The sequence below is a fragment of the Christiangramia oceanisediminis genome, assembly GCF_022570735.2.
Classification (GTDB): domain Bacteria; phylum Bacteroidota; class Bacteroidia; order Flavobacteriales; family Flavobacteriaceae; genus Christiangramia; species Christiangramia oceanisediminis.
The window spans coordinates 1-57,671 of the sequence record NZ_JANCNS010000001.1; the positions used below are offsets into that span (position 1 = coordinate 1).

52 protein-coding genes (1 of these 52 running past the window's edge) are annotated in these 57,671 nt (G+C 39.1%); 14 read left to right on the forward strand and 38 right to left on the reverse strand.

Annotation, left to right across the window (positions count from 1 at the left end):
* Nucleotides 1–465: 465 nt before the first annotated feature.
* The 4 genes from thrS (at nt 466) to rplT (ending at nt 3,697) form a co-directional block, all read left to right on the forward strand.
* Entirely contained in the window at nt 466–2,418 is a 1,953-nt protein-coding gene (gene thrS, locus MKO06_RS00005) for a threonine--tRNA ligase (RefSeq protein WP_241550235.1), read from the forward strand.
* 21 nt (nt 2,419–2,439) lie between these two features.
* A complete protein-coding gene (infC, locus tag MKO06_RS00010) occupies nt 2,440–2,988 on the forward strand; it encodes a translation initiation factor IF-3 (protein ID WP_256946157.1) in 549 nt (182 codons plus the stop codon).
* A gap of 35 nt (nt 2,989–3,023) precedes the next feature.
* Nucleotides 3,024–3,221: a 50S ribosomal protein L35 gene (rpmI, locus tag MKO06_RS00015; protein WP_083643079.1), complete on the forward strand. Its 198-nt coding sequence runs from the start codon at nt 3,024–3,026 to the stop codon at nt 3,219–3,221.
* A gap of 131 nt (nt 3,222–3,352) precedes the next feature.
* The gene (gene rplT, locus MKO06_RS00020) at nt 3,353–3,697 is read left to right on the forward strand and encodes a 50S ribosomal protein L20 (RefSeq protein WP_241550236.1); all 345 of its coding nucleotides are present in this window, start codon (nt 3,353–3,355) and stop codon (nt 3,695–3,697) included.
* A gap of 52 nt (nt 3,698–3,749) precedes the next feature.
* On the opposite strand, the gene MKO06_RS00025 is transcribed toward rplT, so the two are convergent.
* The 7 genes from MKO06_RS00025 to tgt form a co-directional block, all read right to left on the reverse strand.
* The gene (locus tag MKO06_RS00025) at nt 3,750–4,979 is read right to left on the reverse strand and encodes a cation:proton antiporter (RefSeq protein ID WP_241550238.1); all 1,230 of its coding nucleotides are present in this window, start codon (nt 4,977–4,979) and stop codon (nt 3,750–3,752) included.
* A 7-nt stretch (nt 4,980–4,986) separates the two neighbouring features.
* Nucleotides 4,987–5,418: a secondary thiamine-phosphate synthase enzyme YjbQ gene (locus MKO06_RS00030; protein WP_241550240.1), complete on the reverse strand. Its 432-nt coding sequence runs from the start codon at nt 5,416–5,418 to the stop codon at nt 4,987–4,989.
* 2 nt (nt 5,419–5,420) lie between these two features.
* Entirely contained in the window at nt 5,421–6,650 is a 1,230-nt protein-coding gene (locus MKO06_RS00035) for an asparagine synthetase B (protein ID WP_279346142.1), read from the reverse strand.
* Between the two features lie 91 nt (nt 6,651–6,741).
* Complete coding sequence (gene dnaB, locus MKO06_RS00040; RefSeq protein ID WP_241550243.1) at nt 6,742–8,298, reverse strand: replicative DNA helicase; 1,557 nt, start codon at nt 8,296–8,298, stop codon at nt 6,742–6,744.
* Between the two features lie 169 nt (nt 8,299–8,467).
* Nucleotides 8,468–9,421, reverse strand: coding sequence for an acetyl-CoA carboxylase carboxyltransferase subunit alpha (locus MKO06_RS00045; RefSeq protein WP_241550245.1), 954 nt, complete (start codon nt 9,419–9,421; stop codon nt 8,468–8,470).
* A 98-nt stretch (nt 9,422–9,519) separates the two neighbouring features.
* Complete coding sequence (locus tag MKO06_RS00050) at nt 9,520–10,596, reverse strand: LptF/LptG family permease (RefSeq protein WP_241550247.1); 1,077 nt, start codon at nt 10,594–10,596, stop codon at nt 9,520–9,522.
* Nucleotides 10,597–10,605: 9 nt separating this feature from the next.
* Nucleotides 10,606–11,736 (reverse strand): tRNA guanosine(34) transglycosylase Tgt, encoded by a 1,131-nt coding sequence (gene tgt, locus MKO06_RS00055; protein WP_241550249.1) that lies wholly within the window; start codon nt 11,734–11,736, stop codon nt 10,606–10,608.
* Nucleotides 11,737–11,870: 134 nt separating this feature from the next.
* On the opposite strand from tgt, the gene MKO06_RS00060 reads away from it, so the two are divergent.
* The 3 genes from MKO06_RS00060 (at nt 11,871) to MKO06_RS00070 (ending at nt 14,461) form a co-directional block, all read left to right on the forward strand.
* Nucleotides 11,871–12,749 (forward strand): transketolase, encoded by an 879-nt coding sequence (locus tag MKO06_RS00060; RefSeq protein WP_256946158.1) that lies wholly within the window; start codon nt 11,871–11,873, stop codon nt 12,747–12,749.
* Between the two features lie 36 nt (nt 12,750–12,785).
* Complete coding sequence (locus MKO06_RS00065; protein ID WP_241550251.1) at nt 12,786–13,739, forward strand: transketolase family protein; 954 nt, start codon at nt 12,786–12,788, stop codon at nt 13,737–13,739.
* A 122-nt stretch (nt 13,740–13,861) separates the two neighbouring features.
* A complete protein-coding gene (locus MKO06_RS00070) occupies nt 13,862–14,461 on the forward strand; it encodes a porin family protein (RefSeq protein ID WP_241550253.1) in 600 nt (199 codons plus the stop codon).
* A 409-nt stretch (nt 14,462–14,870) separates the two neighbouring features.
* Here the strand turns inward: MKO06_RS00070 and MKO06_RS00075 are convergent, their stop codons facing one another.
* Nucleotides 14,871–17,069, reverse strand: a complete 2,199-nt coding sequence (locus tag MKO06_RS00075; RefSeq protein WP_241550254.1) for an ATP-dependent DNA helicase RecQ — start codon at nt 17,067–17,069, stop codon at nt 14,871–14,873.
* Between the two features lie 85 nt (nt 17,070–17,154).
* On the opposite strand from MKO06_RS00075, the gene MKO06_RS00080 reads away from it, so the two are divergent.
* The 5 genes from MKO06_RS00080 to MKO06_RS00100 are packed head-to-tail and all read left to right on the forward strand — an operon-like array spanning nt 17,155 to nt 21,958.
* Complete coding sequence (locus MKO06_RS00080) at nt 17,155–18,120, forward strand: KpsF/GutQ family sugar-phosphate isomerase (protein ID WP_241550255.1); 966 nt, start codon at nt 17,155–17,157, stop codon at nt 18,118–18,120.
* Nucleotides 18,120–18,953 (forward strand): twin-arginine translocase subunit TatC, encoded by an 834-nt coding sequence (gene tatC / locus MKO06_RS00085; protein WP_241550257.1) that lies wholly within the window; start codon nt 18,120–18,122, stop codon nt 18,951–18,953. Before MKO06_RS00080 ends, tatC begins: the two co-directional genes overlap by 1 nt.
* Before the next feature lie 3 nt (nt 18,954–18,956).
* The gene (locus MKO06_RS00090) at nt 18,957–19,307 is read left to right on the forward strand and encodes a carboxymuconolactone decarboxylase family protein (RefSeq protein ID WP_241550264.1); all 351 of its coding nucleotides are present in this window, start codon (nt 18,957–18,959) and stop codon (nt 19,305–19,307) included.
* 38 nt (nt 19,308–19,345) lie between these two features.
* Complete coding sequence (gene lptB / locus MKO06_RS00095) at nt 19,346–20,086, forward strand: LPS export ABC transporter ATP-binding protein (RefSeq protein WP_241550272.1); 741 nt, start codon at nt 19,346–19,348, stop codon at nt 20,084–20,086.
* Between the two features lie 24 nt (nt 20,087–20,110).
* A complete protein-coding gene (locus tag MKO06_RS00100; RefSeq protein ID WP_241550274.1) occupies nt 20,111–21,958 on the forward strand; it encodes an asparagine synthetase B family protein in 1,848 nt (615 codons plus the stop codon).
* A 1-nt stretch (nt 21,959) separates the two neighbouring features.
* On the opposite strand, the gene MKO06_RS00105 is transcribed toward MKO06_RS00100, so the two are convergent.
* Entirely contained in the window at nt 21,960–22,709 is a 750-nt protein-coding gene (locus tag MKO06_RS00105) for a CDP-alcohol phosphatidyltransferase family protein (protein ID WP_241550277.1), read from the reverse strand.
* A gap of 699 nt (nt 22,710–23,408) precedes the next feature.
* On the opposite strand from MKO06_RS00105, the gene lnt reads away from it, so the two are divergent.
* Nucleotides 23,409–24,998, forward strand: a complete 1,590-nt coding sequence (gene lnt / locus MKO06_RS00110; RefSeq protein WP_241550281.1) for an apolipoprotein N-acyltransferase — start codon at nt 23,409–23,411, stop codon at nt 24,996–24,998.
* A 994-nt stretch (nt 24,999–25,992) separates the two neighbouring features.
* Here lnt and MKO06_RS00115 read toward each other — a convergent pair.
* From MKO06_RS00115 to MKO06_RS00230, 24 genes are read right to left on the reverse strand one after another with little or no spacing between them, the layout of a single operon-like run.
* On the reverse strand, nt 25,993–27,387 hold the full coding sequence (locus MKO06_RS00115) for a sugar transferase (protein ID WP_241550287.1): 1,395 nt from the start codon (nt 27,385–27,387) through the stop codon (nt 25,993–25,995).
* 38 nt (nt 27,388–27,425) lie between these two features.
* Nucleotides 27,426–28,433 (reverse strand): glycosyltransferase family 4 protein, encoded by a 1,008-nt coding sequence (locus MKO06_RS00120; protein ID WP_241550288.1) that lies wholly within the window; start codon nt 28,431–28,433, stop codon nt 27,426–27,428.
* Nucleotides 28,430–29,443, reverse strand: coding sequence for a glycosyltransferase family 4 protein (locus MKO06_RS00125; RefSeq protein WP_241550289.1), 1,014 nt, complete (start codon nt 29,441–29,443; stop codon nt 28,430–28,432). Before MKO06_RS00125 ends, MKO06_RS00120 begins: the two co-directional genes overlap by 4 nt.
* Complete coding sequence (locus tag MKO06_RS00130) at nt 29,400–30,722, reverse strand: O-antigen ligase family protein (protein WP_241550290.1); 1,323 nt, start codon at nt 30,720–30,722, stop codon at nt 29,400–29,402. Before MKO06_RS00130 ends, MKO06_RS00125 begins: the two co-directional genes overlap by 44 nt.
* A 38-nt stretch (nt 30,723–30,760) precedes the next feature.
* Complete coding sequence (locus MKO06_RS00135; RefSeq protein WP_241550291.1) at nt 30,761–31,813, reverse strand: glycosyltransferase; 1,053 nt, start codon at nt 31,811–31,813, stop codon at nt 30,761–30,763.
* Nucleotides 31,810–32,925 (reverse strand): glycosyltransferase family 4 protein, encoded by a 1,116-nt coding sequence (locus tag MKO06_RS00140; RefSeq protein WP_241550297.1) that lies wholly within the window; start codon nt 32,923–32,925, stop codon nt 31,810–31,812. Before MKO06_RS00140 ends, MKO06_RS00135 begins: the two co-directional genes overlap by 4 nt.
* A 7-nt stretch (nt 32,926–32,932) precedes the next feature.
* Nucleotides 32,933–33,742: a class I SAM-dependent methyltransferase gene (locus MKO06_RS00145; protein WP_241551039.1), complete on the reverse strand. Its 810-nt coding sequence runs from the start codon at nt 33,740–33,742 to the stop codon at nt 32,933–32,935.
* 2 nt (nt 33,743–33,744) lie between these two features.
* Entirely contained in the window at nt 33,745–34,752 is a 1,008-nt protein-coding gene (locus tag MKO06_RS00150; protein ID WP_241550298.1) for a glycosyltransferase family 2 protein, read from the reverse strand.
* Nucleotides 34,749–36,290: a glycosyltransferase family 2 protein gene (locus MKO06_RS00155; RefSeq protein ID WP_241550299.1), complete on the reverse strand. Its 1,542-nt coding sequence runs from the start codon at nt 36,288–36,290 to the stop codon at nt 34,749–34,751. Before MKO06_RS00155 ends, MKO06_RS00150 begins: the two co-directional genes overlap by 4 nt.
* A gap of 11 nt (nt 36,291–36,301) precedes the next feature.
* On the reverse strand, nt 36,302–37,453 hold the full coding sequence (locus MKO06_RS00160; protein ID WP_241550301.1) for a glycosyltransferase family 4 protein: 1,152 nt from the start codon (nt 37,451–37,453) through the stop codon (nt 36,302–36,304).
* Between the two features lie 6 nt (nt 37,454–37,459).
* The gene (locus MKO06_RS00165; protein WP_241550302.1) at nt 37,460–38,845 is read right to left on the reverse strand and encodes a UDP-glycosyltransferase; all 1,386 of its coding nucleotides are present in this window, start codon (nt 38,843–38,845) and stop codon (nt 37,460–37,462) included.
* Between the two features lie 44 nt (nt 38,846–38,889).
* Nucleotides 38,890–40,602, reverse strand: a complete 1,713-nt coding sequence (gene asnB, locus MKO06_RS00170) for an asparagine synthase (glutamine-hydrolyzing) (protein WP_241550304.1) — start codon at nt 40,600–40,602, stop codon at nt 38,890–38,892.
* Nucleotides 40,603–40,604: 2 nt separating this feature from the next.
* Nucleotides 40,605–41,288, reverse strand: coding sequence for an acylneuraminate cytidylyltransferase family protein (locus MKO06_RS00175; protein WP_241550306.1), 684 nt, complete (start codon nt 41,286–41,288; stop codon nt 40,605–40,607).
* 2 nt (nt 41,289–41,290) lie between these two features.
* Nucleotides 41,291–42,082, reverse strand: a complete 792-nt coding sequence (locus MKO06_RS00180) for a formyltransferase family protein (RefSeq protein WP_241550315.1) — start codon at nt 42,080–42,082, stop codon at nt 41,291–41,293.
* Nucleotides 42,083–42,086: 4 nt separating this feature from the next.
* Nucleotides 42,087–43,031: a polysaccharide deacetylase family protein gene (locus MKO06_RS00185; protein WP_241550318.1), complete on the reverse strand. Its 945-nt coding sequence runs from the start codon at nt 43,029–43,031 to the stop codon at nt 42,087–42,089.
* Nucleotide 43,032: 1 nt separating this feature from the next.
* Nucleotides 43,033–44,187, reverse strand: a complete 1,155-nt coding sequence (gene neuC, locus MKO06_RS00190; RefSeq protein ID WP_241550319.1) for a UDP-N-acetylglucosamine 2-epimerase — start codon at nt 44,185–44,187, stop codon at nt 43,033–43,035.
* Nucleotides 44,184–44,825 (reverse strand): O-methyltransferase, encoded by a 642-nt coding sequence (locus MKO06_RS00195; RefSeq protein WP_241550320.1) that lies wholly within the window; start codon nt 44,823–44,825, stop codon nt 44,184–44,186. Before MKO06_RS00195 ends, neuC begins: the two co-directional genes overlap by 4 nt.
* A complete protein-coding gene (locus tag MKO06_RS00200; RefSeq protein WP_241550321.1) occupies nt 44,812–45,825 on the reverse strand; it encodes an N-acetylneuraminate synthase family protein in 1,014 nt (337 codons plus the stop codon). Before MKO06_RS00200 ends, MKO06_RS00195 begins: the two co-directional genes overlap by 14 nt.
* Nucleotides 45,822–46,910: a glycosyltransferase family 2 protein gene (locus tag MKO06_RS00205; protein WP_241550322.1), complete on the reverse strand. Its 1,089-nt coding sequence runs from the start codon at nt 46,908–46,910 to the stop codon at nt 45,822–45,824. Before MKO06_RS00205 ends, MKO06_RS00200 begins: the two co-directional genes overlap by 4 nt.
* Nucleotides 46,911–46,923: 13 nt before the next feature.
* The gene (locus tag MKO06_RS00210) at nt 46,924–48,078 is read right to left on the reverse strand and encodes a glycosyltransferase (RefSeq protein WP_241550323.1); all 1,155 of its coding nucleotides are present in this window, start codon (nt 48,076–48,078) and stop codon (nt 46,924–46,926) included.
* Complete coding sequence (locus tag MKO06_RS00215) at nt 48,075–49,310, reverse strand: glycosyltransferase family protein (protein WP_241550324.1); 1,236 nt, start codon at nt 49,308–49,310, stop codon at nt 48,075–48,077. The genes MKO06_RS00210 and MKO06_RS00215 overlap by 4 nt, the downstream gene beginning before the upstream one ends.
* Complete coding sequence (wecB, locus tag MKO06_RS00220; RefSeq protein WP_241550325.1) at nt 49,311–50,429, reverse strand: non-hydrolyzing UDP-N-acetylglucosamine 2-epimerase; 1,119 nt, start codon at nt 50,427–50,429, stop codon at nt 49,311–49,313.
* Nucleotides 50,426–51,385: a glycosyltransferase family 2 protein gene (locus MKO06_RS00225; RefSeq protein ID WP_256946140.1), complete on the reverse strand. Its 960-nt coding sequence runs from the start codon at nt 51,383–51,385 to the stop codon at nt 50,426–50,428. The genes wecB and MKO06_RS00225 overlap by 4 nt, the downstream gene beginning before the upstream one ends.
* Nucleotides 51,376–52,332 (reverse strand): glycosyltransferase family 2 protein, encoded by a 957-nt coding sequence (locus MKO06_RS00230; RefSeq protein WP_241550327.1) that lies wholly within the window; start codon nt 52,330–52,332, stop codon nt 51,376–51,378. The genes MKO06_RS00225 and MKO06_RS00230 overlap by 10 nt, the downstream gene beginning before the upstream one ends.
* A gap of 118 nt (nt 52,333–52,450) precedes the next feature.
* Here MKO06_RS00230 and MKO06_RS00235 point away from each other — a divergent pair, with 118 nt between their 5' ends.
* Nucleotides 52,451–53,395, forward strand: coding sequence for a beta-1,6-N-acetylglucosaminyltransferase (locus MKO06_RS00235; protein ID WP_241550328.1), 945 nt, complete (start codon nt 52,451–52,453; stop codon nt 53,393–53,395).
* Between the two features lie 13 nt (nt 53,396–53,408).
* Here MKO06_RS00235 and MKO06_RS00240 read toward each other — a convergent pair whose 3' ends face one another.
* The 5 genes in view from MKO06_RS00240 to MKO06_RS00260 are tightly spaced (at most 22 nt apart) and all read right to left on the reverse strand, a layout consistent with a single transcriptional unit that may run on beyond the window.
* Nucleotides 53,409–54,251 (reverse strand): glycosyltransferase, encoded by an 843-nt coding sequence (locus tag MKO06_RS00240; RefSeq protein WP_241550329.1) that lies wholly within the window; start codon nt 54,249–54,251, stop codon nt 53,409–53,411.
* Between the two features lie 22 nt (nt 54,252–54,273).
* Complete coding sequence (locus tag MKO06_RS00245) at nt 54,274–55,191, reverse strand: glycosyltransferase family 2 protein (RefSeq protein WP_241550330.1); 918 nt, start codon at nt 55,189–55,191, stop codon at nt 54,274–54,276.
* 2 nt (nt 55,192–55,193) lie between these two features.
* Entirely contained in the window at nt 55,194–56,033 is an 840-nt protein-coding gene (locus tag MKO06_RS00250; protein ID WP_241550331.1) for a glycosyltransferase family 2 protein, read from the reverse strand.
* Nucleotides 56,034–56,047: 14 nt separating this feature from the next.
* Nucleotides 56,048–57,013, reverse strand: a complete 966-nt coding sequence (locus MKO06_RS00255) for a glycosyltransferase family 2 protein (RefSeq protein ID WP_241550332.1) — start codon at nt 57,011–57,013, stop codon at nt 56,048–56,050.
* A 10-nt stretch (nt 57,014–57,023) separates the two neighbouring features.
* Nucleotides 57,024–57,671 carry the 3' portion of a class I SAM-dependent methyltransferase gene (locus MKO06_RS00260; protein ID WP_241550333.1) on the reverse strand. It continues 102 nt past the right edge of the window, so the window shows 648 of its 750 coding nt (coding positions 103–750); its start codon lies off the right edge, out of view — the gene reads right to left on this strand; the stop codon is at nt 57,024–57,026.

Genomic DNA, 57,671 nt, shown 5'->3' on the forward strand with positions numbered 1-57,671 from the left:
TTTTACCCTGCTTAAAACCCAACCTTCAAATGAACATCACTCCCTTCTCAGAAGCCTCACTCCCCTCACTCGGAAAGCGGATGCAAATGTAAGGTGACTTTTGCTTTCAAACCAAATAAAAAATCAACTTTTTTTTCGGCCTTTATTCTAGCTGAGCCCTTGCCCATAGCACTCTCCAGTAATTTCAGTGAACATAACTTCGTTTCCAAAGCGGGTGCAAATATACAGCGAGTTTTTCTTCCCAACCAAATATCGGATGCATAATTTTCGATAAAAAGTGGATTTATTTTCTAAAAAGCTGAATATCAAATTTAAGCAAACTAAATAAAATTCCAAGTCTCTTCAGAATAAAAATTCCAAAGGAAAATAACTTTTCAAATTACCTTAATTTATAGAATAGCTACAGCCATTATTGTACAACCAAAACCAACATCTTATCTTTGTGGCCTTAAAAAATCGAATATAATGATCAAGATCACCCTACCCGATGGTAGTATAAAGGAGTTTGAGAAAGGAAGCACTCCTATAGATGTAGCAAATAGCATTAGCCAGGGACTGGCCAGAAATGTCATTTCGGCAAAATTCAATGGAAAAACGGTTGAAAGCACCACTCCTTTAAATACCGATGGAGATCTTGTATTATTCACCTGGAATGACGAGGAAGGAAAAAAAGCTTTCTGGCATTCCACTTCGCACGTGATGGCCCAGGCTATCCAGGACCTTTATCCCGGAGCGAAATTAACCATTGGTCCCGCAATAGACAGGGGTTTTTATTACGATGTGGATTTTGGAGAGCATAAGATCTCTGAAAGCGATTTCAAAAAGATCGAAGATCGTATGCTGGAGATCGCCCGAGGAAAACACGATTTCCAGATGCGCGAAGTATCTAAACAGGACGCTCTTGATTTCTATAAAAAGGAAAACAACCAGTTTAAGATTGAATTAATAGAAAATCTTGAAGACGGCGATATCACATTCTGCGATCATGACACTTTCACCGATTTGTGTCGTGGAGGACATATTCCGAATACCGGAATTATAAAGGCAGTTAAATTGATGAACGTGGCCGGTGCTTACTGGAGAGGAGATGAAAACAATCCGCAGTTGACCAGAGTTTACGGAATCTCATTTCCGAAGCAGAAGGATCTTAAGGAATACCTCGAACTTCTGGAAGAAGCCAAAAAGAGAGACCACAGGAAACTAGGAAAGGAACTGGAGTTATTCACTTTCTCTCAAAAAGTTGGACAGGGATTACCTTTATGGTTACCTAAGGGAGCCGCCCTTCGTGAAAGATTGGAGAACTTCCTGAAAAAGGCTCAGAAACAGGCTGGTTACGAGATGGTGGTTTCTCCACACATCGGCAGTAAGGAACTTTATGTGACTTCCGGGCATTATGCCAAATATGGTGAAGATTCTTTCCAGCCAATCAGCACTCCTAATGAAGGGGAGGAATTCATGCTAAAACCTATGAACTGTCCTCACCACTGTGAAATGTATAATGCATCTTCATGGAGTTACCGGGATCTTCCAAAAAGATTTGCTGAATTCGGAACGGTATACAGATATGAGCAGAGCGGTGAGCTTCACGGATTAACCCGTGTTCGTGGCTTTACCCAGGATGACGCGCATATTTTCTGTACCCCAGATCAACTGGACGATGAATTTAAAAAGGTGATCGATCTTACCTTATATGTATTCCGCTCTTTAGGATTTGAAGATTTTGTAACCCAGGTTTCATTAAGAGATCCTGAGAACAAGGAAAAATACATAGGTAGCGACGAGGTTTGGGAAAAAGCTGAAAACGCAATTATTAGTGCGGCAAAGGAAAAAGAACTAAACTATGTGATCGAAACGGGGGAAGCCGCATTCTACGGACCTAAACTTGATTTTATGGTTAAAGATGCCCTTGGGCGTAGCTGGCAGCTTGGAACCATACAGGTAGACTATAACCTGCCAGAAAGATTTGACCTGACATATAAAGGAAGTGACAATGAGTCGCATCGCCCGGTCATGATCCACCGCGCGCCTTTTGGAAGTATGGAACGCTTTGTAGCGATTCTATTAGAGCACACAGGAGGTAATTTTCCTTTGTGGTTAATGCCAGAACAGGCTATTATTCTATCGCTCAGTGAGAAATATGAAAAATACTCACAAAAAGTTTTAACTTTGCTTGAAAATCACGAAATTCGCGCCCTTGTAGACAACAGGAACGAAACTATTGGCAAGAAAATAAGGGAAGCAGAAGTGAATAAATTCCCCTATATGCTAATCGTTGGAGAGCAGGAAGCTGAAGATGGTACAGTTTCTGTACGTAGACACGGCGAAGGTGATTTGGGTGCCATGAAAATTGAAGATTTCGCAAATTTGATAAATACAGAAATCAGTAGTACCTTAAAGCCATTCAAAACAGAAGTTTAACTAAAATTTTTAGCCATAGCAATACGAAGAAAAAAACCCAATAGGTTCGGTAGACAAAAAGAAGAACAACATCGAATCAACGAGAAGATCAAAGCAGACGAAGTTCGTTTGGTTGGTGATAATGTAGAAATGGATATCTATCCAATAAAAAAGGCGCTTTCCATTGCACAGGAAATGGGTCTTGATTTGGTAGAGATTTCTCCTAACGCTAAACCACCGGTGGCCAAGGTCATGGATTACAAGAAGTTTCTTTATGAACAGAAGAAACGAGAAAAAGCCATGAAAGCCAAAGCCAGTAAAGTCGTCGTTAAGGAGATCAGATTTGGTCCCAATACCGATGATCATGACTACGAATTCAAAAAGCGTAATGCAGAGAAATTCTTGAAAGATGGCGCAAAGCTGAAAGCTTTTGTGTTCTTCAAAGGTCGTTCTATCGTCTTTAAGGATAAAGGAGAGATTCTTTTACTTAGACTGGCTCAGGATCTTGAAGAATACGGAAAGGTTGAGCAAATGCCGAAACTGGAAGGGAAGCGTATGACTATGTTCATGGCGCCGAAGAAAACGAAATAAAAGAATAAGAGAGTTAATTATAAAAAAGGACAGCAATGCCTAAGATGAAAACTAAATCCAGTGCCAAGAAGCGTTTCAAGCTAACAGGAACTGGTAAAATCAAAAGAAAGCACGCGTTTAAGAGTCACATCTTAACAAAGAAGTCTAAAAAACGTAAGCTAGCCTTAACTCACAGTACTTTAGTACATGATGCAGATAAGGAAAATGTAAAACTTCAATTACGTTTAAAGTAAACTGAAGTTTTCGGTTTCAATTATTATTTAACCATGGAGTCGGGCAAATTAGAAGTGAGAATTTAGATTTGATAACCTCCTAATTTGAAAGTGTTGCATAAGCGACCGCCTGCTACAAAAAAATGTAAAATATGCCAAGATCAGTAAATTCAGTTGCCAAAAGGGCACGTAGAAAAAAAGTTTTAAAGCAAGCAAAAGGATATTTCGGACGTCGTAAAAACGTTTGGACCGTTGCTAAAAATGCGGTTGAAAAAGCGATGCTATATGCATACAGAGACCGTAAAGCTAAGAAACGCAACTTCCGTTCTTTATGGATCATGCGTATCAACGCTGCAGCCAGACAAGAAGGATTATCTTATTCTCAATTCATGGGGAAACTTAAAGCTAGTGACATCGGATTGAACCGTAAGGTTCTTGCCGACCTGGCGATGAACAACCCTGAGGCTTTTAAAGCAATTGTAGAAAAAGTAAAATAAAACGATTATACTCTCTTATAGAAAAATCCTGCCATTTGGCGGGATTTTTTGTTTATAAGGATTTCTTCTGGATCCTTTTTCCAGCCTTTTCGGTAGCAAAGGATGCCAGGACGCAGGTGACCGTGATCATCAAAATGGTTCCGTTCAGGACTTCTTCTGATAAAAGCCGAACCGGTTCACCTGTCTCAGTATACCCCGTGATAATATTATAACCAATTAAAACCGCCGCGAGTGTAGCAGCTGCCTGCGCGTTGCTCAAACCAAAGATCATCAGACCCTCATTCCCAGAAAGACTCAAACTCTTCTGGGTAAGTCTCGCCGCGAGATATTTAGAACCTGTCGCGATAATCGTCATTATTATGCCCACTTTTATAGTGTCAAAATCGGAAAAGAATAATCTGTAATCGATAAGCATCCCAATGCCTATTAGAAAAAAGGGGATGAAAATGGCGTTTCCCACAAATTCTACCTTATCCATCAATACTGACCTTCGGGGTATATATGGATTCAATGCGAGGCCACAAAGAAAGGCTCCAATAATACCTTCCACCCCGGCCATTTCGGCAAGAAAAGCTGAAAGAAAAATCATCCCCAGTATAAAAATATATTGTCCTACCCCGTCCTTATAGCGGTTTAAAAACCAACGAACAATAATGGGAAAACCTAAAACTATCACCAGCCCACAAATAACAACTGAAAATAACAGTTTTAGCCAAAATACCATTCCTACTTCACCTCTGTTCATTCCCACGATCACCGCCAGCACCAATAATGCAAGGGTGTCGGTAATAATTGTTCCGCCCAGGCTAATAGTAACGGCCCTGTTCCCGGTTATCCCCATTCGCCTTACAATTGGATATGCTATTAAAGTGTGAGAAGCAAACATACTGGCCAGCAATATCGATGTTTCCATACTATAATTCAGCAAATAATATCCTGCCATAATACCCAGCAACATGGGAATCAAAAAAGTGAACATTCCAAACAGGAGACTTTGATATTTATTCTTTTTGAAGTCTATCATATCGATCTCAAGCCCGGCGAGGAACATAATATATAGCAGGCCGGCGGTACCCGATAGTATGATACCGCTATCACGTTCCAGAAGATTTATTCCATAAGGTCCTATTATAGCCCCTGCGATGATCAATCCCAAAAGACCTGGAATCCTAATGCGATGCAAAAGAATGGGAGTTACCAGGATAACAATGAGGATAATAAGAAATTTAAGTACTGGGTTACTTATGGGAAGGCTAAAATCTACCAGGAATAACAGGTTCATTAGAAATTCATCGATTGTTAGCTCCCCAGGCAGTAAGAACTAATTTCCTTGATCCTCCCCTGTTTCTGTGCTCACATAGATAAATTCCCTGCCAGGTTCCCAAATTAAGCCTTCCGTTGGTAACCGGTATCTGAACCGAAGTCCCGGTCAAAGACGACTTGATATGCGCCGGCATATCATCAGAACCTTCCAGGGTATGTTTATAATAGGGCTGATCTTCAGGTACCATTTTATTAAAATGACTTTCAAAATCCTCCCTTACCGTAGGATCGGCATTTTCATTGATCGCTAAACCAGCCGAAGTATGTTTTATAAAAACCTGTAAAAAGCCCATATCGATCTCATTGATTTCTGAAAACTGACTGGTGATCTCTTCGGTCACCAAATGAAATCCTCTACTTCTGGCCTTTAAATTAATTTCTTTCTGAAAAATTTTCATACTTAGGTTTTCTGTTCTTTTTTCTTGGCAGCGGGGAAAAGCACATTATTCAGGATAAGGCGGTAACCCGGTGAGTTGGGATGAAGTTCGAGCTCGGTCTTTGGATCCCCTACTCTATGCTGATAATCTTCCGGGTCGTGACCACCATAAAAGGTGAAAAATCCTTTGCCTTTTATTCCGTGGATATAACGAGCTTCACCATTCAGCTTACTCTCTCCCATGATCAACACCCCAGGCTTGACCGTTTCGGGATCATAGCTCGTGGTTTGTCCCATAAAGCCTTTAACCAGTCGTGTATGGTTCTGTGTTAACATGGTTGGGACCACATCCCATTTTGCCGAATAGTCCATCAGGCTAAAATAATCGCTTTCTTTAGGGATCTGCCTTTTTGCCGTCATGTCAATACTGGAAAATTCATAGACCATGGGACTTCTTTCCAGTTCGAAATTCGTGAAGGCAAAGGTCTTATTAAAATCGATCTTGGATTGATAACCGGGATCTGAAGGATCGCCGTCAAACATGGTTTCGGCTATATCAACCCCTTCTGCGGCGAGTGCAATATCAAAACTATCGGTCGCGCTGCACATGGCGAACATAAAACCGCCACCAACCACATAATCCCTGATCTTAAGGGCCACATCCAGTTTAGCTTCAGAAACCTTTGAATAACCCAATTCAGCAGCCAGAGCTTCGGCTTCTTTCTTTTCTTCGATATACCAGGGTGCAGTCCGGAAAGCGCGGTAAAATTTACCGTATTGACCCGTAAAATCCTCGTGATGCAGATGTAGCCAGTCGTATAACAACAAGGCATCATTTAAAACCTCGGTATCGTATATGGTTTCATAAGGAATTTCGGCATAGGTAAGAGCCATGGTTACCGCGTCATCCCATGGTTTGTTACCTGTAGGACTGTAAACAGCGATCTTAGGTGCCTTTTCCAGGGAAACCGATTCCATATTCTTCGACGGACTACTGATCTCTTCCAGGATACTTTCAGCCTTCGAATCACTGACCAGTTCAAAATCCACCCCCCTAATTTTGCATTCCTTCCGAAGTTTTTCAGAATCTGAGATGAGAAAAGAACCGCCCCGATAATTCAGCAACCAGTTCACCGAAAGTTGATTTTCCAGGGAATAATAAACGATCCCATAGGCCTTTAGGTGATTACCCTGCGAATCGGCGTCCATTGGAATTAATACTTTGGAAGCCCGGGCCTGGAATGCAATGAGCATCAAAAAAGAAAGCAGCAAGACAGTTTTCACTGTTTTGCTGCTTTTGATATTTTCTATAAAAATTCTGCTGGCTTTTTTTAGCCTGTTTTCATTAGAATGGAACGTCGTTATCGTCATCATCGAAATCACTATTCATTGAACTTCCAAAAGCCTCATCGGCACTAGGATTTGGCAAATTGTAATTTCCAAAGTCATTATCTCCTTCTGAAGCGTTCATGCTGGAAGGGATCTCTGATGGGAAATTGAAGTCTTCTAAATTATCAAATTTACCGAGTTCTCCAATGAATTTAAGCCTAATATTTTCCAATCCACCGTTACGGTGCTTAGCCACGATGAATTCTCCCTGACCCTGGGTAGGAGTTCTTTCTTCATCATCCCACTCCTCGATCTTATAGTATTCAGGACGGTAAATGAACGAAACGATATCAGCATCCTGTTCGATCGCTCCAGATTCCCTAAGGTCGGAAAGCAGCGGACGCTTACTTCCTCCCCTGGTCTCCACCGCTCGCGATAGCTGTGAAAGCGCGATCACCGGTACGTTTAATTCCTTTGCAAGTGCCTTCAGGTTACGGGAAATGGTAGAGATCTCCTGTTCCCTGTTTCCGCCTTTCTGACTTCCTCCAGCGGTCATTAACTGAAGGTAATCGATCACGATCATACGAATTCCGTGCTGTGATGCCAGTCGACGCGCTTTTGCCCTTAGATCGAAAATAGAAAGAGAAGGCGTATCATCGATAAATAAAGGAGCTTTTTCAAGATCTTTCACCTTTACGTTCAATTGCTCCCATTCGTGCTGTTCCAGTTTCCCGGTTCTTAATTTTTCAGAAGACAGGCCGGTTTCAGAAGAGATCAAACGGGTGATCAGCTGTACCGAAGACATCTCCAGGGAGAAGAAAGCAACAGGAATACCCTGGTCTACGGCAATATTACGCGCCATGGACAGGGTAAGTGCCGTTTTACCCATACCAGGACGGGCGGCCACAATAATAAGGTCAGACGGCTGCCATCCCGAAGTAAGCTCGTCGAGCTTGGTAAATCCGGAAGGCACCCCACTCAATCCTTCTTTATTAGAAATTTCCTGTATCTTCTTTTTGGCCTGCATCACCAGGCTTTGTGCTGTCTCTGTAGAACGCTTGATATTTCCCTGGGTAACCTCGTATAATTTTCCTTCTGCACTATCAAGCAGGTCGAATACATCGGTACCTTCATCAAAGGCCTCTTCAATGATCTCGTTAGAGATCTTGATAAGGCTACGTTGAATATATTTCTGAAGAATAATACGCGCATGGAACTCGATATGAGCGGAACTCGATACTTTTTGAGTAAGCTGGATCAGGTAATAGTCTCCCCCAACTTTATCAAAATTCCCGTCTTTCTTCAACTGATTGGAAACGGTTAATAAGTCGATCGCCTCCGAATTATCGAACAATTTTTTGATCGCCTCGTAAATGTAATAATGAGCGGTCTTGTAAAAAGCTTCAGGATGCAGGATATCGATGATCTCATCGACTCCTTTTTTATCGATCATCATCGCACCAAGCACAACCTCTTCTAAATCAACGGCTTGAGGAGGCACCTTGCCTTTTTCAAGGCTTACGACGTTGGTCTTTTTATATTTGACATTTTGGGGGGAGGTGATTTTTTCCATAGAAACGAAAGTAACTAATTTGTTAAGACAATCTTAAAAATATTAGGCCTTCTTACTTAACAGGTCATCAACAATCTACCTGTTAATAAGTTGATTTTATTGTTAATAAGATAAAAAAATCCGGCATCAATTTACCGGATTTATGAATGAAGTTGTATAAACAAAGAGTTTAACCTTTAAACACACCCATGTCTAAATACTTATCCATCCGGTTTTTGATCAAATCTTCTGGTGATAAGTTTTTAAATTCAGAATAGGCACTGGAAATGGCCGATTTTACCAGTTCATAGGTCTCCTCCTTATTGCTATGTGCACCACCAAGAGGCTCCTTGATGATCTCATCGATAAGCTTTTGTTTTTTCATGTCAGAGGCGGTAAGTTTCAGGGCCTCTGCAGCTTGTTCCTTATATTCCCAGCTTCTCCAGAGTATCGAAGAACAGGATTCCGGAGAGATCACCGAGTACCAGGTATTTTCCAGCATCATAACCTTATCTCCTACTCCAATTCCAAGAGCTCCTCCACTGGCTCCTTCACCAATGATCACAACGATAATTGGCACTTTTAGGCGGGTCATTTCAAGGATATTACGAGCAATGGCCTCACCCTGTCCGCGCTCTTCGGCTTCCAGCCCAGGATAAGCTCCCGGGGTATCCACGAAACATACCACCGGAATTCCAAATTTCTCGGCAGACTTCATCAACCGAAGCGCCTTTCTATATCCTTCTGGGTTCGCCATTCCAAAATTACGGTACTGGCGCGTTTTGGTATTATAGCCTTTTTGCTGACCAACGAACATATAACTCTGATCATTGATCTTTCCAAGACCTCCTATCATCGCCTTATCGTCCTTTACATTGCGATCTCCATGAAGCTCCAGGAAGGTATCTCCACAAATAGCATTGATATAGTCAAGGGTATATGGCCTGTTTGGATGTCTTGAAAGTTGAACCCTTTGCCATGGCGTTAGGTTCTTATATATCTCTTTCTTTTTCTCAATGAGTTTCTTCTCGATCTGTTTGCAGGTAGCTGTAACATCTACTTCACTTTCTTCTCCAATATTACAGGCTTTCGCGTACTGCTCCTCTAATTCTTTAATAGGTAGTTCAAAATCTAAATATTCCATACGGGTTTATGGTATTTAATTTTTATAGCTTACAAATATAACAACTTTGAAAGGATAGAATTCCCGGATGCGGTTTAAATTTTGAAGGAATTTCCTGATTAACGCTTTGCCCGCAACAGCAGTACTACCGCGAGAATTCCGAACACGAAATTAGGGAACCAAACGGCGATAAGGGGCGAAAAGCTGGACTGCTCTGCCATGGTCCCGAAAACCTTATCAAAGAAAATAAAGATAAAGGCCAGCGAGATCCCAACTGCCAGGTTAATTCCCATCCCTCCTCTTCTCTTAAAAGAAGCAACGGCCACTGCAATAATAGTTAGGATAAATGCCGAAATCGGGATACTCCACCTTTTATAGGCAACCACGAGGTAGCGGTTGATGTTCCCTGAACCTCTCCTTCGCTCGGTCTCGATAAAATTGTTCAGTTCGGTATAATTTAGGGTTTCAGCGATGTATGACTCAGGTGTTAACTCGTCAAATTCAAAAGGAAGTATGGTATCAAGGGTACGCATGAACATGATGCTGTCTTCTTCTTTTCCAACAATTCTCTTATCCACCCTGCTAAGGTTGTAAAGACTATCTTCTTCATTATACCGCAGATTTGAAGCACTTATCTTGAACTTTAACTCGTTTCCTTCAAAATGTTCCAGGGTAAAGTTCCTGGCCGATTTGGTCTTGGGCTGAAAATGACTTGCGTAGATATATTCATTATCATTCACCTGCCTGTACACATCATCGGTCTCCTGGGTTTTTTCCCCACGCTTTAGATACTGGTACTTAAATTCGTTAAAACCCTTACTGGCCTGTGGCGCCAGGTACATCGATAAAAATAAAGCTCCAAGGCATACGATGGTCGCTCCTATTAAATACGGCCTGAGGAACCGATAAAAAGAAACCCCGCTACTTAAAAACGCAACGATCTCGGTATTCATCGCCAGCTTGGAAGTAAACCAGATTATAGAAAGGAAAAGGAAAATAGGAAACAACAGATTGGCAAAATAGACCGTGAAATCTATATAATAATAGACCACCTCCATAAACGGAACCTCGTTGGCCAGGATCTTATCGATCTTTTCGGCCAGGTTCACCGTGATCCCAATAGGAATGAATAACACCAGCATCATGATGAAGGTGCCGAGGTAACGTTTTAATATGTACCAGTCAAGGATCTTCAATTCCTAAGCTTATAGACGTTTATCCATTTGTTTTACCATCCTGTCCTTCCAGGGTGTAAAATCCCCGGCTAAGATATGTTTTCTGGCCTCTCTTACCAACCACAGGTAAAAACTAAGATTATGGATACTTGCAATTTGCCTGCCAAGCATTTCGTTCACCGAAAATAAATGCCGAACATAGGCTTTGGAATACATCGAATCCACAAAGCTCTCTCCTTCAGGATCCAAGGGAGAAAAATCATCCTCCCACTTCTTGTTCTTGATATTTATGGTTCCATGGGAGGTGAACAACATCCCGTTACGGCCATTTCGTGTTGGCATTACGCAATCGAACATATCTACCCCTAACGCGATATTTTCCAGAATATTGATTGGAGTTCCCACACCCATCAGGTAACGCGGTTTGTCTTCGGGAAGAATATCGGTCACCACTTCGGTCATGGCGTACATTTCTTCGGCTGGTTCTCCTACTGAAAGTCCGCCAATGGCATTCCCTTCAGCACCGGCATTCGCGATATATTCAGCAGATTGTTTCCGAAGATCCTTATAAGTACTACCCTGAACGATTGGAAACAGGGTTTGTTTAAAATCGTAGATTTCAGGGGTCTTTTTCAAATGGTTTATACACCTGTCCAGCCATCGATGCGTCATATGCATAGACCGCTTTGCATAATTATAATCAGAGGGATACGGCGTGCATTCATCAAAAGCCATGATGATGTCGGCGCCAATGGCCCGCTGAATTTCCATCACATTTTCAGGAGTAAAGGTATGATAGGAGCCATCTATATGAGATTTGAACTTCACGCCTTCTTCCTTGATCTTCCTTCGGGCCGAAAGCGAATACACCTGGTATCCACCGCTATCGGTGAGGATATTCCGGTCCCAGTTCATGAATTTATGGAGTCCCCCGGCTTTTTTCAGAATATCGGTTTGAGGCCTTAAATATAAATGATAGGTGTTGCCCAGGATGATATCGGGATTGATATCTTCCTTTAGTTCTTTCTGGTGTACTCCTTTAACCGAAGCCACCGTACCCACCGGCATAAAAATAGGGGTTTCAATTTTACCATGATCGGTTGTGATCGTACCTGCGCGCGCTTTACTACCGGGATCGGTAGTGAAAAGTTCAAATTCCATAATTGCTTTTAATCGCTGCAAAGATACTCAACTAAAAATCAAATCGAAGGTTTTCTGGAAACAGAGCCCTTAGCTTTTGAACAAAAAGTTGATATCTGCTAAAAACTTACTTTGCTAAAGCTATTTAAAAACCTATTTTTGCGGCATCAAAAACAACACAATTTAAAATGCCAGACATCAAGGAATTACAGGATTTTGCAACCCAGGTTCGCAGAGATATTCTAAGACAGGTTCACAAGGTTAATTCGGGGCATCCCGGAGGTTCATTAGGCTGTACTGAATTTTTCACAGCATTGTACAAAGTGGTAATGGACCATAATACCGATTTTGATATGGACGGAAAGGACGAAGATCTTTTCTTCCTTTCAAACGGACATATCTCTCCCGTTTTTTACAGCGTACTTGCCCGCACCGGTTATTTCCCGGTAGAAGAGTTAAACACTTTCAGACTTATCGATTCAAGACTTCAGGGACATCCAACTACTCATGAAGGACTTCCAGGCGTGAGGATCGCATCTGGATCGCTGGGACAGGGAATGAGCGTTGCCATTGGTGCTGCCCAGACTAAAAAGCTCAACAAGGATAAGCACCTTGTTTTTTCACTTCACGGAGATGGTGAACTTCAGGAAGGTCAGAACTGGGAAGCCATCATGTATGCAGCCGGAAACAAGGTAGACAATTTAATTTCTACCATTGACCTTAATGGCCAGCAGATAGATGGAAGTACCGAAACCGTTCTACCATTGGGTAACCTTAGAGCCAAGTTCGAGGCCTTTGGCTGGGATGTAATGGAGATCGAAAATGGCAATGACCTGCAACAGGTCATCGACGGTCTTAACGAGGCAAAATCCAGAACCGGTAAAGGAAAACCGGTTTGTATAATTATGAATACGGTAATGGGTCACGGGGTAGATTTTATGATGCACACCCACGCGTGGCACGGAAAAGCTCCCAATGACGAGCAATTAGAGAACGCGCTTTCTCAAAACTCGGAAACCCTTGGAGATTATTAATCTCTGCATTCATTAATTATCAAAATTCAGACTAGCATGAAAGAATATAAGAATACAGGAAATAAAGATACCAGGTCAGGATTTGGAGATGGCCTTACCGAACTGGGAAGATCCAATCCAAATGTGGTGGCCCTTTGTGCCGACCTTGTTGGCTCTCTGAAAATGCAGGACTTTATCGATGAAAACCCAGAAAGATTTTTCCAGGTTGGGATCGCTGAAGCGAACATGATGGGAATGGCTGCCGGACTTACCATTGGTGGCAAGATCCCTTTCGCCGGAACCTTCGCCAATTTTGCTACCGGAAGGGTTTACGACCAGATTAGACAAAGTATTGCCTATTCTGGCAAAAATGTGAAGATATGCGCTTCACACTCAGGAGTAACCCTGGGTGAAGATGGAGCCACTCACCAGATCCTTGAGGATATCGGTTTGATGAAAATGCTTCCTGGAATGACGGTTATCAACACCTGTGATTTCAACCAGACGAAAGCAGCGACCATTGCCATCGCAGAACATGACGGACCTGTTTATCTTCGCTTCGGAAGGCCAAAAGTGGCTAATTTCACTCCTGAAGATCAAAAGTTCGAAATAGGAAAAGCCGTGAAATTATACGATGGGACTGATGTTACCATCATCGCAACCGGCCACCTGGTATGGGAAGCCATCCAGGCAGCTGTTGAACTGAACGAAAAAGGGATCAGTGCAGAAGTGATCAATATACATACGATCAAGCCTCTTGACGAGGAAGCCATTATCGAATCGGTTAAAAAGACCGGATGTGTAGTGACTGCTGAAGAGCATAATTTCCTTGGCGGTCTTGGAGAAAGCGTAGCCCGAACCCTGGCTCTAAACAATCCTGCTCCCCAGGAATTCGTTGCTACCCAGGATACCTTCGGGGAAAGCGGTACTCCGGAGCAATTAATGGATAAGTATGGCCTGAATGCAGCCGCAATCGTGAAAGCTGCTAAAAAGGTGTTAAATAGAAAATAACATTCAGCTGTCCATCAACAACTTAGAAGCCTTCCAGTCTTAAAACGGGAAGGCTTCTCTTTTTATGCGGAAATAAACAAAGCTCCGCATACGTTATTAAAGCCTAAACAAATCTATTTTTTATGAAAAAGCTACTATTGTTAGCCCTGCTTCTGTCAGGAGTTGGAACCTACGCCCAGAGCGCCGAATTCGGACTGAAAGGTGGTCTGAATTTTGGAGCTACCGGAGACTATGAAACTTTTGATGACGTAACCGGCGACTTTAAGGAATCAATGAGCGGAGACAGCAAAACAGGATTCCACGCAGGGGTCTTTGCGCAGTTCAAAGTGCTTGGGATCTTCCTGCAACCAGAATTGATGTATACCGAACTTACCACCGATTATTCAGAATTCGAATACAAACTAAGCAAGATAGACGCGCCGGTGCTCTTAGGAATTAATATTCTTGGTCCATTAAACATCAAAGCAGGACCTTCTTTTCAATATATTCTGAAGAATGAAGTTGAAAAAAGCGACATCAGTATTGGTGAGGTTGAGAATGACATCACAGCTGGGTATCAGCTTGGCGCCGGGCTTGATCTTGGCCGCCTGGCTTTCGACCTAAGATATGAGGGTTCATTTTCAGATAATTCCGCTTCCGGAATAGACCAAATGGCCAATGAAACCTTCACCATTGATTCAAGGCCTTCTCAATGGATCCTGAGTTTGTCTTATAGTTTATAAATATTAGTTATTAAAAAAGCCCTTCGATAATCGAAGGGCTTTTTATTTTCTATTTTTTATTTGAAATAATTCGCACCTGGTTGATGAATTTATTCGATTCAAAATTCTTAATTAGTGAAACAATTTAGAGTTTATATTCGAAGCGCTTTGGCCTATCGAAAGATTTCCGTGGATTTTGAAGCGAAAGGATCGTAAAATTTTATGCTGTTTGAGCCTTTTGTTACAAGATTCCATACGTTCAAATCAAAATGGCGAGTTCATAAAATTTAGATCCTGAGTAAAAAGAATCAGGAAAACTTTCGTAAGCCTTGATTTTTTGCTTCTTTTTCATCAAGGAAAAAGAAGAAATAGAAACTTGTTACCTTAAAACAGGATTCCCTTTCGAACAAAAAGACCAAAAGAAAGCTTTCTAATTCGCGACCTGGCTTATAAACTTAATTCGATACAACCTCAACTCCTCATCATCATACTCCCCATCGAATTCCTCCATCGCCTCGTCGATCTTATCGGTTTCAGCTTCAAGGAAATATTCGTGAATCTCTTCTTGCTGATCTTCATCAAGGATCTCATCAAGGTAATAATCGATATTCAGTTTCGTACCGCTATACACGATAGCTTCCATCTCCTTGATGAATTCGGGCATTTCCATTCCCTTGGCCGAAGCGATATCGGGTAATGGCAATTTTCGGTCCACGTTCTGAATGATATATAACTTAAGAGCCGAATTCGCCCCGGTTGATTTCACAACGAAATCATCAGGCCTTATAATATCGTTATCCTCTACATATCGCGAAATAAGATCAACGAATTCCTGACCATATTTTTTTGCCTTTCCTTCTCCTACGCCGTGAATGTTGCCAAGTTCTTCCAGCGTGACCGGGTATTTAAGCGCCATATCTTCTAACGAAGGATCCTGGAAAATAACAAAAGGTGGCAATTCTTTGCGATTAGCGACCTTTTTTCTTAATTCCTTCAGCATTTTAACCAGCTGTGCATCTACCGATCCTCCAGCCTTGTCAGCCTTAACGGCCGCTTCTTCAGTCGAGGCATCATAGATATGATCTTCGGTCATCATAAATGAAGTAGGATTCTTCAAATATTCATGACCTCTATCAGTAAGTTTTAAAACCCCGTAAGTTTCGATATCCTTGCGGAGGTAACCGGCGACCAGGGCCTGTCGGCTAAGGGCCATCCAGTAATTACTGTCCTGGTGAGCGCCTTTTCCGAATAAGGGATGCTCATCGGTCTTATGGGAAAGGATCACCGCGTTGGATTTTCCCATCAGCGTTTTTACAACCTCTTTAGATTTATATAATTCCTTGGTTTCCCTAACCGTTTTCAGGAGTAGTTCCAGGTCTTCTTTAGCTTCATGCTGTTTCTTGGGGTTACGCACATTATCATCCATGCTGGCACCCTCACCAGATTCGGAATCGAAATCCTCTCCAAAATAATGAAGGATGAACTTCCTCCTGGATACCGAAGTTTCGGCATAAGCCACAACTTCCTGCAACAGGGCATGCCCGATCTCCTGTTCTGCAACAGGCTTACCGCTCATGAACTTCTCCAGCTTCTCAATATCTTTATAGGAATAGAATGCCAGGCAATGACCTTCTCCGCCATCTCTACCGGCACGACCGGTTTCCTGGTAATAACTTTCAATACTTTTAGGGATATCGTGATGGATCACAAAACGCACATCAGGTTTATCGATCCCCATTCCGAAGGCGATGGTCGCAACCACCACATCGATATCTTCCATCAGGAACATGTCCTGATGCTTAGACCTTTTCTTGGCGTCCAGACCGGCATGATAAGGAACCGCTTTTATACCGTTCACCTGCAGGGTCTGGGCCAGTTCTTCCACCTTCTTTCTACTAAGACAATAGATGATCCCCGACTTTCCTGAATTCTTCTTTACAAAACGGATGATATCCGCATCCACATTCTTGGTCTTCGGCCTCACTTCATAATAGAGGTTTGGCCTGTTAAAACTGGCCTTGAACGTTTTAGCATGGGGAATACCCAGGTTCTTAAGGATATCTTCCTGTACTTTGGGAGTAGCCGTCGCCGTTAAGGCGATAATTGGAATATCATCTCCTATTCGCTTTAGAATATGCCTGAGATTTCGATATTCGGGCCTGAAGTCATGACCCCATTCGCTTATACAATGAGCCTCATCAATAGCCATAAAAGCGATCTTCTGCTCGCGTAAAAAGTCTACATAATCTTCCTTGGTAAGGGATTCAGGAGCCACGTAAAGCAGTTTGGTGATCCCGGTACGGATATCGGCCTTAACCTGGTTTACCTCGGTTTTATTAAGAGAGGAATTCAAAACATGAGCCACACCATGATGTGAGGAGATGCCGCGAATGGCATCTACCTGGTTTTTCATCAAAGCAATAAGGGGCGATACTACGATAGCGGTACCGTCTGAGATAAGAGCGGGAAGCTGATAGCATAGCGATTTACCTCCGCCAGTTGGCATTACAACAAACGTATCATTTCTATTTACGATACTGGTAATTACATCTTGCTGAAGCCCCTTAAACTGACTAAATCCAAAGTACTTCTTAAGTTCTTTGTGTAAATCAATTTCGGTCAAACCCATTCAATTGTGTTACAATTTTACATACATTTGCATTAACTAAATATACATATTTCTTTAGTACCTGCAATTCTTAATTCAATCTAATTTGAAACTTAGAGATCAAATCATTTCTTCCGCAAAAGAAACCATTTCCAACGAAGCCAAAGCAATCGCGAATCTCGAAAATTTCATAGATGATGATTTCATCCAGGCAGTAGACATCATATATCGTTCCAAAGGCAGAGTTGTGGTAACGGGAATTGGCAAAAGTGCTATTATCGCTAACAAAATAGTGGCCACTCTCAATTCTACCGGCACCCCTTCCATCTTTATGCATGCAGCAGATGCCATACATGGAGACCTGGGTATCGTGCAACAGGACGACGTGGTGATCTGTATCTCCAAAAGCGGAAACAGCCCGGAAATCAAGATCCTGGTACCTTTAATTAAGAATTTCAACAATACTTTAATAGCGCTAACCGCGAATAAGGAATCTTTTCTTGGCCTCGAAGCCCATCATGTACTCAACTGTTATGTGGAGAAAGAAGCCTGCCCTAATAACCTGGCCCCTACCACGAGTACAACTGCACAGATGGTTATGGGCGATGCGCTTGCCATATGCCTGCTGAACCTGAAAGGTTTTAGCAGCAGGGATTTTGCGAAATATCATCCCGGTGGTTCTCTTGGAAAAAAACTATATCTCAGGGTTGGCGATATCGTCTCTCAGAACATGGTACCTAAAGTAACTCCCGAAACCGAGGTGGCCAATGCCATTATCGAGATCTCCGAAAAGATGCTGGGTGTTACCGCTGTTCTGGAAGATGAAAAGATAATTGGAGTGATCACAGACGGAGACATCAGGCGTATGCTAAAGGACCAGCAGGAGATCAAAGGTCTCAGGGCTGCAGACATTATGAGTGAAAATCCCAAGACCATAGATGTTGATACGCTTGCCGTGGAAGCCATGGATATTCTGAAAAAGAACAAGATCTCCCAGTTACTGGCTGTAGAAAACGGGAAATATGTAGGGGTTGTGCATTTGCATAATTTAATTCGAGAAGGAATATTGTAATGGAAAAAATAGGCAAGGAAGAACAACCGGCTGCTGAAATGTCGTTTTTAGATCACCTGGAGGAACTCCGGTGGCACCTGATAAGAGCTGTATTAGCGGTAGTGATAGCTGGAGGTATCGCATTTTTACTGAAAGGCTTTATTTTTGATGTATTGCTTTTTGGTCCATCCAGGGGTGATTTCTTTTCCTATGATATGCTATGCCGCATTTCGACCAAACTGGGAATAGATGGTGGTTTCTGTTTTGATGAATTGCCATTCAGGATACAAAGTAGAACTATGGGCGGACAATTTTCGGCCCACGTATGGACCTCGATCACCGCCGGATTTATTATCGCGTTCCCTTATGTAATCTACGAGTTCTGGAAATTCGTGGCCCCGGCCATGCACGACGATGAGCGTAAATATGCTAAGGGATTCATCTTTGTCACCTCCCTCCTATTCTTCCTAGGAGTCTTATTTGGTTACTACGTGGTTACACCACTATCGATAAATTTTCTTGGGAAATACCAGGTAAGCGAAACGGTCTTCAACGATTTTGACCTGAGCAGTTATATCAGCCTGGTGCGGGCTTCGGTACTCGCCAGCGGACTGATCTTTGAATTACCCATAGTAATTTACTTTTTAACGAAAGTTGGATTGGTCACTCCCGACTTCCTAAAGAAATATAGGAAATACGCATTGGTTATCGTACTTATTTTATCGGCCATCATTACACCGCCCGATATCGTAAGCCAGATAATCGTTGCGATCCCGGTACTGATCCTGTACGAGGTTAGCATTGTGATCTCCAAGTTCATGTACCGTAAAGAAGAAGAAAAATTAAAAAAATAAGCTATGATCAATAAAGTAGATGAGTTCAACTCGTACCGTGCGAAGATGAACGATAAGATTCTATCTGAGAACAACAAAGTTCTAAAACGTATCTTTAACTTGGACACTAACGCGTTTTCTGAAGGTGCCCTGGATAAAAAAACCAAGGAGTTATTAGGCCTAGTAGCCTCAACCGTGCTTCGTTGTGACGATTGTGTAAAGTATCACCTGGAATCCAGTTATAAATCTGGAGTTTCAAGGGAAGAGGTGATGGAAACTTTAAGCATCGGGACCCTCATTGGTGGTACTATCGTGATCCCTCATTTGAGGAGGGCTTTTGAATACTGGGAAGCACTGGAAGAATCGGATAAATAAATTCGGTATAATTTCTGATCCCAAAAAATAAACAGAATATGAAATTACGAGCTGAGAATCTGGTAAAAACCTATAAGGGCCGGGATGTGGTAAAAGGCATCTCGGTGGAAGTCAACCAGGGAGAGATCGTGGGATTGCTAGGCCCTAATGGCGCGGGAAAGACCACCTCCTTCTACATGATCGTAGGCCTTATCAAACCTAACAGCGGTAAGATCATTCTGGATAAGATCGATATCACCAAATATCCTATGTATAAACGGGCTCAGAACGGGATTGGTTACCTCGCACAGGAAGCCTCGGTCTTTCGTAAATTAAGCATCGAAGACAACATTATGAGCGTTTTGGAACTTACCGACCTCTCTAAGAAGGAACGTGTCATGAAAATGGAGTCATTGATCGAGGAATTTGGATTGGGCCATATTCGTAAGAACCGCGGAGATCTTTTGAGTGGAGGCGAACGAAGAAGAACCGAGATCGCCCGGGCACTGGCCACCGACCCAAATTTTATACTTCTGGATGAACCCTTCGCCGGGGTGGACCCGGTTGCGGTAGAAGATATTCAGCGAATCGTTGCCCAGTTAAAGGATAAGAATATCGGTATTCTTATAACCGATCACAACGTACAGGAAACCCTTGCGATCACAGACAGGACCTACCTGATGTTCGAGGGAAGTATCCTGAAACATGGAATTCCGGAAGAACTGGCCGAAGACCAGATGGTTCGAAAGGTCTATCTCGGGCAAAACTTTGAGTTGAGGAAGAAAAAACTTTTTAAATAATCAGGTTCATTTAATAATGGATAAATGAAATTCATTTTTTCAAATAGACGAATGGATCCCTCTTTATCCAGTGACTTCACAGGCTTTAAATGGAGTGAAATACACGAATCTTTTTTCCTGGGAACCAATGACCAGGCAACCTGCCTGGAAACTAATCTGCATTTTTCCATCACTGATGGATATCTAAGAGACTTTAGCAAAAACGAAATCCAGGATCAGCGCAAATTTGCCATTGAACATTTATGCAATAACTGGCCAGTTCAGGATTTCATTACAGGAACTTTTTCTTGCCTTATCTTGGATAAGCCTAAAAATGAAGTCATACTAGCGACAGATCTGGTAAATATTTATCCAATCTACTATCTTAAAAATGGTGATGATTTCTATGTTTCAAATAGCATAATATTATTAGGAAGATATAGTAAAGCAGAAAAAGATCCTACTGGGATCTTTCAACGAGCTGTAGGTCCTAATTTCATGAATATTGGCAGCAGAACGATCCTAGAAAACTGCAAAAGATTATTACCAGGAGAACGTATCAAATTCGATACGGAAGGCAAAATATTAGAAAAAAAATTTGATAATTCTTTATATCAGAATATAGGGTCTCCTGATATCGATGAAAATTCCAGACAACTTTATTGGGATCAGTATAAAAAAGAAGTTGAACTTTTTGCTCAAGGCTTTGACAGAGTGAATATTGCTCTAAGTGGAGGTATTGACAGCAGGATGGCATTCGGAGCCATTAACAATAAAGAAATATCGGCTTATACGTTTGGCCATCCGAATAATTATGAAAGTAAAATAGCTTCGAGTCTGGCGAGAAAGAAAGGTGCTTCTCATACATGCTTTTATGATCTGGATCTTTATTTTCCCCCCAAGAAAATCTTTTTTAGTTATACCAGAAATACTGAAGCGGTAAAACTAAATTCCTGGTTAGAAATTCTTTCCAATTTAAACCCCAAAAAAAAGGAGCCATTATTATTGGGCGAACTATGTGAAGGTTTACCCGGAAGAAATATAAAAGCATTTAATAAAGCTCATTTTCGAAGAAAAAACTTTTTTCGATACTACCTAAAGAATAAGGATGTACGATTAACCACTTCCTCTAAAGAGGATTTTTTAAGTTGGAAAAAATCCAAGATAGAATTTATTCTCTCATGGCATAGCGATAATTGGTTTAAACGATTAAAATATCTTGAAATAAGGGACCAAATTATTAAGAGAACTATTGAAGATTCTGAAGAGATTTTTGAAAGAATTGAATCTCATAATCTACCATTTACCGAATTGTATGAAGAATTATTCTCTTGGTATACCTTTACAAGAATGGAACTTTCGAGGCAGGTTAATATTGGGAACGAACAATTTTATGCGGCCAGCCCGGCTATGTCCATACAAATGCTAAAAAGGACCAGTAATCTCCATCCAAATATCAGGTTGTACTATAGGTTTGCAAACAGGTTACTTTCTGAAATAAATGATTTAAAAATTTTTAGGAGTATTCCAACTAGTCAAATTCCATTGATCCCTCAAAATTCTCCAAATATTTTAAAAATCCCAATATGGGGAATTAGATCTAAGCTTGACGACTGGTATATAAAACGAATGGTGAAAACCAAAGACCCTTCTAAACGATATCGCTTGTTTAAGTCCATTAACTGGGCAGAAATTTATCAGCAACCAGGAACACTAAAAAACTTTAAATCCTATTACAGTTCGAATTACCTCACTCAAGATTATTTTGAAATATTCTATCAGTTAACAGAAAAGCGCGGAAAACTGGAGAAGTGGCCCTTTGCAAATATGGATATCATTAGTGGAGCCACACTTAATGCTGAATTAGAATTGATTCAGAAACCACCTTCTTAGATCAGGCTTCGATTCGTCTGTTGCTAAATACTGAAAGCAGCACATATAATAGGATTATCGCCGGTACAGCAACGAACTTCAGCAACAGGATAAGGGCAACACAGCAGGCGATAAAGAAATAGCGAAGCTTATTCTCCTTAAATCCCCAGTCACTGAATTTAAGAGCGAAAAGTGGTAATTCAGCATTAAGAAGATAACAACTTACAAGGGTCAATCCCAGCAGGAACCATTCATTCAGGATCAGGCTGCTCGCTAAACCGGTTGGCTGGTAGGTAAGGATAAGTGGCAGACTAAGGATCAATAAAGCATTTGCCGGGGTTGGCAGGCCGATGAACGAATCTGTTTGTCTTTCGTCTACATTGAATTTTGCGAGTCGGTACGCCGATGCCAGGATGATGAGCAAGCCTAAAAGCGCAAAAGGTTTAATGCTTACGTCAAAGACCGAAGAATCCCATTCGGCATTCATAAACTCACTTGCCGGTAATGCCTTGTTCATCAACTGGTACATAACAATTCCGGGCACCACACCACTGGTCACCACATCGGCGAGTGAATCCAGTTGTAATCCTACCTCACTTTTCACATCCAGGACTCTGGCCGCCAATCCATCGAAGAAATCGAAAAAAATACCCAGGGCTACAAAAATAGCCGCCAGAACCAGGTTACCCTTTACGGCAAAGATCACGGCGATGCTGCCACTAAACAGATTCAAAAGAGTAATGATGTTGGGAATATGTCGTTTGATGCCCATAGGTTGGTTTTAGTTTCAATTCACTAAACTACTATTTTGCCGTGAAAAACTTCTAAAAAAAGAATTAATGTCTGGTGTTTGTTGTTTGTTGTCTGTTGTCTGTTGTCTGTTGTCTGTTGTCTGTTGTCTGTTGTCTGTTGTCTGTTGTCTGTTGTCTGTTGTCTGTTGTCTGTTGTCTGTTGTCTGTTGTCTGTTGTCTGTTGTCTGTTAAACCAATCCATTATTTTTTGCATGACCAAAGAAGATTCTCCATTTTTTTGTCATTTCGAAGGAGGCTAAAAGCCGACTGAGAAATCTATTAAATGTTTAAGGTTTAAGTAATATTATTTATTAATTGTCAATTACCCATTGTCAACTGTCAATTTTGCTTCGGTCATTTCGAAGAAGGCCACTGGCCGACCGAGAAAACTCTTAAGAGTTGAAAATTTTATTTAGATTTCTCCCTGCGCTCGAAATGATATAAAGTTATTATTGAACATTCATTCTAATATTTTAAATTTTCTCATCGCCTATATTTTCAAACTAGCTCATTCTTTCATTTTCAAATTATCGCATTTTCAAATTTTCTCATTGTCTAATTATTCCACTTCTTCATTGTTTTATTGCTGCATTTATTAATTATCGATTGTCTATTTTCCATTCTCAATTATAAATTGTCAATTGCCCAAAAGGTCCTATTTTTGAAAAGACCAAATTCTGATGAGGAACTTTCTTTATGCATTACTAAGTGGAATTCTACTGGCCGTGGCCTGGCCGACTTATGGATTCCCATTATTCATTTTTTTCGCCTTTGTGCCACTGCTGCTTGCCGAATTCAATATTCGAAATCATTCTGAAAAAAGAGTTAAGTGGAAAGTATTCGGATTAGCCTACCTCAGTTTTTTCCTGTGGAACCTCATCACGACTTATTGGATCTACTTTTCAACTCCCTTCGGCGGTGCCTTTGCCATTTTGGTGAACTCCCTGCTGATGGCTGTGGTTTTTCTAATTTACCACATTGTAGCCAAACGAACCGGATTTAGCGCCGCTTCTGCTTTCCTTGTAAGCATGTGGATGGCTTTTGAAAAACTTCACCTCAACTGGGATTTTTCATGGCCATGGCTTAACCTGGGAAATGTGTTTTCCGAATATATCAGCTGGGTTCAATGGTATGAATTCACCGGCACCTTTGGCGGCACCTTATGGATCTGGCTGGTGAATATAGCAGTCTTTAAAGCCTTCCTCCAATACAGGGAATTCCGCGAAAAAGGAATTATTTACAGAGCGATCCTAAAGAATTCGCTTCTCATCCTTATCCCAATCGGAATTTCATTCTACCTGTATTTCGACCATGAGGAACCTGAAGAAAGCATTAACATCAGTATCCTTCAACCCAATATTAATCCGTACACTGAAAAATATAATACCACCGATACTCGTATCGGCGAATTGCTGCTGGACCTTAGCAAGTCTTCGGTAACCGACTCTACCGACCTGGTTCTGGCTCCCGAAACCGTCTTTGCCGACGGCACCCGACTAAATCTTTTTGAAAACTCCAACGCAGTATTTTACGGAACCCAGATATCCAGGCTTCAACCCGATTTGAATTTTCTGGGCGGAGTTAGCCTATATGAACGATTCAGCGATCCGGGAAAAGTAAGAGCACAGTCCAACAGGATCGGCCTGAGCGACTGGTATGATGATTATAATTCGGCTTTCCTTATTGGTCCCGATAATTCTACAGAACTCTACCATAAATCTAAACTAGTGGTTGGGGTTGAAAATTTCCCCTACCAAAATATTTTAAGACCCTTACTCGGAAATATCATGATCGACCTTGGTGGAACCGTAGCCATGAAAACCACCCAGGAAGACCGTGAAGTTTTCTGGCTGAACGACAGTACAGGTACAGCTCCGATCATTTGCTACGAATCGGTTTACGGGGAATATGTGACCGGTTATGTAGAGAATGGCGCTAATTTTCTAAGTATTATTACGAATGATGCCTGGTGGGATGACACACAGGGACATAAACAGCATTTGAGCTATGCCAGGCTGCGTGCAGTTGAATCAAGAAGATTTGTTGCCCGAAGTGCCAACACTGGAATTTCAGCCATCATTAATTCCCGGGGAGACCTGGTAAAAACTTTGGGTTATGAAAAGCTGGGAACAATTTCGGGAAAGGTCGGCCTGAGTTCTGAAAAAACCTTCTATGTAAAATATGGAGACTATATCGCACGTATCGCTCAATTCCTGGCCATTTTCATCTTTTTATTCGCGATGATCAAATACCGAAGAAGTCGGCAATAACGTTCAAGGTCTAAGGTTTAGGGTCTGTTGTCTGTTGTCTGTTGTCTGTTGTCTGCAAACCAATCCTTTATTTTTTGCATGACCAAAGAAGATTCTCCATTTTTTGTCATTTCGAAGATGGCCAATGGCCGACTGAGAAATCTATTAAAGGTTTAGGGTTTAGAATTTAGAGTTTAGGGTTAAGGGTTAAGGGTTAAGGGATTATAATTTTTCCATCGTCAATAGTCCTTTGTCAATTGTTTCCTTATTCATTTCGAAGAAGGCCATAAGCCTATTGAGAAATCTCTATCTAACTTCCAATTCAAAACAGATTTCTCCCTTCGGTCGAAATGACTAAAAAAGATTTTTGGTACATGTTTTAGGCAATTGTCCCTTTTCATTTGAAATTCTTTTCCTTAGGCCTCTCGAAAATTTTCCGTAGAATTTGAAGTGAAAGTAGCTTAAAATTTCAGGCTGTTTGAGTCGGCCGTAAGGCGGCGAGTTCCTGAAATTTAGCTATTGAACGAAAAATTCTGGTAAATGTTCGGAAGCCTTGATTTTTTGCTTCTTTTTTATCAAGAAAAAAGAAGAAGAAACAGTTTAAAGATTGATTTGAAACAGATTAATGCCTGCGATCGAAATGACAAAACAAGATCTAAGGATTAAGGTTGGGAATATTAGTTATTCATTATTCGCTATTCATTATAAATTATCAATCTCAAAGGAAGCTAAAAGCCGACTGAGAAATTTCTTAGGAAGGCAACTTCTTAATTTTTACTTTCAATACCTTTTTCCTATTAAAAAGCATCCTTCGACTGCGCTCAGGATGACAAGGTCATTTCGAGGAAGGAAGACCGACTGAGAGATCTCTAAAGGATATTGCTAAACCAGATTTCTCCCTTTCGGTCGAAATGACAACAATATATCGCTGAATGTTTATTGACTATTGTTTATTGATCCTTGTCAATTGTCAATTCACCACTGCTTCCTGCAACTGCATACTGCTTACCGGAGATCACTGTCCTCTAAAAAAGATCACTGTACTCATGGTTTTTAGCAGAATACTGAGATCCAGGAAGATCCCGCGATGTTTGATATAATATAGATCATACTGAAGTTTCTCAAGGCTATCCTCATGACAATCCCCATAATTCGCCATCACCTGTGCCCAGCCTGTAAGTCCGGGTTTGATGATATGCCGGGTTTCGTAAAACGGAATCAGTTCAGAAAGTTCCTTTACAAAAACGGGACGTTCAGGTCTTGGGCCTATAAGGCTCATATCTCCCCGTAACACATTATAGAACTGGGGTACTTCGTCGAGTCGGGATCTTCTAAGAAACTTCCCGAATTTTGTGACCCGGTAATCATTGACCTGTGCGTATTGAGGTCCGTTAGTTTCAGCATCCTTTACCATCGTTCGTAGTTTAAGGATCTTAAAAACTTTCCCGTGTTTCCCAACCCGGTCCTGATTATAGAACAGATTTCCACGGTTACCCATAAAATTACCGAGAAGTACGAAAGGTATCAACAAGGATCCAAGAACAATCCCTACCAGGGAAACCAGAATATCAAAGAACCGAAATACCAGCTGGTAGAACTTATTTTGATTGCTCCTGCTAAAAGGGAAATACCGGTAAAAATCTTTATCCACGTTCTGAACAGGGATCCGGCGGGTGATCTCTTCATAAACCTGGGTATAATCCTTGATAGGAAAGCCCTGTTTAAGCAAGTCGCTCAACTGGTTGTAAAGGGAAAGCATCAAGCCTTTCTGATAAGCGCTGGCCACCACGATCTCGTGAATATGGTATTTCCTGATAGCAGACTGAAGCTCTTCAACCTCGAAATGCATCAGTTTCTCTGCCTCGAAATCGGCTCTGAACTTATGATCGGTGTTGATATAACCAACTATCACATAGTTAGGATCGGTCTTTTGAAGCGCTTCTGCGATCAATTTTATATCAAAGGAATCTCCCACTACCACCACCCTTTTATAGAATCGAGGGGATGAAATAAGACTGATATACAGAAACCTCCATACCAGCAAAGCGATGGTAATGGATAGCAGGAAAAACAAAATTTGCAAACGATTATTGGGCAAACTTGGGGTAAAGAAGGGAGTAAGGATATAAAATAATACAGTTAAGCTGGAGGTAAGCAGTACGTTCTTAACCACACTATCAAAACGGTCGGCCTTTTGAAGGTCGTAGAGTTCAAACACACTGGCAAAAAGGTTCAAATAAAGGAGGAATACCAGGGTCCAGGTCCAGTAATCGGGATTGATCTTGAAATAGTCGAATTGAAACACGATGCCAACAACTGCAAGGGTGAGTAGAACCGCAAGCATATCGAAAAGCCGCAGAAGCAGTTTTCGTTCCGAGATCTCAAAGTGGATAAGGGGTTTCTCAGACATAGCAGTCTAGATTTTCGGCAGGGCTAAAGATATAATTTTTAATCTAGCAATTCTAACCACAGCGCCTTAACCTGTTCCCAGTCGAAGTTTTTTACTTTCGTCCTACCGTTTTCACTTATTCTTTCAGCCAGTCCTGGCTCGTTCAAAAGTCGGCAAATGGCAGCAGCCATTTCCTGAGCATCGCCAGGCGGAACCAGAAGTCCGTTTTCTTCATGATCGATCAGGTAAGGTATTCCGCCTACATTGGTAGAAATAACCGGTAATCCCAATGCCATGGCTTCGATCAGGCTAACCGGGGTATTATCTATATTGGTGGTATTGATAAAAATATCACAGTCCCGGGATAAAGCAAGCCATTCTTGTTTAGATAATTTCCCGGTAAAATGAACCGGAAGTTGTTTTTGCTCAGCTATTTTTTTCAGTTCGTTTAAACTCCCGTCCTTATCAGGCCCCACCATAATAAGTTTTACATCGGGCCTGGTCTTCCGTAATAACTCTATAGTCTCAAGAGCCAGCAATGGATTGTAAACCTGATCGAAAGCCCTTAGCCATAGAATACTCGGTCTGGACTCAGACCTTTGTTGATAGGGATATTTTTCAATTTCGATCCAGTTCGGAATGAGCTTTAAATTGCTGAAGAAAGGATTCAGTTTTTGGAGCAAAAATCCGGAAGGTGCTATATTCGCACTGGCCGATCTGAAAATTTCGATGATCCATTCAGGGGATTTCCGGAATCGTTCATCAAGCTTTCCACCATGAAGAATGAAAATATAAGGTATCTTATTTCTTTTACATATCCATCCGCAGGCCACTGCATACCAGAAATTCATCGTACTATAGGTATCTATAAGAACTACATCCACATTCTGCCCTTTTGTAAGAACTTTAGAAAGCATATGCCCCAGTCGTGCGGGCTTATTTTTTATAGATGATATGGCCACGACACGAAATCCCAGGTCCTGCAGTTTTGGAGGCAGCGTATCTGCACTGGTAGGGGCATAACCATGTTTTTCAAGCTTATTTCCAATATAAAGGATCTTCTTCATGAAAGCACCTTGTTCCATTGTTCTTTTACCAGGGTCCAGTCAAAGCTATCCACCTTATTCCGGGCATTCAGACAGATCTCATGAGCTTTCTCCGGATTTTCGATCAAATCGACAATGACTTTGGCCATGGCCTGCTCATCGGCTTCGGGAACAAGGATGCCATCATGTTCATTTTCGATGAGATCGGGCATCCCACCCACATCGGTGCTCACCGTGGCCAGCCCGAGACTCATCGCCTCGATCACACTGATCGGTGTGTTATCTATGGAGGTGGTATTGATAAAGAAATCATAATTATTGGCAAGGCGTGACCAATGTTTCTTTTTCAGTTTCCCGGTAAATCGAACGTCAAGATCAAATTTTTTCGCAATGCTTTTACAACTATTCATGCTACCATCCTTTTCGGGACCTACCATACAAAGGCTGGCCTGAGGATATTTTGCTTTCAGGATCTGCAGAACCTGGATCGCCATCATTGGGTTATATCGTTTCTGAAACCTCCTTACCCAAAGCAGTTTGGGTCGAAACTCCTGTCTTTCCTTAAACGGATAATTGACGGTATTAATCGAATTGGGGATGATCTTTGTATTCTTAAAGCCATAAGTCTGGAAACTGTCATACAGGAACCTGGAAGGTGCGATATTAACTTTTGAATTGGCGAAAAGGGAAGTACTTAGCTTTTTGGATCCTTCCAGCCTTTCCGGAAGATTCCCCCCATGAAGAATGGGGATATATTCCATTTTTAAAGCCTGGCAGGCTTTCCCAACCAGGTAGGCATAGTAGAAGTTGGTCGCCCCATAAGTATCGATCAGAACGATATCGGTAGTTTCCTTATACCGAAGGATCATCCCGATCATCTCAGCCAGCCGGAGCGCTTTGTTGCTTTTGGTGGAAGCAGTTTTTACCTCGTAACCCTCCTTCCTTAACGCCTTACTGAAAAAGGAAATATAGGTCGCGGTAAAGCTATTAACCCGCAAGTCGTTTCCTATGTACAGTATTCTTTTTTTCATCTACGATATATAAAAGCGCCAGTCCATATACAAAGGCCGGAAGCGCGATGCGCATTGCGGAGTGGTTAATGGTCATAAACCAGAAGGCTACAAAGGCCAGGAAATAAAAATTATTTTGAAATTTAAACCAGAAAACCAATGGAACAAAGATAAGAATACATAGAGCAACTATTCCCAGAAACCCATGTTCTGATAATAAACGACTTATTTCATTGTGGGTATTGATCTCAATTCCTAAATTTTCTTCTCTATATTCCCTACCTTTTCCTACTCCAATACCTATAACAGGATTTCTATAAAAGGCTGTTAATTCGGTTTCGATCAATTCCACACGTCCAGTAGTAATATCTTCTTTAAGCTGACCCGCCGCATTCCGGTTGGTATATCTATTACCGATTAAACCTCCCGTTTCGAGGGAACTAAAAAACCAAACTAATGCAAAAATGCTTACCATTCCGATTATACGAAAGTTTGTTCCTTCGATCCTTTTTGCATCCTGTTTGTAATAAAAAAATATTAGAAAAGAAATGATACATATGATAGCCGTCAAAACACCTCCTCTTGAAAAAGTGATTACGGCCCGGTAACCCATTAACATTAATAAACCAATATCAATCATATTAACCTTCTGATTTCTAATGGTGAATAATCTTGTACAAATAAGAAAGCAGCCTAAACCGAATACTGTTGAAATCTGGTTTGGTCCAAAACCTCCGGTAGCCGCATAATTCCCGGATAGACTAATACGCACCTCATCCATACTTGGGGTATAAAAATAGAGGTACACCATCTGGGCTACAATTGGCATAAGCAGCATAAGTAAAACCCTTTGAAAATCTTCCTTTTTGATCTTTTTATAATAACAGTAAAGAGCTGAAACTCCTAAACACACAGGCCCTGTAATATTAAAGGCGATCAGTTTCCTGAATTCCGCATCGTAACTAATAGTATAAGACGCCACCACCACACCGGGGAAAAGAATCAAAAGATAAAGCCAGTAAGGAGTTGTTTTTGAACTGGCTCCTTTAAAAAACATACCTATTAACAGGTACACTATAACCGCATATTTGCCAGTTTCATAAAAGAAAAGGGCCCCAGTTTGTCGAAAGAAAACTTCACCACCAGCGATATAAGCAGCTGCCATCAAGGCTTCATTCCCCTTATTTTTTCTATCAATTATAACAAATAAAAAGGCAGCCATAATACCTAGCAGGATAAGTTTTGAAAAACCGGGAAACAAATAGATTGCAAAACCAAAACCAAAATGTAATAGCAGCATTTTGATATAGAATTGATTATTTATCCTTTCGGCAGTTATCATAGGCTTCGAATAAAGTCCAGGTATGAGGTAAAAATAGCCTTTTGTGAGTATTCTGAATATATTTTATCCTGAAATCCAGAAGCATTTTTCTGCCTTAAATTATAATCATTGGCCATTAATTGTATTGAACTTGCAAGGGCTACTGGATTTGCAGGCTCTACTAATTCCCCATGACTACCCAAAACCTCCGGAATCTCTCCTACGGCTGTACTAACCACTGCCAATCCTGATGCTCCATATTCCAGTATTGCAAGAGGTAATCCTTCCGATCTTGAAGAAAGAATTCCTATATGCATTCGCTCCAGAACTTTCCGCGGCTCTTTCATTGCCCCGTGAAATTCTATATAATCTCTTTTCTCGATTTCCTTCTCAATACGTCTTGAGTATTCCGAGGAAAAGGTTTTGCCAATTAGGTGAAGTCGAAAACTCAATTTTCCCAAAAGCCTGTCGCAGGCATCCAATAAGGTGTCATGATCTTTTTGCTCCCTCAGATTCGCCAGGCATACCAGTTGAATTTCTGTTTTAGAAAATTCCGCGAGAATTTGTGATTTAATTCCTAGATCAATAAAATTTTTCAGCTTAACGATATTAGAACATTGCAACTCCTTTTTAGCCCAGTCTTTTAGATGCCTGTTCACACAAATGATCCCATCAAAACTTTGAGAAAAGAAACGAAGCAGGTTTTTATCCCTCTGGTCTAAAAATTCACTATTACCATAGTGATCATGCCAGACCAGTTTGAAATCCATTCCCAGTCTTTTTAACAATGCGGGAAAAAACCAGGAGGTACCGTGAGCCTGTACAACTTCAATATTATGGGTAGAAATAAATTTCCTTAATCGCAGAAGAGCTAGGATATCCAGTGTATGTTTTTTATTTATAAAATGATATTCCACGTCTTTAGATAACAATTCCCTGAAAATGCCTTTCTGGCGAGTGCTAATTAAATAGGAAGTTATCCTCTCTGATGCTAACATATTAGCATAATTCACCGCTAAACGTTCTGCTCCTCCTGGATGTAAAGTGTCTATCAGTTGAAGAATTTTCATAAGAATTTCCTGATTGATTCATGAAACTTCTCCAATGTATAGTTACGAGCCCATTCGGTTGATTTTTCAGACATTTTTTTCAATTTTTCGGGGTCGCTTAAAAATACCTCAATTTTCGAAGTCGCATCATTAACCTCAGGATCTATCAAAATTCCACGTTTTCCATATCCAAGCATCCAGGGCACACAGGATACCGGGGTTGCAATAGGAATACAGCCAAAAAACATACCCTCTGCCAGGGCTTTTGGCCAGCCTTCACTTTTAGATGGGAGGATAACGAAATGAGAGTCCTGAAGTTCTTTTTTTATCGTTTCCACATCTTTTACTCCCCTTAAATGAACAACATCCTGAAGAGCTTTAGATCGAATATATTCTTCCAGAGCACTTTCCAGGGGGCCGTTGCCAAATATATCCAGGGAGACCTGATGACCTCTGGACCTCATCTGCTCAATGATCTTAATAGCCAGGTTTGGTCTCTTTCCATTTACAAGGCTTCCGAGGAAGCTGAACCTAAAATCTCCCTGAAAGCTTTTGGAAAACTCGATTTTATCAGACTCACTGAAGCTGGCCGTATAAAAAGGTATTAGGTTCTTACGATCTTTCATATCCTCCCATTCTCCGTAAATTAAGACTTTTGCATTCTTTGTAAGAAAACGATTCCTTAATATCCATTTCTGAAATCTGTATGACATGGGCTGTTCACTTCTAGGGTCCCAGTTTCCGGCATACTTAACCGTTTTTTTCTTCCCGGGAAAGAATATCTGTATTATACATGCCAGCAAACCGATATTTCCGGGACACCGAATATGAATATGCTGGGTTCCAATCATTTCGATAAAAATCATCGGAATAATAAAAATAACACGGAATATACTTTTGATACTTTCGGGAATATTTTTGAAATACAGTTGAGGAATAGCGATCAGTTTAGCATGCTGGTGATCATAGGCATATTCATTAGGCGCAACACCCCCCTTTAGCCTGGGAGCCACTATTCTAATTTCATCAAAACTGGAGGTCCATAAATTTATTTCCCGAACATAAGGACCATATGAATAAATTTTATCTTCGAATTCCTTATGTGGAGCATGACTAAAGATTGTGAACCTCATTAATAGTCTAGGATTTATTTTGCATCAGCATCGTTAAGTGCATGCTTCTGAATACTCTTTTATCAGATTTCTGGGAAATGTCCCAGTCTTCATTATGCCATTTTTTTCCAATAGCGACCTTTTTAGCCTCATTGATTGGCATTAAGTTCAAAAGAAAACTCCATTTTGCCTTACCGAAAATTGATCTCCTATCCAAAACTTTAAACTCAGAATGATATTTTAAAATCACTTTCTTGGTAAAAGGCCACTCCCAGTCCTTATCGCTTTGAAAAGGACGGTACAGGGTCCTTACTATTTTTAATGGTAAACTGGTTTGAATAGGATCATAGCTAATCACCACACCATCTGTAGTCAGTTTGTTTTTTAATTTCTGAATTAATTCATCGGTATCCTTAAAATGGTGCAGTACGCCATAAGCATAAATAACATCAAATTCCCTTTCTTTGAAACTATCAGATAAAAAATCAATTGCTATCGCATCTGCACCAGGAAATTTATTTATTCGCTTTTTTAGTGAATTAATTGCAGGTTCACTCAGGTCAATCCCTATATATTCTCTGGAATTTTCTGCTAGATAGTATGAAAGGGAATTACCTGCATAACAACCCAGATCAAGTACCTTTTTATCATTTAGGTCTCCAAGCCATTTTTTATGGAGTTCATAAACTTGAGCTTCTGCTCCTATTTTTTTTCGCAAATCTCTAAATAGTGAATTCCTAATGCCATACCAGATTTTAGTAGCACGGTTCTTCTGAAAATTCTTATAGAATTCTGCCTGCCTTTCATTCACCGTTTTGTTCTGAGCCTTTGGTTTCACTTTCAAACCTTGGATTTTCTGGTGGCCAGGTAAAAATATTCAGAAATCCTTCCTTTCACTTCTAACCAGGCCCCGGATTCGTGGTCTAAAATAGCATTTTTTATACGGATACCTATCAGAAGAAAGTTTATAAGATTCCATTTTAGGATAGCCTTCAATCCTGTTTTAGGATATTTCACTTTCCAGACATAATATCCATTTCGAATCATCATTCTCCCGTATTTAAAATAATCTGGCCTGCCTGAAGCATCATGAAAATGCTGAACCTGGGCGGCAGTATTTACGTACAATTGACCGATCCTGGAAGCTCTCAGACAAAAATCCATATCTTCATATAAGCTATAGCCTTCAAAATACGTAGAGAATTTTATTTTTTCAAAAAGTTCCTTTTTATAAGAAGAAACCCCTCCCATAAAGAATTCTGCTTTATAGCTTTTACCCGATGGAGGCAGGAAACTGATTGCCAATCCGTGTGAGAATTCGGGCATATAGCCCGGTGGCCTGTTAGACAATAAACCTAAACGCTTTCTTAGATTATTTCGCTGTCCAAGTTTACGCGTATACCCATCTATAACAAAATCATCAGCTTTCGGAATATAATCCTCTCCAATCTTCTTCCATTCTGTTTCATCTTTGATCCATCCTCCCACAGCAATCGCATCCGGCTTTTCAGTGTAAGTCTTTATTAGCTCTCTGAAATAATCTTTTTCGAGTACGATATCATCGTCAAGGAAACAAATTATATCTACATTTCCACTTTTTGTTATTCCGAAATTTCGTTGTCTTGTTAGCCCCCTATCTTTATCCTCAACCTGGAAATACTGTAGATTAGAAAATTTCATGTTTTCCAGCATTTCTTTGGTGTCCGATCCATTAGAACCATCTACAATAATTATCTCATTTGGAGAAAGGCTCTGTTGTTCAACCGACCTTAGCAATCTTTCAAGCGAATCAGACCGTTCATAAGTACATACGATCAAACTAAATGTATGCAGATTTCCGCTTCTCATCCGCTAATATCTTTTTTTTGCAAACCATCACACAAATCTTCGCTCCTTGTCCATCGCTCCTGCATAAACCTGTAATACTTTATAGGATTTCTAACCGACTGTTTTCTGTAAAATTTCAGGAATAAAGAAGCTTTATAGCCTCTGATCATTTCCGGCGTATAATGCTTCTTTATCAGATACATCATAGTTGGAGACGGTTTAGGTTCTACATCTTTAGTTTCCCATTCATTGATCCCGGTTGACCTGAATCCTCCACGTTCAGCTTTGAGATGTGTAAACCTCAACCCCGGATGGAATATAATATCACAGCCTTTATCCCTTAATTGTAATCCAAAATCAAGATCTTCCCCAAACCCAAATTCCAGCACTTCATCAAATGCACATTGCCTGGCCAGGCTTGATCTGACTATAGACGTACCCGAACCAAAGGCTCCCCATTGTTTTATATTTCGGAATACCACCTCTTCACCGGGTTGTAAACAGGCCAGGTTCAAAGCATCAACCTGAAGCCTATGCAATTCTCCTACCGAACGCTCTAAGATATCTGCAGGAAGCCTGATATCATCGTCTGCCAGAAAAACCCATTTTGAGCTGACTTCCTTTAAAGCAATATTCCTGGCATTGCAGGCTCCGGATTGATGTATGAATTTATGAATGATCTTAAATGGCCAGTCATTATTGATAAAATACAGTTCAGTTTCTGCAGAGGTATCCGGATTCTGTTCAACGATTATTACGTTTGTAGGAGGTATTGTTTGTTCCTTAAGGTCCTTAAGAACCTGGTGAACATGTTTTGCTCTTCCTAATGATGGGATCACTACGTCCAGATCTTCCTGATCGATTTCTAATTTATCTTTTAACTCGACCTCGTCCAGGTCGATATTTTTCTGAAAAAGGCTTTTTACACTTAAGCCCGCTATCAAATTCCTAAAGGAAATCTCCTTTTCGTACTTTTTCAAACAGTGTGACAACACCCATAACCATTCTTTCTTATAATGCTGACCAACGAAAGTGAACAATTCAGCATTACTCGCCTGAAACTCGAGTTTCTCACTATTTTCCTGATTCACCAGTCCTGGATCGGAGTAACAGAAAAGAGAATTCTGCTGTCCTATTTTAGCCATGGAATTTATCAGGTACCCAAAACTCTTTTGAACTCTTAAAAGCTGTCGGAACTTTATCGCTGTTTTTCCAAAGATCCCGCCAACGTCTGTACTCATTAGCCAGGTAGGATATTTTACATTTGGTTTAGGATTGATGAATGGCAGTTGATCTACATAACCCATATCATCTGAAAAATAACGTGTCCTGATAGCAAAAGAGACCATGATATTATGATGGGCGAAGAGCTCTTTGAAGTAAGTTCTATTTAGCTTATCAAATTGTCTTTTTTCGATCCACACCAGTATTTCCTCCGGATAATTCTGTGCAAGTTCCCAGAAAGCTTCCACAAGAGAATCGCATTTGATCGACAACTCTTTCCCTTCCCGAAAAACTTTGTCGAAAATTTTACCTTCCTGGTGTATCAAATAGATCATCTGGGACAGAATTAATTCAAATCTTTCTTTTCAATAAGTTCCTGATAGAACTCAATGTTTCGCTCTGCAACCACCTTGCTTGAAAACTTCCTTACAACCAGTTCTCTGGCTGCTTTTCCCATCCTTTTTGACAGCTCACTATCCTCAAGTAAATCCAGAATTCTTGAAGCGTATAATTTGTGATCCCTGGGATCTGTCATATAACCGGTTTTCCCATCTATCATCACCTCAGGTGCCCATCCAATATTGGAAGTGACCAGGGCTTTTTCCATGGCCATAGCCTCTATCCAGGTCATGGGCAATGCCTCGGCAAAACTAGGTAAAACCACAAGGCTTGCTTTTTCTAATTCTTCTCTAACCTTCGAATAATCCAAAGATCCAATATACTCAAATCGCTTTATTGCATTTTGACTAAGTTTATTTTTAAATAATTCCAGGCTTGAAATATTTTCAAAAATATCAACCACATCTCTTCCGGCCAGGATTAACTTTACTTCCGGATTGTCCCTGACCACCCGATTAAAGATCTCTGCCAGTTCCAGGACGCCTTTCTTCCTTATTAAGCTGCCGAAATATAATATTCTACCTGGTACCGGCTCAATTATTGAAGCTTGAAAATCATCAATTCGTATACTATTAGGAATCACCTTATATTTCCTTTTAAGGTCGAAGATCTCCATAGTTTTTTTTCCCGTAAAATCGCTAACCGAAACAATTGAATCTGCATTTTTAAGGGCGCTCCTTTCAAAAAGCCGATTTTTATATTTTTGCTGCCTTTTTTCCAATTCACAAAAATAGCCGTCACTCCCGTTCAACCTGATCACATGTGGAACGGAAAATTTCATAAAAGCCGTAATTCCGGTCCAGTCAGGAGTTTCCAGGATATCAATTCCCTTCTCGGCAATAAGTTTGTTGATTGTTTTTTCGAGGTGTTTCCGATAAAAATACCAGCCACCAAATGGATATTCCCGCTGTTTGACATGGTAGAATTGAATACCACTTTCAGAAAAATTCTGGTCGCTTTCCTGACCATAAATTAGAACGCTTACCTTTTCACCTTTTTCCACCAGGGCTTCAGCCATATTCCGAATGCTGGTACCCAATCCACCCGAAGCTGTACTAAGTTTATGCGGATATTCCGGAGTTAAATAGGCGATATGCATCTATGATTACTTTATGATTAGTTGGAATTCTTGAGTTATTTGGCTATTTGCTTTACCATCTGATGCATTAATAATTTTGTACCATTGTTTTGTAATTTCAACACTATCAGACGTATTATTTTTAGCCAACATAATCACATCCTCAATTTCTTGTACTTCATTTATCCAGTATACCGCTCCTCTATCTGGCATTGACCGAAAATGAACATATTCATAAATTTCCCGAACATCCTTTTTCAAATTAGGAATATCAGGAATATAATTAATATAGGCGCAGGCTTTATCTCTTGTCGCAAAATCAAACACCATCGATGAAGCCACATTGATCACCATAAAACTATGCTGGATAATATTGGTTTGAAGGATCATATCGGCACGGGTAGGCATTACCTGATCCCAGCTGCCTTCACCTCCACTCCATTCAGGATCAACAGGCTTAATCACATCGCTATATTCCTCGATCACCGTGTCATATCTCTCCGAAAAATCTACCGGGCATCTTCTGAAGATCACTCCCAGTTCTTCCCCATTTCGATTCAGTTTTCGAACGGTTTCAGCAACATCTTTTAAGAAAATTTCATCATGTGGTGAGGTAGTGATGTCATCTCCTGAAAAACATAAATAGTCTTTCTCTGGATTCAAACCGTATTTCTTAAAAAAATCCTTCCGTGACATGATCACTTCCTCTTTATAATGTATTTCAAATTGAGGAGTTCCGGTTATTTTAACCTGTTGTTCCTGAATAAACGGGTAATATTCAAGCAATTCATTTTTCATATAATTGCTCCAGACGAAGTAAAAATCCGTATCGATTACTTTGGTAGCCTTCGGTAAATTATCCCAGGAAAAGATAAAACAGGCAGTAGGTATTCCTAAATCTTTCGCCGCTGTAACAGGTGCGATGGCATTTACCGGTCGCTGGTTTGCACAGAATACCAGGTCTGGTGCTTCATTTTTTAATACTTCCCTGCAATCCTTGTAATATTGAGATTTTCTCTCAGATCCAATTATCCTTGATCTTAACACCTCCAATCCTTTTTCTCCTGAATGTATTCTGCGAAGCCAGGAAACGATAAGATTCTTGATCTTATTTTTTATTCCTTTAGAAGAATTCCTGAACTCATACTTTTCATAAATAGGATCCCTAAACCTGTCTTTAAAGTGATCGAGTTCTGCCAGAATCTTAGCTCTCTTGTAGAGATCGGTTATGACTCGTGGCCTTGGTTTAAGTTTGATCTCTTTTTCACCTTCCCCGGCAATATCATAAGTAGTGGCGTTCCAGTAAACGATCTGCAGACCGGCTTCCCTGGCTATATCAGGAAAATCGGTAAATAAAAAATTCCTGAGGCTAACGCCATCTGGAATAATGACAAGAATTTTCTTCTTTTTCAAAAATATGGGTTCATTGGGAATTCAAATATAGAAAACCCATTGGGTTATTGGTAGTTTTTTAAAAGAAGAGCAGTATTGATCCATTGCCACAGAAAAAAGCTATGACCCTTTTCATTTTTCCTATAAGATTTCCATTCTCTTTCCATAAGATCAAAATCGAACCAAATTGCATATCTGCATTCCTTTAGGTCCTGTAAACTTTGCTCTACAAAAGGAACTAATTCGCTTCCTAACCATTCCCGCTGTGGAGTTTGAAGAGGACGTTTAGGTGCCTCGGCTACCTCAAAAGGCACAAATTCCTTTACGATCTCCCGCAAAAGGAATTTATGAACTCCTCCCCTGATCTTCATATTCTCGGGAAGTCCGAATGCAAATTCTACTAATCTGTAATCCAAAAATGGTTCTCTTAATTCGGTAGAAGCAGCCATCGAAACCCTGTCGTTAAAACGCAGCGTCCTTGGAAGTTTAGTATAAAAAAGATCCCGATATTGTAGATTTTGAACTCTTGAGGAAAAAGGTTCCGGGTATTGAGGTTGCTTTCCTAATTCTCCAAAATCTCTGCTGAGAACTTCCGGTTTAAAAGCTGATTCCTTTCCAACTCCCTGAATTAAGTTGTTAGTATTACTCGAATAATAGTCATATCCAGCCCATTGTTCATCCATCCCCTGACCATCCAGAAGCACCTTCATCCCATCCTCACTGGCTTGTCTGAATATCTTTGAATAGGCCAGCGTGGGAATTCCACCAAATGGCTCATCCTGGTAATCACTGATAATTTCTGCCAGCTGCGGTACTTCTGCTGAATTTAGTCTAACCATCTCCAATGGATTGCCGGTATTTGCGATCATCTGTTCTACCCAGGGCAATTCATCATATCTTTCATCACCAGTATAGAAAGTATAAGCACGAATATTATGATTAGGGTGGAGGTGGTTCACCAGGGCAAGTAAAAGCGAACTATCCACTCCCCCACTTAGATTAAAGCCAACCTGGACATCGGCCCTGAACCTTAATTTTATAGCATCCTCCAGCAGATTCAGGTAATTATTTTTTATCTCTGCTTCTGAGCCAGAATCAGAAGCTCCGTCTTTTATCCTCTTTTCAAAATTATACCAGCAGTATTTTTGCAAACTTCCTTCCTGATATTCCAGGAAATATCCACCGGGCAATTGCGAAATATTGGAATAAAAGGTTTCCTCTGGCATTCCATAACTCCCATAACTAAAATAATTAGCCCAGGCAGTTTCATTCACTACTTTATTAACTATAGTATGAATGGCCTTTATCTCGCTGCAGAAAATAAAAGAGCCTTGATTATGAGAATAATAAAATGGTTTTACTCCGAAACGATCTCTTGCCGCAAATACCTTTTTCTTATCCTGGTCCCAGATAGCAAAAGCGAACATTCCATTCAGTTTTTCAAGGCAATCTTTTCCATAGATTATGTAAGAAGCCAGCAGGACCTCGGTGTCTGAGCTCGTTCTGAACTGATATCGATTTCCTATCTCTTCTCTTAGCTCTTTATAATTATAGATCTCACCGTTAAATACCAGATGGTATCTACCGGTTGGATCAATAAAAGGCTGGTTAGCATCCTCTGAAAGATCGATTATTGAAAGTCGGTTATGACCAAGAATACAGTTTTTGCTTTTGTAAATTGCCGAATGATCGGGCCCTCGATGTCCCATGCTTTCCAGCATTTTTTGCATGTTTTCTTTAAAGTGACTAGCACCTATGATTCCGGCGATTCCACACATATTCAGGACCTTTGCAATTCTTCAGCCTTTTTCCAATCGGAAGGGGTGTCGATATTCACGTACGGATCCATGGTAGTGTCTACAAAGCCGATCTTATCTCCAAGGAGAGAATTTTCAAAAATGCTTTCGGTTCGGGTTACGTAAACCGCTCCATCGCGGTGATAAGCCCTTGGTAATTCCTGTCGCCTGGGAATTGGATATCTTTCCCCTGTAGCTATTTTTAGCTGCCCCCCTTGTTCTTCAAAGGCCCAGTGTGGATTATATTCAGCAGGGATCTCTCGTACGCTTATAACAGAGTCATAATTTCCCATTTGCATTCTTGCGATGGCTTCATCGATTAGCCCTTCTCTTCTATAGGGTGTGGTAGGTTGGAGCAAACATACAGCCTCAAAAATTTCATTCTTTTCTTTGAAGAATTGAAGGGCGTGTTTAATGACCTCAAGACTTGGTGTATCATCAGCAGCTAATCCTGCAGGTCTTTTAAATGGTACTTCCGCAGCATTCTCCCTGGCTACAGCCAGGATTGACTCATCATCTGAACTAACCACTAATCTGGAAAGCAGTTTAGACTTTTTTGCAGCATCTATACTATAGACTATAAGTGGTTTCTCACCCAGCAATTTTATATTCTTTCCGGGAATTCCCTTACTTCCTCCCCTGGCTGTGATCAGTCCGAGTATTTTCATCCTTAAAGATTTGATATTATTGGATAATCCCGATCAATCAAGGATTTATTATTTAAGTAATCAACGAGCATCCCTTTTTCAAAATTTTTATAAGCCTTTCTCAGCTTATCAATATTCAGATCTTTAATTCTACAAATTATTCCTGAATCTTTTTGTTTCTGCGGGATTATTTTTCCTGTATTATATTTATCAAGAACTTTCGGAAATATTTCGCCTGCCTGTTCGATAACGGCATTTCCTATCTCATGTAGTCCCATATCTTTTTTTAGTTCAGGCCGAAACTGATGTAAAATGGCACCGGCATCCACCATTGTGGTTGCTAGATGAAAAGTTGCACCGACGAATTCGGGTCTTCCATCTATCAGAGGAAAAAGATTGGTCGCTGAACCTTTATACCATGGGGAAAGCCCTAGATGAAGATTGATGAATTGATTTGGAAATGTATCTAAAAGTTTTTTTTGAATAATGGATGTTCCAAAAAGCAGAATATAATCGGGTGATATATCTTTTAAGACTTCTAAAGTCAATTCAGAATTGATCTCCCCATGTGGCAATTTTAATTGAAGAATTTCAGAAGGCAACTCTTCCTGCCCGAAAAATTCGATCTCAGCTTCCTCTCTATTCTGAAAATGTTGCTTCTGAAATAAAGCTTCTTCTTCGGTTAAGGAGTTGGTTTCAGAAATCCTGGATGACTTTGCCTCGGTTACAACCAGTTTTAAATCAGTATGCTTCTGTAAACATCTCCCTATATAACGGTGCCGGTAACTTGTGCTGGTTAAAAGAACGGTTTTCATAGCTCTACCATTTAGAAAAATCGGGATCCTGGAATAAGGTTGTTGTTTTAAAGAGATTTGCCTTACCGCCTGGAAGGTCATTACAGTCATACCTACCCAACAGATAACGGTTCCCGGAAGTATCTCTATTCAGAGCTCTTTCCATCGTAAAAGCGACCTCAAAACCTGCATTTTGCAATATCTTTTCCAGTCCCTTAGAAGCTTCATACGAACCGTATGGATAACTGAAGGATCGCGCCCTGGCTCCAAATTCATCTTCAAAAAATTGCTGGGTATTCTTCAAATTTTCCTGCGCCTCATCCAAATTTAGCATTCCCAGTGGATCGTGATGGTGCCCATGTGAACCAAGATTGTCATTGCTCCAGAGTTCCTGTAATTGCTGGCTGGTCATATATAGTTTATCTACGACCACTGATTCATTGAAGTGATTTTCAAACAAACGATCTGTAAATTGTTTTAACTCCTTTAATCCGAGTTTAAAATTGAGCAGATATTTTAGTGTGGCTACCTCTTCTGAATCATAGTTATAATGTGCTGTGGCTTTGGAAACTTCTTCCGTATCAAGGCAAATGCTAGATTTTTTTTCAATTTCATTTAATAGGCTCGAAGGTGGAACCTTGGATCTTAATAGATGAATTTTATGAACAAGGGAAACTTTCCTTTCAGTGAAATTAGAAGTATTTACAAAACAAATAAATGGAATCTTCAGTTCGTCAAGAATGGGTTTTGCCAAATCAAACTGTTCTTTTAACCCATCATCAAAAGTTATTAATATGGCCTTATCATTTTCAGGTATACCCTCTAAGACCTCTGCCTGAGAAACAAAACGGCCATATTTCGCCAGTTCTTTTAACTGATCCTTGAACTGTTTTGGGCTTAGACCATATATACTTGGGTAGTCTGCATTAAAATCATGACGGATATAGTGAAAATTGGCAACTGCAAGCATTTTAGTAATGGATACTTTTTGAGGATGTCAGTTTAACTGCCGAAAGAATATCCGCGATCTTTTTCCCTGAATCGCCATTACCATATATTGTAGAGGAAGGAAAATGCCCTTTTCCATTCAATTCCATTATTTTTTCCAGAATCTCCTTTCTGTTATAACCAACATGGCAAACATTTTCAGCCTTTAACCTTCTATGCTGCCTGCTACCGATATCAAGAGCCGGTACACCTAGATAACTACATTCTCTTATCCCGGCACTGGAGTTTCCGATGATCATTTTTGAATGCTTTAATAATCGTAAAAAATCGAGTGAATCCATGTTCTTGAAAAAATGAATGTTTTCAGGATCTTTCTTTTCCCTGAATGTTCTGATGCCGTTTGAAGTACCGTCAGATCCCGCATCTACATTTGGCCAGAACCAGAAGGCAGGTATACCTGATTCTGCAACAGCGTAAAGTGTTTCCATGACATGCTGTCTGGACTCTGCGTATTCCGAGGTAACCGGATGTTGCATCACTACGATATAACCATCTTGCCAATCGATCCTTTTTCCTACTCCACCATATTTCTCAAGAGGATCAAAAGTTAATTTGGGTTCATTGATTATTTCCCTGGCAAGATCAATGGAAGGACAACCGGTATTGATCACCATTTCAGGATCCTCTCCTAATTTGATCACGCGCTCCCTTGCGTCTTCATTGGAAACCAGGTGCAGATCCGCCAGTTTGGTATTGGCGTGTCTCACCTTCTCGTCTATACTACCGGTTACTTCTCCACCCTGCAAATGAATAAGTGGAATGTTCTGATAGGCCGCTGCTATTGAGGTAGCAATGGTTTCGAAGCGGTCGGCGATGGTAATGACAGCGTCTGGCTGTAAATTATAAAATACATTGGTAAGTTCCATAAGACCCAGACCTGTAGTCTTAGCCATAGTTGTTGGATTCTCTCCCTCGAGCACCATAAAGACCTTAGCGTTGGCAACAAAACCATCTTTTTTTATAAAATCTGCCGCATTCCCATATCGATCGAGCAAAGCTGAACCGGCGATCACCAACTGTAATTCCAGGTTCTCATGTTGGTGAATTGCTTTTAAGGCGGACCTCACTCTACTGTAGGAAGGACGGGCCGTAATTACTACACAGATTTTACGTTTCATGAGAAATAATCTCTTTTAAAATATTTTAATTTCATTATAACCTTTGTTTTAAACCAAAAAGCCAACTGTTCTAGATTAGGATTTATAAAAATCAACTTTATACCCCCCTGAAATTCATTAGGATCCTTTTTAGAAAATTTGCTATTTCTTTTGATGGAAACCATTGGCGCAAATTTGTGCTTAGGAAACATAAACCTTAAACTTTCAACTTGGTCTTTTCTATCCCCTTCTATTATTAGAATACATCTTGGACTTATGCTGTCTTTTAAGTTCTCTAAATACTCTTCCTTTCCATCAATTACTATTAAATCAAATTTAATATCTCGCGGTAAATAATGAATACCATGGAATAAACGTAGCTCTCCATACGAATCCCCTAAGTTTCCAGGAATCTGATCCAGGCAGAACCTGTTATTCTCAATACCGTAAACAATAGGCTGGAAGCCAAAACCAGCTTTTATGATAGAATCAGATATTGTACCGATCCCCACTCCTACTTCCAGGATATGTTTGGGCTGAAATTTTTTGATCAGTTTAATAATCTGCAGCACTGCATATTCACTGGCTATATACTGGCTACCTTCAGCCTGGGTGAATTTCCTGTGCTGTCTCTTTGTAAAATCTTTAATTGGAGTCAAGGTCATCCCAGTTTAAAAATTCCCACTGCTTAAGTTCTCTTTTGATAGGTTTCCCAATAACCTGCCGAAATTCGCTGGCCGGTATCCCTATTAATGCTGGTTTTTTGGCTTCCAGATCTTCAAAGCTCAAGACATGTCCGGTGTTCAGGGTTTTATTTACGGAAAGTGACTTTTCAAATATCTTTTTTAAGTCTGAAAAAATGGTATTATCCGATTTATCAACTGGATGTCCCAGCGCAACTTCAATATTCCTAACCGCCCTTACAAGATTTTTAATTTCATCGATCTGGAGAGAAGAAGATGCATCAGGCCCAAAACTCTTACGACTGAAAACCACATGAAATTCCAGGATCTCGGCGCCCAATGTAATTGCCGCTATGCAGGTTTCGGGTCGGGCAGAATGATCGGAATAACCCGTTTTTAGACCATAGCATTGCTTCAGCTCAGGAATCACGTTTAATCCGTAATTTTCCGGTTGGGTAGGGTAAGATGTGGTACACTGTAAAATGGATAGCTCTACATCCCGTTCTTTCAAAAATGCGATGGTTTGATCGAGTTCCTCGTAAGAACTCATACCAGAAGATAAGATCACTGGTTTTCCAGTCCTGGCAACCTTTTCCAGCAAAAGGAAATTCGTTATCTCACCTGAACCTATCTTATATCTTTTAACCCCTAATTCTTCTAATAGGTCCACCGCAGCATTACTAAATGGTGAAGCAAGGAATTCAACTCCTTTTTCCTCACATCTTGATTTTAATAACTGCCATTGTTCAATTGAAAACTCCATACGTTTCCAATAATCAAAGCGTGAATTATCCTGTTTTGAGAATTTGATACGGAAAGGTTCATATTTGCTGCTTTCAGCTTCTGCTATATGAACCTGGAATTTTACGGTATCTATACCAGTTTCTGCCAAAGCATCGATATAACTCATTGCCATGCCCAGGCTTCCGTCATGGGCCTGCCCAATTTCAGCAATGATTTCAATTTTATTCTTCATTCCAGTTCTATTCGAAATTCGATACTTTTCAGATCACTTGCAATTTTAAAAGAATAATTGGCATCTCGATACTGGAACAGGATCTTTTTAAGAATTAAATCATTTACTTCCTTTAACGTTAAGTATATCTGAGTTTGTTTACCCATTACCTTCTTAAGGCTATACTTATTGCTGCCATAAAAAGGATCCAATGTGAAATTTGCTTTTACAACCCCTTTTATTGATTTTAACTCTTCCTCTAGAAAGTGTTCTACATGTGCTTTGATATTCAGGATTTGCATCGAATAATCGGGTTTGGCAAGCCTCGCAGCCCTGGCTGGATCTATGATAGTTCCCATCCTGTGCTGGCTTTTAGGCCTTATGATTCCTCGTTTCTTATTTCGCAGGTAGTGACGCTCATTGATACGCATGATATTCTTTAGCCGTGGTTTTTCGGTGATCAGTTCATCTTCCGATCCTGAAAAGCTCTTATGCCATTGATGATAAAAGAGGTCCCTGTCACATTTTTTACGCTTCAAACCATTGGCTTCCATCCTGTCGAATAGATCCACATCCTCTGCACCGTAAAAATGAAAAAACTCGTCAAAACCATCAATATCCTGAAAGGCATTCCTGCTGGCCAGGATCATTCCATTTACATTACCAAATCGATCTGCTTTCAAATCATCGAACTGACTTTGATCGTGTAATTCTTTTGATTGCTCTTTGCTTAAATACCCCAATGAAAAAAGATAAAAAGCTTCAGGTGTACACATATCCTCAAAATGACTGGTAGCCATTGAGTGAAATACCAGATCAACATCGGCAATGAAAATATAAGGAGTATCGGCATTTAAGATACCATAATTAAGAGCCTTACTTTTATTCCATAGTACCTGGGAAACATCGAGGGCATGCAAATCTGCAAAAGGGTATTCCTGAAAAATCCTTTGATAAGCCTGAACCAATTCCTTCGAACTGCCGTAATCAACAAAAATAACCTGGAAATTATGTTTTTCCTGCCTTCTCAAAGACTCCAGGCTAATCCGAATCCGGTCCTGGTCCTTTTCTCGGTTGGCGTATATGATAGTTATTTTCGGGGGCATACAATTCGCAATACTATTTATCTAAACTATTCTCTACTAATTTATACTTTTTAAGGACCTTTTCTTTGATAAACTTCCTATCCAGATTAGGTTTCCAATTTTCACTATTGAAATTCACTCCCTCTTTGAGCTCAATTTGTTTGTAATTCAACATATTACGAAACAATCCTGTTAATTTATCTATATCCTCAGGATCCTCGATAAGTAAGCCATTGAAACCATCATCAATAATTTCTCCTGAGGCACCACCTGGATTTGACTGGATTGGAAAGGCTCCCATTACCAATGCTTCCAGCAAGGTATTAGGCATTCCATCTGATAAGCTGTTCCCAATATACAGTATTGATCTTCCAAGTAATTCCATAACCTGAGAATGAGGCATATTTTGATAAACCTTTAAGTTTGGCCAGTTCGAAAATTCAGATTCCCTAACAAAATCAATCACCTTAGGATCGGCCCCAAATATCGTCATTTGGTAATGATCTAATTCTTCCTTTAGAGGCAACAGACTTTTTAATACCTGGATCGCCCTGCCATGAATTCCCTGGTAACCTTTAATGGCAATATTTTTTCTGAGTTCAAAATCTATCGAAAACTTATTCCATTTGGCCAGGTCATATCCTCCCCCACCTGGAAAGCTCCCAAGGTAAATACCCCTAAAACCAATACGTTCAGCTAAATGATGATCCCGGTAACAATCGGTGAATAAATAATCAATATTTCCAAGGACTTGTTTAATGTCCTGTAAATGCTCATCACACTGGCTATAATAATACAGATCACTTCCCCAGGTGCTTAGGATCCATTTTATCTTAGGAAATTTTTTAATTACCGGCAGGGTCGCCACAGCCGTTTTATAAATGATGAAATTATGAATTACATCGGGTTCTATTCTCCTTATCTGGACCTCTAATTCCTTTTGAAAGTCCCGTTCATTAAAGTGATTGATCAATTTTGTTAATCCAGGAAAATTCTTTTTTAGCAGGTATCTACCGTGAAAATCCCATTTATATCGCCAACCGGTGATCTGTTCAGCAAAATCGATCTTTTCAACCCTCGTATTGGAATCCATGACATCCATCCAATAAACCTCGTGGCCAGAATCCTTTAGCTGCTCAGTCCAGTTAAAGAAATGCGGGGCGAATATGGAAACCATAAGTATCTTCATGGTTTTCTTAGATTTTCAATCATTTTTTTTAAATGAGACGAAGAAAGATATTCAAACTGATCTTCATAGTCCATTTCTAATGAACCAGATTCCCATTTCTTATACAGTATTTCAACATGATTGGATATGCGTTTCATATCATCTATAGAAGACCAGTAGGGATAATCAGGCCCTAAAATTCTTCTTACCTCACTAACAACGGGCCCCAGGACCAAAATTGGTTTTCGTGTTCGAATACAGTGGGGAAATTTACCGGGAAGAAAAGGGCTTGATGTCGCTTTCGCTTCCAGAATTATATTTACACTTGCCCGGTTTTGCAACCAGGTCACTTCTTCAAAGCTCTTATTTTCGCAAATCGAGATAATCCTTGGTTCCTCTTTAGAAATTCCTTTCAGGTATTCCTCATAGTGAGGAGCAGGACCAATGAGGATTAATTTAGCTTTGGCACTTGGATTATTCAATAGAAAACTCCTGAATCCTTCTACTAATCCTTTCGGTTTTCTCGCCTGAAGTAGGTTTCCGGCGTGCAGCAAAATAAATTCTGTGGGATCGATTTTAAGAAAGTCTGGTTTCCGTTCCCTTACCTCATCAGCAATCTGGTGTGGAATTACAATCCCTTTTTCCCTAAATGGCCTATAGTGCTTTCCCATTAATTCCATCAGCAATTCTGAAGGAAAAGCGGTATATGTACAACAATCGGCTATCGATTTCATAAATTGCTGTTTAAGTTCATGTCCTGGTTCTTTCCAGGTATATGGCTTCGGGTACCAGTGCATTGGATAAGGATCATGAATATAAGCGATCCATTTATCATGGAGTTCGGGCATTCTCAAAAGCGCATGATGTGGCCTGAAGCTCCCTCCCTGGCTAAGGCTAAGGATCCAGTCTGGCGAAAAATTCTTTTCCTTTTTAAGGGCAGCTATTATACTATTTCGATCATTCTTTAAGGTAAAAGAAAAGCCGGTTTTTTTTTCTATTTTAGGATTAAGACTTAATTTTAAATAACTTCTTAAATATCTTTCTATTCTACTTAAAAAGAAGAGTAAACTATATCGATTCTCTGGTATTAATATTGTCCTTAAATTTTCTAACTCAATTTGCTTTCTCGAATAATGAAATACTTTACACTTAAAACCGGCCTGCGCGAGGTTTTGAATTAGAGCAAGATTTGCTTTTGCGCCGCTTCCCTGATTTGCATCTATGGATTCTGCAACAATTAGTATGCGTTTCATTCACCGTTGGTTATCTCCGAAATTATCATTAATTGACCTAACAATTCTTATTGCTGCTTTTCCATCTCCATAAGGATTTTTTAGCTTTTGGCTTCTTCGAGAATCCTTTAATAACCTAGAAGCTTCTCTTATTATTTTGTCCCTTTGAGTACCCACAAGAATCGAAAAGCCTGCTTCTACGCCTTCCATCCTCTCAGAAAAATCACGAGTGACCAGTATTTTTTTATTAAATGCAGGTGCCTCCTCCTGAATCCCTCCTGAATCTGAAATGATAAACTCGCAGTTTTTCATCAAGTATAACATGACCGGATAACTAACTGGGTTAATAAGATGAATGTTATTAATATCCCCTAATTTTTTATAGACAGTATCTCTAACATTTGGATTAAGATGTACGGGATATACAAAATCAATTTTTTCAATTTTTACGATTTCAAGCATTGCTTCGCATAGATTCTCGATACCTTCCCCAAAACTTTCCCTACGATGACCTGTAACAAGGATAAATTTATTTAAAGATTCTAATGGTATGCCAGTTAAATTTGAAATCTCATGATTTGACAATTCTTCAATTTTTCTTTTTCCAAACTCAAGAGCATCAACAACCGTGTTACCTGTGACTAATATACCTTCTTCTTCTATGTTTTCCTTAAGCAAATTTTGCTTCGCAGAAATCGTTGGTGAAAAATGGAAAGTGGCCATTCTACTAATTAATTGTCTATTTATTTCTTCAGGAAAGGGAGACGTTTTATTATAAGTTCTTAAACCTGCCTCAACATGACCAATTTTTATTTCACGATGAAATGCGGCCAAAGAAGTGAAAGCTGCAGTAGTAGTATCTCCATGTACCAAGACAAGATCAGGCTTCTCATTTTCTAGGATACTATCCACCTTTCTAAGAATATTTGATCCAAGATCATTCAGCCGCTGATTTTTCTTCATGAGATCCAAATTAAATTCAGGTCTTATATTAAAAAAATTCAACGTCTGTTGAAGCATTTCACGATGTTGGCCCGTAACACAAACCTTAAAGTCTATTTTTTGCATCTGTAATTCATGAATAATAGGTGCCATTTTTATAGCTTCCGGTCGCGTACCAAAAAATAAAATCAATTTCATAAACCGATTCTTTTCAGTATAGGCTTCACTCTCTTATACAAGTAAATTTTTGTATTCAAATAAAATTTTAAATCAACCCTAATTCCGTTTTCCATAAAAAAATTTTTATATTTTTCAATTAAGGATTTATCTACTCTATCACATTGCACATATAAATTCATTGCCTTCCACTGGAAAAAAGCATCTACAAATATGTCATTAAATTCTAATGTAGCTTTCATTAAACGGAGACTTAAAATATTAGATTTTATGCTTATATTAGTGAAATTTGAGCTAATTCTAACTCCCGAATGTTCCCCATAAAAGGCATAACAACCGTCTGTATTAAAAACATTTTGACTATTCACCAAGACTCTACACATAAATTCAGCATCATCATTTAGAGTCAAACTCGAATTCCAAAGACCCGCAATTCGAATAATATTTTTCGGAATCAAGTACGTATGTAGTGGCAAAAAAGTTTTTTTTTCTGTAATCCTTTCAAAAACGGATTGAACTGTAAAAAAACCTTCCCCTGGAAAAGGGCTTTTTGGTTCAAGTTTCTTTTTTGGCCAAAATAAATCCCATGGACATGTCGCAACGGTCAACTGATCTTTTATTTTTTCCAAAATCCTCACTTGTAAATGAAGTTTATTATTAGATAAGAAATCATCATCATCTAGCCATTGAATATAATTCCCTTTACTTTTTTGAAATCCAAAATTCCTGCATGAAGCAGCTCCTTTCTTTAACTCAATTGGTCTATTGAAATATTTGAATCTTGAGTCATTCTTGCTAAACCCATCCAATAACATTCTTGTTTGCATTGAGTTTTCATCATCTATAACAAGACATTCCCAATTCTTAAAAATTTGGAGTTTCAAAGATTTGAGAGTTTCCACAAGTCTTTCTCTTCTGTTGAAGGTTGGGATGATAATGGATACTGTTGGATACAAATTTTTCATTTTTAAATCCAAGTAGCTATTTTGGCAAAAACTTTCCTATTGAACTTTGTTGTAACTAATAAAAATTTTAAAAAAACATTTAATTTATATGGTAGTTTGTTCTCTTGAACATAGCACAACAAACCCTTAATGTATAAAGGTTTATAATTATAATGACTAAATGTTATTGCCAAAAATTTAATACTGGTTTTTGTATGTAATTTTTTTTTAGTTAAAAAATGAAGAATTTTTATCCTAACAATTGCAGATGTTTTTTCTTTTAGAAAATTTTCATCATTCCCTAAAGTAATTGAATCCTTATGTTTTCTATATTGGAATAAATATTTATCAACGGCAGAGTAATTTCCAGGATATGTATAACCTATCCTTGTGTATAGCTCCCACTCTTCTGCATAATCCAAAGATTCATCAAATTTAAATTCTTTAAATATCTCTATATTCCACAAAGGACTCAAACTATTCATCTTCAAAGCACCTGTTAAAATTGCATCACCAAGATGCCTATGAGATAGATTATAATCTGGTCTTTCTATTATCACTTTGCCGTTATCCTTTATTTTAAGCTTTTCGAACTTGCAAACTGTAAAATTAAGTGTGGGATTATCTAGAAATGGATTCATTTGCAACTCCAATTTCAAAGGATGCATCAAATCATCATCATCAAAAAATTGAATGTACCTGGCACCTTTTTTAAAAGCTAAATCTAGACCAAAATTTCTAGTCCCGGACAGGCCTTGTTTATAACCTGCTGGTTTTCTATAATAACTAAACCGATTATCATCTTTAATAATTGCTTTGATAACCGTTTCACTATTATCTAAGGAGTTATCATCGGTTATAAAACATTCCCAGTTTTTGTAAGTTTGTTCTTTTATGGACCTCAAGGTTTCCCCTATTAAGTGAGCTCGATTGAAGGACGCTAAAAGGATTACGACCAGCGGTTCATAATTATCCTTCATACATTAAAAAAGTAATTTCAAAAATTAGATAATATCAAACTTAAAGATTTTTAAGGTTTTAATCATGATATAAATAAATTAGTTAATAACCGAAAAACTTAAGTTACTTTGACTATTAATGGAACTACATTATATTATACTAGCTCATAGGGCCCCAAAACAGGTATTTCGGCTGATCAAATCACTTGACTCTGCGTCTAGCAGATTTTACGTTCATATAGATAAGAACACTTCAATTGACAAATTCAAAAGAAACATTGATCTTCCCAACGTTTATTTTCTTGAGAAAAATAAAAGGTATTCTGGAATGTGGGGGGACATTGGAATTGTACTTGCTACCTTACAGGCGTTCAAAGAAATTAAAACTACTACTCAGGATAGCTTTTGCATCATTTTGAGTGGGCAAGACTACCCGTTGCATTCCTCTAAATATATTGTTGACTTTTTTGCAAAAAATAGAAATAACATCTTTATAGATGTTTTTCCTATTCCGAATCCAGAATGGGCCGAATGTGGTCTAAATCGTCTTCAAAAATATAAATTCAATTGGGGAACTGGACGTGGAGATTATTTTCTTTTGCCATCTATTTATGATAAGGATTTTTATAAAATAGGAAATATTGGAAAAATTAAATTTCTTATAAAAAGAGGTGAATTTAAAACCCTATTTAATATTTTTCGAACGAGAGACTTTCCTAGGAATTTAAAACCTTTCGGCGGATCACAATGGTTTGCTTTACCTATAAAGGTAGTTAAGCAAATTATTGTTTTTTTAGAAGAGCACCCAGATTATTTGGCATTTCATAAATATACATTGTTACCTGATGAAATTTTCTTTCACAGTATTATTATGGCAATTAATAACAAATTGAATTTAAAAATAAAACCTGGCTTGACATATACTAATTGGACAGACAAAAGAATATCCATCCCTGCAACATTTACTTCAGGTAATTTAGAGGAATTAAAAAAAGCAGCCGACACGAAACTTTTTGCTCGAAAATTTGACCTGAATTTAGATTCTACAGTTTTAAATGAAATTGATCAAATAATTAAAAAGTAGAACTTTTTAGAAATTATTTTTTATTCCAAAGTATTCTCTTTAACGACCTAAACGGCATAAGAATTTTATTGCCTAATTGATAATCAAAGCTGTTCTCTCGCCTATTTTTCTCTTCCTCAGCCCTTTTAAGTCTTTTAAAAAGATGACCTACGAGTGCAACATGATGCTCCCTATATAATTCTGGATGATTTTTAACAATTAGCTTAAATTTAGTAACCCTTTGATTTCGTATTCTTGAAGTGGTATTTCCCGGTCTTACTTGATAATTGAATAGGACCTCATTAAGAACAAATGCGGAACCTGCCTCCTTCAGGATTTTAATATAAAAATCCCAATCTTCAAAACCCAATATTGGTAATTCTTCTTCATATCCTCCAACGCGTTCCCAGTCTATTTTTCTGAACATGGAACTGCCCAATGCTGCATTACTAAAAAGAAAAGAATCTATTCTGCCCCCACTTGGAGTAAAAATGTCAATAGTCCCATTTTTATCGAAACGTCTGGCTTTACAGGTAATCACCTTATAATCCTTATTTTCAATAAGCTTTTTAACAGCTTTTTCTGCGAAAGACGATTCGAAATAATCATCGGAATCCAAATTTAGAATAAATTCGCCCGAAGAAGATTTTATAGCATTATTTCGCGCCTTACTCTGACCTTTATTCTCCTGCGTAATTATTAAATCAACATTTTCTTTTAGATTAGCAATTAAGTCTTTGATTTCGTCATTAGATCCGTCATCTATAACAATAATTTCCTTTGAGGAATATGTTTGATTTGCTGCTGATTCCACAGCTTTAATGATATCAGGATCATTGTAACATGTTATGATTATAGAAACTTTAGGGTTTTTCACTATGTTTCTTTTAAGAATTTTCCTACAAATAATGCATGCCTTTGGCTCGATCTTTCTCTATTTGTTTAGCGAAATCCAAACCATTTACAATTTCACGTTTTTTTAAATTTGCCTTAAAACTTTCAAAGTCATTTTGGAATAAAGAAACTATCGCTTTTTTAAAGTAAAAAGAGCCTAAATTTTTCACCCTTTTATACCTCTCGCTATTCACATCGGCATAATCTACTTTTATACGATTTAAAAATTTTTCGTAATACTTCTTGGTACCTTTCACGGGATAAATGTGGTAATTATTGTTACTATCATGCCTAATAAAACAATTTACCACCACGCCTACTTTAAATCCATGATACCATACTCTTTGGCAATAATTATCATCTTCTCCGTATAAAAAGAAAAGGGGTTGAAATCCCCCTATTGTCTCAAAAGTTTTGCGAGGAATAAGCCAGGCGGCGGCATTGACCATAGAAATGTCATAAATATCCTTAGTCGATTTTTGCAGAATAAGATCTGAAAATAGACCATTATCATTTTCCTTATGCAAATAGTAAGAAAAAACTGGTTCCAAACCACGTCCATTTCCTTTTAAATGAATTGGACTTAAAACACCGTATTCAGGATTTTTTTTTGCAACATCAATCATTTTTTCTAACACTCCTTCTTCTAAATAAGCGTCCTGATTTAATAAAAAAACAAAATCAGCACCTTCACGAAGTGCTTTGGAAATCCCAATATTATTAGCCGCACCAAAACCTAAATTTTTTTGCTGTTGAATAAGTTCTACATCAGGATAGTTTGACTTAATATGATCTGATGTTCCGTCACTAGAACAATTATCTACCACAATAACCTTAAAGTTGGAACTACTTCTAAGACATTTGTCTATCCATGGCATTCCATTATAGGTAACAATAACTATTATTATTTTTTGAGTAATCAATATCACTTAATTCTACCAAATAATGTAAACCCAAAAAAATTCTTACAGAAAAGATCTAGAATGTATTTTTTATTTTGAAGTTTACTAATATACTCGTTTTCTAATTTGTTCAATTTATAATGAAGTTCATGAAAGGAGCCTAAATACTTAACAAAAAAGTCAGCATGTTTTACACTAATATATTTATGAATACTTGAAAAATCATCACTTGAAAGATCCATATTCCTAGAATTAGCTTTGATTCTATAAAAAAAGCAAACTTTTTCGATCCTGTATACATTACCTCCATATTTTAATAATGAAATCCAGAATTCCCAATCTTCTAGGCCCAAACTCAAATTTTCATCATACCCCCCTATCTTCTCCCAATCTTCTTTTTTGAAAAGTGAAGAAGAAAAAATTATATTTTGCTTAGCTAACTGCTGTAATGAAAAATTTTCTAATTCCCAGAAAGAATTAATCTTCCCAAACTTTTTAGCGTAAGAGGTAATCACCTTTAAATTCGAACTTCTTGTAAATTCCGCGATAGCTAATTCCAAATAGTCAACAGAGATTTTATCATCTGCATCTAAGGGTAATATATAAGTACCCCTTGCCTTAAAAATCCCAGTATTCCTGGCAGCGCTTACTCCGCGATTGTTTTGACAAAGGTAAATAAACCTATCATCCAAAGAAATCCATTTGGCAGCGATCTCTTCTGTTTCATCACTACTCCCATCGTTGATTATAATACATTCCCAGTTTGTGTAGTTTTGCTCTATTACCGATCTCAAGCATTCATCCAAATACACACCTTGATTATAGCAGGGAACAATTATGGAAATCAAGGGTAAAGGTTTCATATGCTAAATTATATTCAAGAGAAATTTAAATGGAAATTTCTCCATCTTTTTTCAATTTTGTAACTACTCTTCCTCAAAAAGAGCGAAATTTTTCCTAAAAAGAATATTTCGAGGGAAAATAATAAATCTAGTTTAGCTAAAGTGGCTGCTAAATTTTTTAAAATATAATTAGCATTTATAATATGTTTAGAATTGATTGCTAGAAAAAAAAGCTTCAAAAGTTTTTGGTAAGTAAAATTGATAAGTTCTTCATCATTTAATCTTATACTTCTTTTGAAATTTTCTACATAAAAAAAAGCTTCAGATTCTTTATTTTCTTCAACATAATTATGATTTAAAAAAGAAACTGATTGGCTGTGTTGTCTATACAAGAACAATGGCGTGTCAACCACCTTGTATTCACAAGATTGAGCCTTATAAAAAATTCTTGAAAAAAATTCGGCCTCTTGCCCCCTGGATAGTTCAGTTCTAAATAAAAATTTATTTTTTAAAAAATCTTTTCTAAATATTACGGAAGGCGTTAAAATTTGGTAATTCCAAAGAATAAAATCTTTATAGAGGTTACTTGTCTTTTTTAATTTAATTAACCTCCTTGACTTTGAAATATCATCAAAATAGTGCCCACTTGAAATTAAAAAATTATGGTGATTCAATATTGAGTTTATTTTAATTTCCAAAAAGCCACTTAACATAATATCATCATCATCAAACCAATTTATAAATTCTCCCTTACTCAACGTGAATCCATAATTCCTACAGGAATTAGCACCTTTCGGCATTTCCAAGGGGCGTTGATGATATTTAATTCTTTTATCCTTTAGAGAGTATAATTCCAACAATTCTGCAGTATAGTCAACTGAACCATCATCTACTATGATACATTCCCAATTAGAATAACTCTGCCTTAAAATTGAATCCAAAGTTATACCAATTAAATCGGCCCTATTATAAGTAGGTATGATGATTGAAACTAAGGCCATGTTGTTGATATTAAATTGGAAGATTCCCTAGCTGGAATGGAGTCACATCAAAACCTTCCCTATTACTCAAAACCACATACCGCTCGTAAAATTTAGCATTGCATTTTAATTTTTTATGCCACTGCTTAGCTACTTCCTTTTCATAAGCTCTTTCCACATCGTCGAGAAAAACAACGAACTCTGAAGCCAGTTTATTTAATAAATAGGGAAGGGCAGAAAATCTTGCATATGGTGAACTCCCACCAGGAGGACCATCTACAAGAATCAAATCTACTTCCTGTACATCTTTCAAACGGGATTCTAAAATTTTTGTATCATACCAGCTATGCTGTTGTTTAAATGCATAATTTTCAGGCACGTTACTTAGGGGAGCTACAATTATTTCCACAAAATTCTCAAGGCCATAAAGTTTAAGTTGCCTTTGCAACTCCCTGGCCCACTCTTCATTAGACTCCACCGCATAAAATTTTGTTTTTAGGTCCAGTACCTTAATAACTTTAGCTATATAGAAAGTAGAAGCTCCTGCGCCGAATTCAACTACCACCTTTCGGTTATTCACCACAATTTCATTTAATACATGTAGTACCGTGGTTGGAGAAATTGCCCATGCCGTAAAAGGAACAAAACTATCTTGATTGAATAATTGAGATATCTGTTG

Bases quoted from the DNA above. Each gene is read 5' to 3' on its own strand.
- thrS (WP_241550235.1), top strand. From the start codon at position 466: ATGATCAAGATCACCCTACCCGATGGTAGTATAAAGGAGTTTGAGAAA.
- rpmI (WP_083643079.1), top strand. From the start codon at position 3,024: ATGCCTAAGATGAAAACTAAATCCAGTGCCAAGAAGCGTTTCAAGCTA.
- rplT (WP_241550236.1), top strand. From the start codon at position 3,353: ATGCCAAGATCAGTAAATTCAGTTGCCAAAAGGGCACGTAGAAAAAAA.
- MKO06_RS00025 (WP_241550238.1), bottom strand. From the start codon at position 4,979: ATGAACCTGTTATTCCTGGTAGATTTTAGCCTTCCCATAAGTAACCCA.
- MKO06_RS00030 (WP_241550240.1), bottom strand. From the start codon at position 5,418: ATGAAAATTTTTCAGAAAGAAATTAATTTAAAGGCCAGAAGTAGAGGA.
- MKO06_RS00035 (WP_279346142.1), bottom strand. From the start codon at position 6,650: ATGCTCATTGCATTCCAGGCCCGGGCTTCCAAAGTATTAATTCCAATG.
- dnaB (WP_241550243.1), bottom strand. From the start codon at position 8,298: ATGGAAAAAATCACCTCCCCCCAAAATGTCAAATATAAAAAGACCAAC.
- MKO06_RS00045 (WP_241550245.1), bottom strand. From the start codon at position 9,421: ATGGAATATTTAGATTTTGAACTACCTATTAAAGAATTAGAGGAGCAG.
- tgt (WP_241550249.1), bottom strand. From the start codon at position 11,736: ATGGAATTTGAACTTTTCACTACCGATCCCGGTAGTAAAGCGCGCGCA.
- MKO06_RS00065 (WP_241550251.1), top strand. From the start codon at position 12,786: ATGAAAGAATATAAGAATACAGGAAATAAAGATACCAGGTCAGGATTT.
- MKO06_RS00070 (WP_241550253.1), top strand. From the start codon at position 13,862: ATGAAAAAGCTACTATTGTTAGCCCTGCTTCTGTCAGGAGTTGGAACC.
- MKO06_RS00075 (WP_241550254.1), bottom strand. From the start codon at position 17,069: ATGGGTTTGACCGAAATTGATTTACACAAAGAACTTAAGAAGTACTTT.
- tatC (WP_241550257.1), top strand. From the start codon at position 18,120: ATGGAAAAAATAGGCAAGGAAGAACAACCGGCTGCTGAAATGTCGTTT.
- MKO06_RS00090 (WP_241550264.1), top strand. From the start codon at position 18,957: ATGATCAATAAAGTAGATGAGTTCAACTCGTACCGTGCGAAGATGAAC.
- lptB (WP_241550272.1), top strand. From the start codon at position 19,346: ATGAAATTACGAGCTGAGAATCTGGTAAAAACCTATAAGGGCCGGGAT.
- MKO06_RS00100 (WP_241550274.1), top strand. From the start codon at position 20,111: ATGAAATTCATTTTTTCAAATAGACGAATGGATCCCTCTTTATCCAGT.
- MKO06_RS00105 (WP_241550277.1), bottom strand. From the start codon at position 22,709: ATGGGCATCAAACGACATATTCCCAACATCATTACTCTTTTGAATCTG.
- lnt (WP_241550281.1), top strand. From the start codon at position 23,409: ATGAGGAACTTTCTTTATGCATTACTAAGTGGAATTCTACTGGCCGTG.
- MKO06_RS00115 (WP_241550287.1), bottom strand. From the start codon at position 27,387: ATGTCTGAGAAACCCCTTATCCACTTTGAGATCTCGGAACGAAAACTG.
- MKO06_RS00120 (WP_241550288.1), bottom strand. From the start codon at position 28,433: ATGAAGAAGATCCTTTATATTGGAAATAAGCTTGAAAAACATGGTTAT.
- MKO06_RS00125 (WP_241550289.1), bottom strand. From the start codon at position 29,443: ATGAAAAAAAGAATACTGTACATAGGAAACGACTTGCGGGTTAATAGC.
- MKO06_RS00130 (WP_241550290.1), bottom strand. From the start codon at position 30,722: ATGCTGCTATTACATTTTGGTTTTGGTTTTGCAATCTATTTGTTTCCC.
- MKO06_RS00135 (WP_241550291.1), bottom strand. From the start codon at position 31,813: ATGAAAATTCTTCAACTGATAGACACTTTACATCCAGGAGGAGCAGAA.
- MKO06_RS00140 (WP_241550297.1), bottom strand. From the start codon at position 32,925: ATGAGGTTCACAATCTTTAGTCATGCTCCACATAAGGAATTCGAAGAT.
- MKO06_RS00150 (WP_241550298.1), bottom strand. From the start codon at position 34,752: ATGAGAAGCGGAAATCTGCATACATTTAGTTTGATCGTATGTACTTAT.
- MKO06_RS00155 (WP_241550299.1), bottom strand. From the start codon at position 36,290: ATGATCTATTTGATACACCAGGAAGGTAAAATTTTCGACAAAGTTTTT.
- MKO06_RS00160 (WP_241550301.1), bottom strand. From the start codon at position 37,453: ATGCATATCGCCTATTTAACTCCGGAATATCCGCATAAACTTAGTACA.
- asnB (WP_241550304.1), bottom strand. From the start codon at position 40,602: ATGTGTGGAATCGCCGGAATCATAGGTGCTAGTCACTTTAAAGAAAAC.
- MKO06_RS00175 (WP_241550306.1), bottom strand. From the start codon at position 41,288: ATGAAAATACTCGGACTGATCACAGCCAGGGGAGGAAGTAAGGGAATT.
- MKO06_RS00180 (WP_241550315.1), bottom strand. From the start codon at position 42,082: ATGAAAACCGTTCTTTTAACCAGCACAAGTTACCGGCACCGTTATATA.
- MKO06_RS00185 (WP_241550318.1), bottom strand. From the start codon at position 43,031: ATGCTTGCAGTTGCCAATTTTCACTATATCCGTCATGATTTTAATGCA.
- neuC (WP_241550319.1), bottom strand. From the start codon at position 44,187: ATGAAACGTAAAATCTGTGTAGTAATTACGGCCCGTCCTTCCTACAGT.
- MKO06_RS00200 (WP_241550321.1), bottom strand. From the start codon at position 45,825: ATGAAGAATAAAATTGAAATCATTGCTGAAATTGGGCAGGCCCATGAC.
- MKO06_RS00205 (WP_241550322.1), bottom strand. From the start codon at position 46,910: ATGCCCCCGAAAATAACTATCATATACGCCAACCGAGAAAAGGACCAG.
- MKO06_RS00210 (WP_241550323.1), bottom strand. From the start codon at position 48,078: ATGAAGATACTTATGGTTTCCATATTCGCCCCGCATTTCTTTAACTGG.
- MKO06_RS00215 (WP_241550324.1), bottom strand. From the start codon at position 49,310: ATGAAACGCATACTAATTGTTGCAGAATCCATAGATGCAAATCAGGGA.
- wecB (WP_241550325.1), bottom strand. From the start codon at position 50,429: ATGAAATTGATTTTATTTTTTGGTACGCGACCGGAAGCTATAAAAATG.
- MKO06_RS00230 (WP_241550327.1), bottom strand. From the start codon at position 52,332: ATGAAGGATAATTATGAACCGCTGGTCGTAATCCTTTTAGCGTCCTTC.
- MKO06_RS00235 (WP_241550328.1), top strand. From the start codon at position 52,451: ATGGAACTACATTATATTATACTAGCTCATAGGGCCCCAAAACAGGTA.
- MKO06_RS00250 (WP_241550331.1), bottom strand. From the start codon at position 56,033: ATGAAACCTTTACCCTTGATTTCCATAATTGTTCCCTGCTATAATCAA.
- MKO06_RS00255 (WP_241550332.1), bottom strand. From the start codon at position 57,013: ATGGCCTTAGTTTCAATCATCATACCTACTTATAATAGGGCCGATTTA.